Below are 55460 nucleotides of genomic sequence, written 5' to 3'. Positions count from 1 at the left end.
GCTTCGACGACGACCGGCCGCTCGACGAGGCCGGCTGGTACGAGGTGCAGCGCGCGGCGCCCGGGCTCGGCCCGCTCGCCGCCGCCGAACTGCGCTACTGCTCGCCGACCCCGCGCAGCCGGGCCACCGGCGACGCCCTGGGCCTGGCCCCGCTCGCCCAGCCCGCCCTGCGCGACTGCGACATGGGCCGCTGGCGGGGCCGCACCCTCGCCGAGGTCACCGCCGTCGAACCGGCCGCCGTCGACCACTGGCTCGGCGACCCGCGCTCGGCGCCGCACGGCGGGGAGTCGCTGCTCGGCTTCATCACCCGCGTCGGCACCTGGCTGGACACCCGGCCCGTCGGCGGCAGCGGCCGGATGGTGGCGGTCGCCGAGCCGTCCGTGGTCCGTGCCGCCCTGGTCTTCGCGCTGAAGGCGCCGCCGTCGACGTACTGGAACATCGACGTCCGGCCGCTGTCGACGGCGACGGTCGGCGGTCAGGCGGGGCGCTGGAGCCTCAGGCTCGGCGGTAGTCCGTCGTGAGGACCAGGTCCTTCGCCGGGCCCTTCACCCGCCACACCGTCCGCCAGCGCTCCGCGTCGTACACGGTGAACTCACCCCGGTAGAGGTCCGCCGAGCAGGGGTGGTCCGCCACGTGCCGGCCGGAGCGCAGATCGAGGTCGTGGAAGAAGCGGCCGTCCGAGAAGCGCACCACGGCGGTGCCCGGCAGGTCGCCCGGCTCGAAGCGGAGCGTGCGCTCGGCGGGCCGGGAGACCCCGCGCCACACGAACGTGCCGGACTCCACGTGCAGCAGACCGCCACCGTCCAGCGCCGTGAATGCCGTGCCGCCGGTGAACGTGCCGGTCAGGTCGTCGGCGAGGTCGCGCACCGTCCGCTCCACCAGCCAGTCTCCGGCCAGATGCGCCAACACATCGGAAACCGGCCAGAGTTCACTCGTCACGCCCACCACTCTCCGCCACTCCGGGCCACCTCTGCGCGAACCGTTGACGCGCGTTCCGCCACTTCCTATCTTGCCGTTCGCAGTTTAGGACGACGTGCGAGATATCGAACAGTTCCGCAACCACTGTGAAGGATGGCGAGCGCATGACGCGTGGACGACGCAGGCGCTGGAGAATCGGGCTCGGAGCGGCGGTGGGCGCGCTGCTCGCCGGGACGGCCCTCACCCCCTCGGCCGTGGCCGACGACGAGGTGACCGACTACACCGTGACCGTCGACCCGAGCCGCACGGGCGCGGCCATCGACGACACCATGTACGGCGTCTTCTTCGAGGACATCAACCGGGCCGCCGACGGCGGGCTCTACGCCGAGCTCCTGCAGAATCGGTCCTTCGAGTACTCGACCGCCGACAACGCGGCGTACACACCACTGACCGCGTGGACGACCAGCGGCCCGGCGAAGGTCCTCGACGACGACGGCCGGCTCAACGCCAGGAACCGCAACTACCTCTCCCTGAGCGCCGGTTCGTCCGCCGTGAACGCCGCGTACGGCACCGGCATCACCGTCCGGAAGGGCAGCACGTACGACTTCTCGGTGTGGGCGCGCGCCGACACCCGGCTCACCGTGACCCTCCAGGACGCCGACGGGACCCTCGCGACCCCGCGCAGGATCACCACCTCGGGCGGCTGGGCCAAGTACACGGCCACCTTCACCGCGAGCCGCGCCAGCACCACCGGCCGGCTCGCCGTGAGCACGTCCGCGGACGCCGCGCTCGACATGGTCTCCCTCTTCCCCCGCGACACCTACAAGGGCCGGCCGAACGGCCTGCGCAAGGACCTCGCCGAGAAGGTCGCCGCGCTCAAGCCCGGATTCGTGCGCTTCCCCGGCGGCTGCCTCGTCAACACCGGCTCCATGCGGGGCTACGACGAGGCGTCCGGCTACGAGCGCAAGCGCTCGTACCAGTGGAAGGACACCGTCGGCCCGGTCGAGCAGCGTGCCACGAACGCCAACTTCTGGGGCTACAACCAGAGTTACGGGCTCGGCTACTACGAGTACTTCCAGTTCTCCGAGGACATCGGCGCGATGCCGCTGCCCGTCGTGCCCGCCCTCGTCACCGGCTGCGGCCAGAACAGGGCCACCGACGACGACGCCCTGCTGAAGCGCCACGTCCAGGACACCCTCGACCTCATCGAGTTCGCCAACGGCCCCGTCACCAGCACGTGGGGCAAGCTGCGCGCCCGGATGGGGCACCCCGAGCCGTTCCACCTCACCCACCTCGAAGTCGGCAACGAGGAGAACCTGCCGGACGAGTTCTTCGCGCGCTTCACGCAGTTCCGGGCGGCGATCGCGGCGAAGTACCCGGACGTCACCGTCATCTCCAACTCAGGCCCTGACGACAGCGGTGCCACCTTCGACACGGCCTGGAAGCTCAACAAGGACGCCGGCGTCGACATGGTCGACGAGCACTACTACAACAGCCCTCAGTGGTTCCTCCAGAACAACGACCGCTACGACTCCTACGACCGCAGCGGCCCCAAGGTCTTCCTCGGCGAGTACGCCTCGCTCGGCAACCAGTGGTCCAACGCCCTGTCGGAAGCCGCCTACATGACGGGCCTCGAACGCAACGCGGACGTGGTGAAACTCGCCTCGTACGCACCGCTGTTCGCCCGGGACGACACCGTGCAGTGGCGGCCCGACATGATCTGGTTCAACGACCAGAAGTCCTGGGGCTCCGCGGACTACGAGGTGCAGAAGCTGTTCATGCGCAACGTGGGCGACCGGGTCGTGCCGTCCACCGCCACCGCCACCCCGGCCACCCTCCGGCCGATCACCGGCGCCGTCGGCCTGTCGACGTGGGCGACCAGCGCCGCCTACGACGACGTTCGGGTCACGGGCGCCGACGGCACGAGCCTGCTGACCGACGACTTCAGCGGCGACGCGGCGCAGTGGACCGGCTCGGGCAGCGGCGACTGGAGCGTCCAGGACGGCCAGTACGTGCAGTCCGACGCGGCCGCCGAGAACACCATGGTCACCGCGGGCGACCCGAGCTGGCACGACTACGACCTGCACGTGAAGGCCACTAAGAAGTCCGGCAAGGAGGGCTTCCTCGTCGCCTTCGGAGTCAAGGACACCGGCAACTACTACTGGTGGAACCTCGGCGGCTGGAACAACACCTCGTCCGCCGTCGAGCAGGCCGTGAACGGCGGCAAGGGAACCCTGATCTCCAAGGCCGGATCCATCGAGACGGGCCGCGCCTACGACATCGACATCAAGGTGCGCGGCCGCCAGGTGACCCTGTACCTCGACGGTCAGGAGTGGGGCTCGTTCAAGGACGACAAGCCCGCCGAGCCGTTCCGCCAGGTCGTCACTGAGGACAAGAAGACCGGTGACCTGATCGTCAAGGTCGTCAACGCGCAGGACGCGCAGGCCCGGACGACGGTGGACCTCGGCGGCGTCAAGGCCGCGAAGTCCGCCGCCGTGACGACGCTGACGGCGGCGCCGGACGCCGAGAACACCGCCACCGAGATGCCCGTGAAGCCGGTGACGTCGACCTTCAAGGGGGTCGCGGACACCTTCACCTACACGTTCCCGGCGAACTCGGTGACCTTCCTGAGGATCAAGAAGGGCTGACACCCGGGGCCGCGGTCACGGTGTGCCCGGGGGCGAGCAGGGCCGTCCCCGCGAGCGCCGTGACCGCGTGCTCCACCCGGGCCGTGCACCGCGTGTCCCCGCACTCGCAGGAGAAGGGGGCGCGCAGACCGTCGGGCGGGCCCGGCGCCCAGGGGCGGGCGAAGAACCCGGCGTACTGCGCGACGACGGCCTCGTTCGCCTCGCGCAGCAGGTGGCACCGCTCGGCGCGGCCGGCGGCGTGCGGGCCCGCGGCGAGCTCCGCCCGCCAGCGGTCGGCGACCGCGGCCACCACGTCCGTGTCGCCGTCGACGGTCAGGAACGGTGCGCCCGCGTCCCGCACCTCGGCCTCGATCACCTCGGCGAGACGCCGGTACAGGCGCAGTCGGCCCGCGTCCAGTTCCCGCTCCCCGAGCCGCTTCCCCAGCAGCTCGGGGGTGGGCAGCAGCCACAGTGCGGCCCGCCCCGGCAGCGCCCCGGCCAGCCGCGGCGTGATCACGGTGCCCTCCGCCACGGTCAGTGGGGCGGGCGGCAGGGCCCGTACGTCGTCCGCGACCATCGGCCCCCGCTCGTCGTGCAGGGCCATGGCCAGCAGCTCGTCCACCGGGGCCGCCCAGCGCTCGTCGGGCGACAGCGTCTCGAACCGCACGGCGGCCGCGACGCCCCGCGCGACGGCCAGGGCCCGGTGCGCCCAGGTGCGGGTGTCCGCGTGGTACCGGCGCAGCCCGTGGCGGCGGGCCAGCAACTCGGCGACGGTCGACTTGCCGGCGCCCGGCGGACCGCCCAGCCACAGCACGTCCGGCCGCCCGACCGGCAGTACGTCCGGCATCCGCCTAGCCGTTGACGAACTTGATGCTGTTGGCGTCGTAGCGGGCCCCCGCCACCTCGTCGGCCGGAGCCGCCGCGTCGATCGCCGCGAGGTCGTCGGCGGAGAGCTCCAGGGTGGCCGCCGCGACGTTCTCCTCCAGGTACTTCTGGCGGCGCGTGCCCGGGATCGGCACCACGTCGTCGCCCTGGTGCTGCACCCAGGCGAGCGCCAACTGACCGGCCGTGACGCCCTTCCGGGCCGCCAGCTCCTCCAGCCGGGCCACGATCCCGAGGTTGCGCTCCAGGTTCCCGTCGGTGAACCGCGGCTGGCCGCGCCGCATGTCGCCGTCCTCGAAGCTGTCCGCCGACTTGTAGGCACCCGTGAGGAAGCCGCGCCCGAGCGGCGAGAACGGCACCAGCCCGATGCCCAGCTCCCGGCAGACCGGCAGCACGTCGGCCTCCAGGTCGCGCGTCCACAGCGAGTACTCGCTCTGCAGCGCCGCGACCGGGTGCACGGCGTGCGCCCTGCGCAGCGTCTCAGGACCCGCCTCCGACAGCCCGATGTGCCGGACCTTGCCCTCCTTCACCAGGTCCGCGAGGGCGCCCACCGTCTCCTCGACGGGCACCTCGCGGTCGACGCGGTGCACGTAGTACAGATCGATGTGGTCGACGCCGAGGCGGCGCAGCGACGCCTCGCACGCCTGCCGCACGTACGCCGCGTCGCCCCGGATCCTCGTGGGCTCGCCCAGCCTGTTGGCGAAGCCGAACTTCGTCGCGACGACCGCCTGTTCGCGTCGGCCGGGGGCGGCGAGGGCGCGGCCGATCAGCTCCTCGTTGTGTCCGACGCCGTAGAAGTCGGAGGTGTCGAGCAGCGTGACGCCCAGGTCCAGGGCGCGGTGCAGGGTGCCGATCGACTGCTCGTCGTCGGCGGCGCCGTAGGCGTGACTCATCCCCATGCAGCCCAGGCCCTGCGCGGAGACGGTGAGCGCGCCGAGCCGGCGCGTCGGAAGGTCCGTCATGGGTGTCTGCCTCCTGCGGTGTGCCGGTGGGTAACGATTCCGACCGTATGACGTCGAGTGCGCTCCAGGTCAACCGGCGCCGCCGGCGACGGACGGCATCAGGTGCCCTTCCGGCCGCTCGCGCCGGTGAGTCCGGCGACGGTCCCCAGCTGCTTCCACCTGCCGTCCACCCGCCGGTCGACCCACACGGGCCGGTTCTGCGCGCGGTGGTCCTTGAACGAGTAGTGCCCGAGCAGGCCGTCCACCTCGACGTCCTCCAGACCGGCACGCAACCGCGTCCGCACCGTGTCCAGTTCACCGACCCCCGGCCGGTCGCCGGCCAGTGTCCTGTCGACGCCCGCGGCGACGGCGAGCGTCGCGTCGTACAGTTCGGCCGTCCCCCGGTCCGTCAGCCAGTCGCGCATCTCGGCGGAGACGGAGCACAGCCGCGGGAAGTCCGCGCAGTCCGGCTTCTGCCGCTCGTCGCTGAACGTGCGGAACCGCAGCGTGCCGTCGGGCAGTTCCGCGTCGTGGCGGTCGTACATCTGCCGGTCCTCAAGGGTGTCGCAGGCGTTCGCGTACGCGTTCCGGACGGCGAGTCGCTCGCCGCGCTCCTTCAGCGCGGCGATCCGGTCCTCGTCGTCGTGGCCCGGCAGGTCGCTGACGACGACGGCATCCGGCTCCTTCTTCGTGAAGTCCCGCAGGAACTCGTCGACGGGCACGTCGCTCCCCGGCCGGTCGAGCGCCGGGAACGCCGTCAGACCGGAGGCGCGCAGACCGTGCCCGAACGTGTCCTTGTCGCTGTACGAGGTGTCCCAGTGGTAGTCCGCCGCGTCCATCACCCGGTCCATGGCGAACGCCCCGCGCAGATAGCGGCCCGCCTGCCGCCCGGCCTCGAAGTCGGTGGCGGGCATCCCGTACGTGCCGTCGCCGGCGGCCCAGCGGGCATTGCACACGTCGACCACGGCCATCCCGGTGTCGTAGTCGTCCAGGTCCGACACGTCTCCGAGCAGGGCGAGCGTCTCCGGGTGGCGGTCGACGACGGTGGCGCCGGGCGACTCGTCGTCCTCGCTCACCACCACCACGTCCAGCGGCACCTTGTGCTTCGACCGTCGCTCCGCCTCGGCCAGCGCCGCCCGCACGACCTGCTCCCGGATCCGCATGAGCTCCCCGTCCCGCTCACCGCTGCGGTGCGCGAGCGCGATGGTGTACGCGTCCGGGGGGCCGGTCGGCCGCGGCGCGGGCGGCGGACCGGCGACCGCACCGCCGTCCGCCGATTCGCCCCCGGACGACTGGCGCAGTTCGACCCCGGCCGTGACACCGACGGCCAGCAGCGCCGCGGCGATCCCGAGCACGAGCCCGCGGCGGGAGCGGCGCACGGGCGGCGGGGGAGCGGCGGGCGGGGTCCTGGCGACGACGTGCGGGACGGTGCGGTGGGGGCGGTCGTCCTCGGGGGCCGGATCCGGCACGGCGCGCGCGGGCCCGGAGGCGGCCTGGGCTGCCGGGCCGGACGGCTCCTGCGGTCCCGGCGTCTTCGACACGTTCGTCGGCACCTCCGTCGACGGACGTGCCGACGGAGGTGCCGACGGAGATGTCGACGGAGCGTCCGCCGGGGCCGACACGGCCAGCACCCGCTCCAGGGCGGCCCGTGCGTCGGCGGGCCGCTCGTCCGGCTCCTTCGCCATCAGGTCGAGCACCAGCCGGTCCACGGCGGGCCCCACTCCGGAGCGCGCCCGGCTCGGCCGCAGCGGCACGTCGTGCAGGTGGTTGAACATCACGCCCGCCGCGTCCCCCACGAACGGCGGCCGCCCGACGAGCAGTTCGTACAGCACGCACCCCACGGCGTACAGATCGGTCCTGGCGTCCCCCGCGCCGTCCCTGAACCGCTCCGGCGCCATGTACTGCACGCTACCGAACGGCAGCTGACCGGTGTGCGTCAGCCGCGGGTCGGCGGCGCGGTACGCCACGTAGCGCGCGATGCCGAAGTCCACGATGCGGGCCCGCGAGGCGTCGCCCTCCCCGGACACCATGATGTTGGCCGGTTTGATGTCGCGGTGCACGACGCCCGCCGCGTGCGCGACGGCGAGCCCCCGGCACACGTCGGCGGTCCACCGCAGCGCGTCCGCCACGGGCACCCGCACGTCGTCCCGGAGGATCTCCTGGAGCGTCCGCCCCTCCACCAGCGCCATGACGAGGTACGGACGCGCCCCGTCGGTGCCGTGGTCGTGCACCGCGACCACGTGCGGGCTGTCGATGGCGGCGGCGACCCGCGCCTCCCGGCGGAACCGCGCCAGCGCCTCGCCGTCCTCGCCCGCCCCGCTGTCCGACGGCCCGGCGCGCAGCACCTTGACGGCGACGTCCCGCCCCAGCTCGTGGTCGCGGGCCCGCCACACCTCGCCCATCCCGCCGGACCCGATGACCTCGACCAGCTCGTACCGCCCGTTGAGCCGACGCCCACGCACCCCGTTCCCCCTCCGCAGACCGTGCAGTGCCGTCGAGCGTAGTGGGCGGGGCGGACAACACCCGGGGCCGGAGGGGCGAACCGTCAGTCGCCGACGGCGAGTTCGCCGCTGAGGCGGCGGTGCAGGTGCGCGCTGGGTTCGTTCAGACCGATGATCTCGACCTGCTTGCCGCGCTGCGCGTACTTCGCCTCGATCGCGTCGAGGGCGGCGACGGACGACGCGTCCCAGACGTGCGTGCCGGACAGGTCGATGACGACCTTCGCGGGGTCCGTGGCGTACGCGAACCGCGTCACCAGGTCGTTCGACGAGGCGAAGAACAGCTCGCCGGACACCCGGTAGACGACCTGACCGCCGTCCGGATCGACGACCGCGGTGACCTCGGCGAGGTGGGCGACCCGCCGGGCGAAGACCACCATCGCGGTGACGGTGCCGACGACGACACCGATGGCGAGGTTGTGGGTGGCGACCACGACGGCCACGGTGAGCAGCATGACCGCGATCTCCCCGGCCGGCATCCGCCGGAGCGTCCGCGGGGCGATCGAGTGCCAGTCGAACGTCGCGAACGACACCATCACCATCACGGCGACCAGCGCGGCCATCGGGATGTCGGAGACGACCGGCCCGAAGACGATGCACAGCACCATCAGGAAGGCGCCCGCGAGGAACGTCGACAGCCGGGTCCTGGCACCCGACACCCGTACGTTGATCATGGTCTGGCCGATCATGGCGCAGCCGCCCATGCCGCCGAAGAAGCCGGTCACGATGTTGGCGATGCCCTGTCCGACGGACTCGCGGGTCTTGTCGGACCTGGTGTCGGTGATGTCGTCCACCAGCTTCGCCGTCATCAGCGACTCCATCAGGCCGACCAGGGCCATGGCGAGCGCGTACGGGGCGACCGTGGTGAGCGTGTCGAGGGTGAACGGCACGTCGGGCAGCCCGGGCACCGGCAGCGCCGACGGCAGCTCGCCCTTGTCGCCGACCGTCGGCACCGCGATCGCCGCGCCGACCGTGACGACGGTCAGGACGACGATGGAGACCAGCGGCGCCGGGACCACCTTGGTGACCTTGGGGAAGAACACCATGAGGGCGAGCCCGGCCGCGATGAGCGGATAGACGGGCCACGGCACGTCGGTCATCTCCGGCAGCTGCGCCATGAAGATCAGCACGGCGAGGGAGTTGACGAAGCCGACCATCACGCTGCGCGGCACGAACCGCATCAGCCGGGCCACCCCGAGCGCGCCGAGGACGATCTGGAAGACGCCCGCCAGGATCACGCAGGCGACCAGGTACCCGAAGCCGTGCTCCCGGTTGAGCGGGGCGATGACGAGGGCGACGGCACCGGTCGCCGCGGAGATCATCGCGCGCCGCCCGCCGACGACCGAGATCGTCACGGCCATGGTGAAGGACGCGAACAGGCCGATCGCCGGATCGACCCCCGCGATGACCGAGAACGAGATCGCCTCGGGGATCAGGGCGAGCGCGACGACGAGTCCGGCGAGGACCTCCGTGCGCCACACCTTCGGGTCGGAGATCCAGTCGGGCCGGAGGCCGCGCAGCAGCGCGGTGGGGGAGAGCGCGGGGGCAGACAAGAGAAGCGGTACCTGTCGTGATCGGAGGCGGGCCCGGCCACCGGATAGGGGTGTGAGGGGCGCGAGGGGGCGAGGGGCGTGGCATGCGTGCGGGAGGTCGCAGAAGGACCGTGTCGGCCCTGGCGCGGCGCAGACTCTACCCTAACGTTAGGGTAGAGATCGCGGCCGTTCCGGCCGGGGCGGGCGGAACGGCGTGGAAGGCGGGCGCGTGAGCGGCGGGCACATGCAGATCGGCGAGGTCGCCGTGCGGACGGAGCTGTCCCTGCGCACCATCCGGCACTACGAGGACTCCGGCCTCGTCATTCCGTCGGCCCGCTCCCAGGGCGGCTTCCGCCTCTACACGGAGGCCGACGTCGCCCGCCTCATGGTCGTCCGCCGCATGAAGCCGCTCGGCTTCAGCCTCGACGAGATGCGCGACCTGCTCGCGGCCACCGACCGCCTCGACTCCGGGGACCGGCTGCCCGACGACGAGCGCGAGCGGCTCCTCGGCCGCGTACGGGACTTCGAGCAGGCGGCGCAGCGCCGGGTGGCCGATCTGCGCACCCAGCTGGCCCGCGCCGAGGAATTCGCCGCCACGCTGCGGCGCCGCCTCCCGTAACTCCCGACGAGAACTCCTGACGAGAAATCCCGACGAGCCGGCCGGGTCCACGGGCTCCCGGACGTCAGCACCTCGATCACTCGATTGCATAAACGTGCAGCGAGACGTATAGTCATGCCATCGAGGAGGAGGGTTCCATGGTGGTACGTGCGGCGGTGGCCGGTGCGAGTGGATACGCGGGCGGAGAAGTGCTGCGACTGCTGCTCGCCCACCCCGAGGTGGAGATCGGCGCCCTGACGGGCAACTCGAACGCGGGGCAGCGCCTGGGCGCGCTCCAGCCCCACCTGTTCCCGCTCGCCGACCGCGTCCTCCAGGAGACCACCGCCGAGGCCCTCGCCGGCCACGACGTCGTGTTCCTGGCGCTGCCGCACGGGCAGTCCGCGGCCGTCGCCGAGCAGCTCGGTCCCGACGTCCTCGTCGTCGACATGGGCGCCGACTTCCGGCTGAAGGACGCCGCCGACTGGGAGAAGTTCTACGGCAGCCCGCACGCGGGCACCTGGCCGTACGGCCTTCCCGAACTGCCGGGCGGCCGCGCCGCGCTGGAGGGGTCCAAGCGCATCGCGGTGCCCGGTTGCTACCCGACGGCGGTCTCGCTCGCGCTCGTCCCGGCGTACGGGGCGGGGCTCGTCGAGGACGAGGCCGTGATCGTCGCCGCCTCCGGTACCTCGGGCGCGGGCAAGGCGGCCAAGCCGCACCTGCTCGGCAGCGAGGTCATGGGCAGCATGTCGCCGTACGGCGTGGGCGGCGGTCACCGGCACACCCCCGAGATGATCCAGAACCTCGGCGCGGCCGCGGGCCACCCGGTCTCCGTCTCCTTCACGCCGACCCTCGCACCGATGCCGCGCGGCATCCTCGCCACCTGCAGCGCCAAGGCCAAGGACGGCGTCACCGCCGAGTCCGTGCGCGCCGCGTACGAGAAGGCGTACGGCGACGAGCCGTTCGTGCACCTGCTGCCCGAGGGCCAGTGGCCCGCCACGGCCGCGGTGTACGGGTCGAACGCGGTGCAGGTCCAGGTCGCGTACGACGAGGCGGCCGGCCGCGTCATCGTGATCAGCGCCATCGACAACCTCACCAAGGGCACCGCCGGCGGTGCCGTCCAGTCCATGAACATCGCCCTCGGTCTCGACGAGACCACCGGGCTCTCGACGATCGGAGTCGCGCCGTGAGTGTGACGGCAGCCAAGGGATTCCAGGCCGCGGGCATCGCCGCCGGAATCAAGGAGAGCGGCAACCCGGACCTGGCCCTCGTGGTCAACCGCGGGCCCCGCCTGGCGGCCGCGGGCGTCTTCACCTCGAACCGCGTGAAGGCCGCCCCGGTCCTCTGGTCCGAGCAGGTCCTCAAGGGCGGACTCGTCTCCGCCGTCGTCCTCAACTCCGGTGGGGCCAACGCCTGCACGGGCCCCAAGGGCTTCCAGGACACGCACGCCACGGCCGAGAAGGTCGCGGAGGTCCTCGATCTGAACGCGGGGGAGGTCGCCGTCGCCTCCACCGGACTCATCGGCGTCCTGCTGCCGATGGACAAGCTGCTGCCGGGCGTCGAGACCGCCGCGGGACAGCTCTCCGAGCACGGCGGCGAGAAGGCCGCCATCGCCATCAAGACCACCGACACCGTGCACAAGACCGCGGTGTTCCAGGGCGACGGCTGGACCGTCGGCGGCATGGCGAAGGGCGCCGGCATGCTGGCCCCCGGCCTCGCCACCATGCTGGTCGTCCTCACCACCGACGCCGGCCTCGACAGCGAGGTGCTCGACAGGGCGCTGCGCGACGCCACCCGCCTCACCTTCGACCGGGTCGACTCCGACGGCTGCATGTCGACGAACGACACGGTGCTGCTGCTCGCCTCCGGCGCGGCCGACGTCACCCCGGAGTACGCGGAGTTCGCCGAGGCCGTCCGCGTGGTCTGCGACGACCTGGGGCGCCAGCTCATCGGGGACGCCGAGGGCGCCAGCAAGGACATCAAGGTCGAGGTGATCAACGCCGCGAGCGAGGAGGACGCCGTCGAGGTGGGCCGCTCCATCGCGCGGAACAACCTCCTCAAGTGCGCCATCCACGGCGAGGACCCCAACTGGGGCCGGGTCCTCTCCGCGATCGGCACCACGAAGGCCGCCTTCGAGCCGGACGAGCTGAACGTCGCGATCAACGGCGTGTGGGTCTGCAAGAACGGCGGAGTGGGCGAGGACCGCGACAAGGTCGACATGCGCTACCGGGAGGTCGTCGTCACCGCCGACCTCGCCGCGGGCACCGAGACCGCGACGATCTGGACCAACGACCTGACCGCGGACTACGTCCACGAGAACAGCGCGTACTCGTCATGAGCGAACCCGACAAGACAGTGCAGCCCGGCGCGCGGAAGCACACCGCGCTGCCCAAGGCGCAGACCCTCATCGAGGCGCTGCCCTGGCTGACCCGGCACCACGGCAAGACCGTCGTCATCAAGTTCGGCGGAAACGCCATGATCGACGAGGAGTTGAAGGCCGCGTTCGCGCAGGACGTCGTCTTCCTGCACCACGCCGGTCTCAAGCCGGTCGTGGTGCACGGCGGCGGCCCGCAGATCAGCAAGGCCCTCGACCGGCACGGCATCGTCAGCGAGTTCAAGGCGGGCCTGCGCGTCACCACCGAGGACGCCATGGACGTCGTCCGGATGGTGCTCGCCGGACAGGTCCAGCGCGAGCTCGTCGGCCTGCTCAACCAGCACGGCCCGCTCGCCGTCGGCCTCACCGGCGAGGACGCCCACACCATCACCGCCACCAAGCACCGGCCCCGCATCGAGGGCGAGCTGGTCGACATCGGCCGCGTCGGCGAGATCACCGAGATCGACACCGGCGCCATCGAGGCCCTGCTCGCCGACGGCCGCATCCCGGTCGTCTCCTCGATCGCCCGCTCCCAGGACGACCACCATGTCTACAACGTCAATGCTGATACGGCGGCTGCGGCACTCGCTGCTGCGCTGGACGCCGAGACCCTGATGGTGCTGACCGACGTCGAGGGCCTCTACGAGGACTGGCCCCACTCCGACGAGGTCATCAGCCGGCTCACCGCCACCGAGCTCGAAAAGCTGCTCCCGGACCTGGCGAGCGGCATGGTCCCGAAGATGGAGGGCTGCCTGCACGCCGTGCGCAACGGCGTGCACACGGCCCGCGTCATCGACGGCCGGGTCCAGCACTCGATCCTGCTGGAGATCTTCACGGACGAAGGCATCGGCACGATGGTCGTGGCCGACGCGGAGGGGGAGACGCACTGATGGGCGGCACCGCAAAGAACGCGGAGTTGACGACGCGCTGGCAGGGCGCGCTGATGAACAACTACGGCACGCCCCGGCTGCCCCTCGTGAAGGGCGCGGGCGCCCGGCTGTGGGACGCCGACGACAAGGAGTACCTGGACTTCGTCGGCGGCATCGCGGTCAACGCGCTGGGCCACGCCCACCCCGCGGTCGTCGAGGCCGTCGCCACCCAGATCGGCTCCCTCGGCCACGTCTCGAACCTCTTCATCGCCGAGCCGCCCGTCGCCCTCGCCGAGCGGCTCCTGCAGCTCTTCGGCCGGGACGGCGCGGTCTACTTCTGCAACTCGGGCGCCGAGGCCAACGAGGGCGCGTTCAAGCTCGGCCGGCTCACCGGCCGGCGCCACATGGTCGCCACCACCGGCGGCTTCCACGGCCGGACCATGGGCGCCCTCGCGCTGACCGGCCAGCCCGGCAAGCAGGATGGTTTCACCCCGCTCCCGGGCGACGTCACGCACGTCCCGTACGGAGACGTGGACGCGCTCAGGGCGGCCGTCACCGAGGAGACGGCCTTCGTCATCATCGAGCCCATCCAGGGCGAGAACGGCGTGGTCGTGCCGCCCGCGGGCTACCTCAAGGCCGCCCGCGAGATCACCCGCGCCACCGGCACGCTGCTCGTCCTCGACGAGGTGCAGACCGGCGTCGGCCGGACCGGGCACTGGTTCGCGTACCAGGCGGACGAGGGCATCGAGCCGGACGTCGTGACGCTCGCCAAGGGCCTCGGCGGCGGACTGCCGCTCGGCGCGACCATCGCGTTCGGCGAGGCGGCGCACCTCCTCAAGCCCGGACAGCACGGCACGACGTTCGGCGGCAACCCCGTCGCCTGCGCCGCCGGCCTGGCCGTCCTCGACACGATCGCGGGCGAGGGCCTCCTGGAGAACACCAAGGGCGTCGGCGAGCGGCTGACGGCCGGAATCGAATCCCTTGGCCACCCGCTGATCAGCCACGTCAGGGGCGCCGGGCTCCTGCTGGGTATCGTGCTCACGGGGCCGCGCGCACCCGCGGTGCAGCAGGCGGCCCAGGACGCGGGCTTCCTGGTGAACGCGCCCGCACCCGACGTCGTCCGGCTGATGCCCCCGCTGAACCTGACCGACGCCGAGGCGGACGCGTTCCTCACGGCGCTGCCCGCGGTCCTGGACGCGGCAGCGGCCGACGGGGAAGGACGATCCTGAGGAATGGGACGACGACGATGAGCAGCAAAGCGGAGAGAGACCTGCAGGCCGCGTCGAACGCGGCGCTGGCTCACGGCCCCGCCGTACCGCAGACACGCACCGCGCGTCACCGCCGGATCGTGGACATCCTCAACCGGCAGCCGGTGCGCTCGCAGAGCCAGCTGGCGAAACTGCTGTCCGACGACGGGCTGAGCGTCACCCAGGCCACGCTCTCCCGTGACCTGGACGAGCTCGGCGCGGTCAAGATCCGCAACACCGGCGGCGAGCTGATCTACGCCGTGCCCAGCGAGGGCGGCTTCCGCACCCCGCAGGCCCCGCTCGGCGAGTCGGCGAAGGAGGAGCGCATGCGCCGCCTCGCCGGTGAACTGCTCATCTCCGCCGAGGCGTCGGCGAACCTGGTGGTGCTCCGCACGCCGCCGGGCGCGGCCCAGTTCCTCGCCTCGGCGATCGACCAGGCCGAACTGCACGTCATCCTCGGCACGATCGCCGGTGACGACACGCTGATGCTGATCAGCCGGGACCCGGCGGGCGGTCAGGCGCTGGCGGACCACATGCTGCGCCTGGCGCAGAACGAGCACTGACGCGGACGCGGCCGGGGCTTCACTCCTCGGCCGCGGCCCGCGCCCGGTAGGACATCCACGCCGCGACCAGCGCGCCCGACACGTTGTGCCAGACCGAGAAGACGGCCGCGGGCAGGGCCGCCAGCGGGCTGAAGTGGGCCGTGGCCAGGGACGCCGCGAGGCCCGAGTTCTGCATGCCGACCTCGAAGGCCATCGCCCGCGACGCCGGCTTCCCGAGCCGCGCCACCTTCCCCGCGCCGTACCCGAGGGCCAGGCCGAGCCCGTTGTGCAGCACCACGGCCAGCAGCACCAGCGCGGCCGCCGACTTGATCGCGTCGGCGCTGCCCGCCACCACCACGGCCACGATCACGGCGACGGTGAGCGCCGACAGCCACGGCAGCACCGGCAGCACCCGGTCCACGAACCGGCCGAGCAGCAGCCGCACCACGACGCCCGCGACGACCGGCAGCAGCACGGTCTTCAGGATGTCCGTCATCATCGACCCGGCGTCCACCGGCAGGTACTCGCCCGCGAGCAGCAGTGTCAACGGCGGGGTGATCAGCGGCGCGAGCACGGTGGAGACCGTCGCGACGGACACCGACAGGGCCACGTCACCGCGCGCGAGATACGTGACGACGTTCGACGCCGTGCCGCTGGGCGCGCAGCCGACGAGGATCACACCGGCCGCCAACTGCGGTGACAGGCCCAGCGCGTGGGCGATCAGCCAGCCGAGCCCCGGCATGATCACATAGTGCGCCACGAGGCCGAGCCCCACGGCCCAGGGGCGCCGGGCGACGCCCCGGAAGTCGTCGAGCGACATGGTGAGACCCATGCAGAACATCACCGTGCCGAGCAGATACGGCACGTTCGTCCCCCAGCCGGCGAAGGTGCCGGGGGCGGCGAGGCCCCAGGCGCCCGCGAGGAGCACGAGGACGGGAAAGACGGTGACCGCGAGCCGGGCCGCCCGGTCGGCGGTCGCGGTTCCGGTCGTGTCGGTGGCGGGTGGGGTCGTGTGTTCGGTTTCGCTGTGCACCGGGCGATGCAACGTCTCCGTGCCGGGGGCACGCAACCGCGTCTCGATATGTGGTCGCTACACGCGTATCAGTACCGGGTGATCGCCGTCGCCCCGCCGGTCGTCCCGATCGCCATGTGGGGCGCCCGCCCCGGCTTCGCCCAGGCCAGGATCCGCCGCATGTCCGCCTTCGGCACCGAGACGCAACCGGCCGTCGCCGCGCGCCCGTTGACGTGCAGGAAGATGCCCGCGCCGCGGCCGCGCACCGGGCGGTGGTAGTTGAAGCCGATGACGAGCGCGTGCGCGTACTGCGTGCCGTAGTCGGCGAGGTGCTCGGACTCGGCGGCCCGGCAGTCGGCGGGGCGGGGCTGGGTCCAGCGGTTGTAGGAGCGGGAGTCGTTGTCCTGGCACCACCACGAGGAGCGCTGGACCCGCCGGTACGCCACCGTCGTGCCGCCCGGCGCCGCCACGGTGCCGAACGCGAACGGCAGGTCGTACAGGCCGGCCGGCGTGGTGTTCGTGCCCTGCGCGCGGCGCGAGCCCTCGACGAGCCCCTTCGCGCCGAACCGCGCGGGCGCCGAACCCGCCTTCACCCAGCGGCCGTTCGCCCGGCGGTCCCACCAGGTGACGGTGCCGGTGGTGGCGGACGCGCGGGGCGCCTCGGCGGTGACGAGCTGGCTGCCGCCGCCGGTGTCCGCCATCCGGGCGGGCAGCGGAGCGGACGCGGCGCCGCCCGGCGGGGCGGCACCGAGCGCGACGACGGACACGACGAAAGCGGCGATACCTGCTCGCAAAGGGCGCATGCTTCAGAACGTAGCGGGTGGCAACGGCAGGGGCAGCCCCGGAAGTCCGTCCATGCTCCGCCCGATGTACTCCTTCTTCTGGAAGTACGCGTCGAGCGCCTCGTCGTCCTTGCGGGCGAAGTAGTCACCGTGGAGCGTGCGCTCCTCGTCGTACGTCATGTAGGGCACGGCGAATCCGCAGGTGTCCCGGACGTGTTCGGCGTGCACGACGATGATCGCGCGCAGGCCGCTGCGGGTCACGTCGACGTCCTCGAAGTGCCCGAGCAGCTCCGTGAACCGCGGGTCGTCACGGAAGACCGGCTCGCCGCGGCCGTGCACCCGGACGATGTTCGGCGGCCCCTGGAACGCGCACCACATGAGCGTGATCCGGCCGTTCTCGCGGAGGTGGGCGATGGTCTCCGCGTTCGACCCGGCGAAGTCGAGGTAGGCGACGGTGTGTTCGTCGACGACGGCGAAGGAGCCCTTGAGGCCCTTGGGGGACAGGTTGACCGTGCCGTCGCCGGACAGCGGCGCGGTCGCCGTGAAGAAGACCGGCTGCTCCTCGATGAAACTGCGCAGCCGGCCGTCTATGCGTTCGTAGCTCTTTCCCATGCGGGAATTATGGGCGTCGCCGGGGCGGGCGAATCGTGTGGATCGTACGGACGTCCCGGCGGGCCGCACGTCCGCGTCGATTGACGAATCATGCAGAGTTCTGCATACTCATGCATGACACCCACCGGCTTGAGGAGCAGAGCACGTGAGCAGCAACACCGGCGATGTCCGCCTCTGGGGTGGCCGGTTCGCCGACGGTCCCGCCGAGGCCCTGGCGAAACTCTCCGCCTCCGTCCACTTCGACTGGCGCCTCGCCCCGTACGACATCGCGGGCTCCCGCGCCCACGCGCGCGTGCTCCACAAGGCGGGGCTGCTCACCGAGGACGAGCTGACCCGCATGATCGCCGGGCTCGACCAGCTGGAGTCCGACGTCGCGGACGGCTCCTTCGTGGGCACCATCGCCGACGAGGACGTGCACACCGCCCTTGAGCGCGGCCTGCTGGAGCGCCTCGGTCCGGACCTCGGCGGCAAGCTGCGCGCGGGACGTTCCCGCAACGACCAGGTGGCGACGCTCTTCCGGATGTACCTGCGGGACCACGCCCGTGTCATCGGCGGTCTGATCGCCGACCTCCAGGAGGCCCTCGTCGGTCTCGCCGAGGCGCACGCGGACGTCGCCATGCCGGGCCGGACGCACCTCCAGCACGCCCAGCCGGTGCTCTTCGCCCACCAGATGCTGGCGCACGTCCAGCCGCTGTCCCGGGACGCCGAGCGGCTGCGGCAGTGGGACGAGCGGACGGCCGTCTCGCCGTACGGGTCCGGCGCGCTGGCCGGCAGCAGCCTCGGCCTCGACCCGGAGGCCGTCGCGCAGGACCTCGGCTTCGAGCACGGCTCCGTCGCCAACTCCATCGACGGCACGGCCTCCCGTGACTTCGTCGCCGAGTTCGCCTTCATCACGGCGATGATCGGTGTGAACCTCTCCCGCATCGCGGAGGAGATCATCATCTGGAACACGAAGGAGTTCTCCTTCGTCACCCTCCACGACGCCTTCTCCACCGGCTCGTCGATCATGCCGCAGAAGAAGAACCCGGACATCGCCGAGCTGGCGCGCGGCAAGTCCGGCCGCCTCATCGGCAATCTGACGGGCCTGATGGCCACGCTCAAGGCGCTGCCGCTCGCGTACAACCGCGACCTCCAGGAGGACAAGGAGCCGGTCTTCGACTCCTGCGACCAGCTGGAGGTCCTGCTCCCCGCGTTCACCGGCATGATGGCCACGCTCACGGTCAACCGGGAGCGGATGGAGGAGCTCGCCCCGGCCGGCTTCTCGCTCGCCACCGACATCGCCGAGTGGCTGGTGAAGCAGGGCGTCCCGTTCCGTGTCGCCCACGAGGTCGCCGGCGAGTGCGTGAAGGTCGCCGAGGCCGAGGGCAAGGAGCTGGACGAGCTCACCGACGAGCAGTTCGGCAAGATCTCCGAGCACCTCACCCCCGAGGTCCGCACGGTCCTGAACGTGCCGGGTGCCCTCGCCTCCCGCTCCGGCCGCGGCGGCACCGCGCCGAGCGCGGTCGCCGTCCAGCTCGCCGAGGTCAAGCAGGACCTCACGGTGCAGCGCGCCTGGGCCGACGCCAAGAAGTAGCCCCCGCGGCCGTACGCAGGGCCCGGTTCGTCCATCCGTGGACGGGCCGGGCCCTGTTGTCGTGCGGGGGCGGGGATCAGCGGCGGGCCCGCGCCCCGCTCCCGTAGCTCGACAGGTCGAGCAGCAGGCCGAACAGCACCACGACCCAGCCGATGCCGCGCACCCCGGTGACCGGCGCGTACGCGAACACGTACCCGAGCGTCGTCCACGGCAGCAGGATCAGCCCGGCGAGCGGCAGCAGGACGCCGCTGAAGGCCCGGTCCACCAGGTTCGTGAACAGCCAGGTGATCACCAGGGCGACGCGCGGTCCGATGGCCGCCATCGCGGCGAAGATGCAGCACCCCATGCCGGTACCTCCCGAGAGACCTCACCGTCCCGACAGTCGTAACACCGGGTGACCGGACGGGCCACCGGAGTGGCGAGACAGAAAGCCGCGAGAAAAGGATGAGACATCAATGTCTCATCTGGTCTACTCTTGTCTCATGTCAGTCGATCGCGAACAGGTCCTGCGCAGTGCCGCGGCCCTGCTCACCCGCAAGTCCACGGCCACGATGGACGAGGTCGCCCGCTCCGCGGGCATCAGCCGCGCCACCCTGCACCGGCACTTCGCGGGCCGCGACGCCCTCGTCCGCGCCCTGGAGGAGCTGGGCATCCAGGAGTGCGAGGCGGCGCTCGACCGGGCCCGTCTCGACGAGGGCCGGGCCGAGGACGCGCTGCGCCGGCTCATCGGCGAGATCGAGTCCTGCGCACCCCTGCTCGCCTTCCTCGTCACGGAGAACCAGCTGTTCGAGGGCGACGAGCAGCACGCGGGCTGGGCCCATCTGGACGCCCTCATCGCCGCGCTGTTCCGGCGCGGCCAGGAGGCGGGGGAGTTCCGCATCGACCTGACACCCGCCTGGCTGACCGAGGCGCTGTACGGCCTCGTCGGCGGCGGCGCCTGGGCCGTGATGGACGGCCGCGTGGCGGCGAAGGACTTCCAATACATGATCGCCGAGCTGCTGCTCGGCGGCGCACGACGGAGCGTGGAACCATGACCGGCACACAACAGCGCACCCCCGCGGCGGAGGTGGTGGCGCGCCCCGGCCGGTGGCTCGCCCTCTCCGTCCTCGTGCTGGCCGTGCTGCTCGTCGCCGTGGACGCGACGGTCCTCGGCCTCGCGACCCCGTACATCAGCGAGGACCTCAAGCCCTCCGGCACCCAGCTGCTGTGGATCGGCGACGTCTACTCGTTCGTCATCGCCGGTCTGCTCGTCTCCATGGGCAGCCTCGGCGACCGCATCGGCCGCAAGAAGCTGCTGCTCATCGGTGCCGTCGCCTTCGGCGCGGTCTCGGTGCTCAACTCCTACGCCACCACACCGGAGTTGATGATCCTGGCGCGCGCCCTGCTGGGTGTCGCCGGTGCGACGCTGATGCCGTCCACCCTGGCGCTGATCCGCAACATCTTCCACGACCCGCGCGAGCGCTCGCTCGCCGTCGGCATCTGGGGCGCCATGGCGTCCGCCGGTGCGGCGGTCGGGCCGGTCGTCGGCGGCTTCCTGCTCGAACACTTCTGGTGGGGCTCGGTCTTCCTGATCAACCTGCCCGTGATGGCGATCCTGGTCGTCGTCGGCATCAAGCTCATCCCCGAGTCGAAGAACCCGGTGCCCGGTCCCTGGGACCTCGCGAGCGTCGTGCTCTCCCTGGTCGGCATGATCGGCGTCGTCTACGCCATCAAGGAAGCGGCGGCGCACGGCTTCCGCTGGGACGTGGCGGTGTCCGCGGTCCTCGGTGTGGCGGCCCTCGTCACCTTCGTCCGGCGCCAACTCACGCTCAAGTCGCCCCTGCTGGACATGCGCCTGTTCCGCAACCGCGGCTTCTCCGGCGCCGTCCTGGCCGACCTCCTGACGATCCTCGGACTCGCGGGCCTGATCTTCTTCCTGTCCCAGTTCCTCCAACTGGTCCAGGGGCGGCAGCCGTTCGAGGCGGGCCTCGCCGAACTGCCCGCCGCCGTGGGGGCGGTGGCGGCCGGTCTGGTCGCCGGTGTCGTGGCGCGCCGCTTCTCGGTGCGCGCCGTGGTGGCGGGCGGCCTCGCGGCCGTCGGCCTGGCCCTGGCGGCCCTCACGACGCTGAGCCAGTCGACCGGCTACCCGCTGCTTGGCGCGGTGCTGCTGGTCGTCGGCGTGGGCGCGGGCTTCTCGTTCACGGTCACGGCGGACGTGATCCTGTCCAGCGTGCCCAAGGAGCAGGCGGGCGCGGCGTCGGCGGTCTCCGAGACGGCGTACGAACTCGGCGCGGCCCTCGGCATCGCCCTGCTCGGCTCGATCGTCACGGGCGTCTACGCGGGCTTCACGGCTCCGCCGGGCACCCCGGCGGACGTCGCGGCGGCGGCCCACGAATCGCTGGGCGGCGCGGTCGAATCGGCGTCGGGCCTCCCGGCCGCACAGGCCCAGGAACTGCTGACCTCGGCCCAGACGGCCTTCGTGGACGGCCTCCAGGTCGCCGCGGGCGTCGGCGCGGCGGTCCTCCTGACGACGGCGGTGGCGGCCTGGTTCATGCTCCGAGGCCAATCCCTGGAATCCTGACCACCCCCGCCTTGGGCAATCTGCCGCCTGGGGCGGCAGGGTGGGCAAGGCGGCCCCCGGTGCGGCGGGTCAGAACCGCGGGGCTGCGCCCCGGAACGGCGAAAGGCCCGGCCCACCGGAATCAACCGGTGGGCCGGGCCCACATCGCCGTAGAAACGCTTACGCGGCCTTCGCCTTCGTGGCGTACATGTCGACGTACTCCTGACCGGACAGCCGCATGACCTCGGCCATCACGGAATCGGTCACGGCCCGCAGCACGTACCGGTCGCGCCCCATCCCGTCGTACCGCGAGAACTCCATCGGCTCGCCGAACCGCACGGTCACCCGCCCGGGCCGCGGCATCCCCGCCCCGCCCGGCTGCAGCTTGTCCGTGCCGATCATGGCGAAGGGCACGACGGGCGCCCCCGTCATCAGGGTCAGTCGCGCGATGCCGGTCCGGCCGCGGTACAGCCGGCCGTCGGGGGAGCGGGTGCCCTCCGGGTAGATACCGAAGATGTTGCCCTCCTCCAGGATGCGGCGGCCGGTCATCAGCGCCGCCACACCCCCGTTGGCACCGTCCCGGTCGACCGGGATCATGCCGACCCCGGTGAAGAACCACGCCATGAGGCGGCCCTTGAGAGACGTGCCGGTGACGTACTCGTCCTTACCGATGAAGCACACCTGCCGGTCGCAGACGAGCGGCAGGATCATCGAGTCGATGAAGGTCAGGTGGTTGCCCGCCAGAATGACGGGGCCGTTCCCCGGGATGTTCTCGGCGCCTTCCACCCGTGGGCGGAACATCAGGCGCATGATCGGTCCGAGCACTGCCTTGATGAGCGCGAAGCGGGACAACGGGCCCTCCGGTGTCAGGGATGGACTGGGAATGTACGTGGGTCTGTGCAGGTGAGGACGATACTCGCGGCCGGGTACCCGGCGCACATCGGGGTTCACGGACTGGATACGCAGAGTTGACCCTCGTTTGCCTCCCGTTGATGTGCAGGTGACACCCAGGAGTCACCTCGCATCACCCCGCCGTTCCGCACGGGGTCTCCCGTTCGTCACTCCTGTCCACCTACCATCGGTCCCGCTTTGACAGGTGCAAGGCAGTACTTGGTGGGAGGAGTGCTCCATGGGGAACGAGAAGGCACAGGCGGCACACGAGGCGCAGGCCGGCGGCACGATGGGACGCCGTTCGCTGCTCGGTGCGGCCGTGCTCGGCGCGGGCGCGGCCGCCCTCGCCGTGCCCGGCACGGCAAGAGCCGCCGACCGCGACAGTGGTGGGAATCACTCGGGCCAGGGCTACAAGAGCCTGCCCGTCCCGACGATCGTCGCGCACCGCGGCACCAGCGGCTACCGGCCCGAGCACACGCTCGGCTCCTACCAGTTGGCGCTCGACATGGGTGCGCACGTCATCGAGGCCGGTGACATCGTCCCGACCAAGGACGGTCACCTCGTATGCCGTCACGAGCCGGAAATCGGCGGCACCACCGATGTCTCGGCCCACACCGAGTTCGCGTCCCGCAAGACCACGAAGGTCATCGACGGGGTCTCCACGACCGGCTGGTTCACCGAGGACTTCACGCTCGCCGAGCTGAAGACGCTGCGCGCCAAGGAGCGCATCCCGGCGACGCGCCAGCACAACACCCTCTACGACGGCCGCTGGGAGATCCCCACCTTCGAAGAGGTCCTCAAGTGGCGCGCCGAGCAGAGCCGCAAGCGCGGCCGCGAGGTGTGGATCCACGTCGAGACCAAGCACCCCACCTACTTCCGCAAGATCGGCCTCGGCCTGGAGGAGCGGCTCGCCAAGCTGCTGCGCGCGTACGGCCTGCACAAGAAGAACTCCCCGGCGTTCCTGCAGTCCTTCGAGCCGACGAGCATCCAGCGCCTGAACAAGCTCGTCGACAACCCGCTCGTCGTCCTGCTCTCCACGGCGAACTCCCGCCCGGCGGACTTCGTCGAGATCGGGGACCCGCGCACCGTCGCCGACCTGATCACGCCCAAGGGCCTCGCGGAGATCGCGAGGTACGCGCAGGGCATCGGCCCGACCCTCGACCTGGTCATCCCGAAGGACGCGAGCGGCAAGCTGCTCCAGCCCACCACGCTCGTCAAGGACGCGCACGCCGCCGGGCTGATCCTGCACCCGTACACGATGCGCAACGAGAACACCTTCCTGCCCGCCGACTTCAAGAAGGGCACGGACCCGAACGCGTACGGGGACGCCTTCGGCGCCTTCAAGGCGTACTTCGCCACCGGGATCGACGGCATCTTCTCCGACAACTGCGACACCGCCCTCCTGGCCCGCGAGGACTTCGTCAACGGCTGACCGCCCGGCCCCGGTTGGAGTGACCCGCGGCCGCCCCGGCAACCACGAGCCGAGGCGGCCGCGTCCCGCCGGACATGAACGCACCGGACCCGAACGCACCCACGCACGACCTGGTCATCGAGACCCTGCGCCCCCTCCTCGCGGCGGAGGTCCGCGCCGAACTCCCCGCGGCCGCCGAGCCGCACGACCTCGAACAGGCCGTCTGGGTCCGCCTGTTGGAGCACCTCGGCACCCAGGGCCCGCCCCCCGACCCCGCCGCCTGGCTCACCGCCACGGTCCGCTCGGAGGCCCGCCGCCAGCGCCGTACGACCTTCCGTGAGCTCCCGTACGCCACCGAACCCGCCGCCGACACCGCCGAGTCGGACCCCGAACGCCGCGCCATCGCCCGGGAGCGGGCCGGCGCGCTGCACGCCGCGGTTCGCCGGCTGCCCGGACGCTGCCCCCGCCTCATCGGTGCGCTGCTGTCCCCGAAAGATCTCACTTACCGTGAAATCGCAGGCGAGTTGGGTATCTCACAGGGCAGCCTTGGGCCGGAACGTTCCAGATGTCTGGGATGCCTGCGCAGAATCATGGTTTCCGAGGTTGCGCCGACGTCCGGTAGGGGAAAAGGGTGAGGGACAACCGGCGGACAGGTGAGCGGGAGGCATGCACACATGGGCATGAGCGTGACCATCTCTGCGGCGACCGAAGCGGATGCCGAGCAGATCCTGAAGTTGCAGTACCTCTGCTACCAGAGCGAGGCACAGCTCTACGGGGACTACTCGATCGAGCCGCTCACACAGTCCCTCGACTCGGTGAGGGCCGAACTCGCGGGCGGAAAGGTCCTGGTGGCCCGGCTCGGCGACGAAGTGGTGGCGTCCGTGCGCGGCACGGTCGACGCCGACGGCACGGCCCGGATCAACAAGCTGATCGTGCACCCGCGCATGCAGCGCCACGGCCTGGGCGGCCGGCTCCTGTCGGCCATAGAGGCCGACCTCGGCACGACGGGCGCGACGAAGCGCTTCCAGCTGTTCACCGGCCACCGCAGCGAGCACAACCTGCGGCTCTACCGGAAGCACGGCTACGCCCAGGTGTCCACGAAGCGGGTCGACGAGCGGCTCACCCTGGTGACCCTGGCCAAGGACACCGAGGCGAACGCGTTCGCGGCGAGCGCCTGAGGCTCAGGCGGCGACGTCCGGCTGCTGCTGCCGCAGCACGCCCTTGCGCAGCCAGTACATGGCGGTGAGCGGCAGCAGGACCGGAATGAACAGATAGCCCATGCCGTAGTCCGACCACACGGTCGCGTCCGGGAACGCCGACGGCTCCACCAGCGTCCACGTCCCGACGATCAGCACGCCCGCCAGTTCCAGCGCACAGCACACGAACGCGGCCCGCCGCGCCGTGTCCCCGCCGCGCACCAGCGAGTACGTGATGAACCCGTAGACGATCCCGGCGATCGCGGACAGCGAGTACGCGAGCGGCGCCTTGTCGAACTCGGTGGAGATCTGCACGGCAGACCGCGACACGGCGCCGACCACCATCACGCCGTACAGCCACACCAGCAGCATGCCGGGTCCGCTGATCAGCCGGCGCCTGTCGGTGCCCTTGCCCGGTCCGGCGTCCTGTCTGTCGTCCGGTCCGGCGTTCTTCTCCGAAGAGGCCACGGCCATCTCATCCTCCCCAGATGTCGTAGAGGCGTACTTCGAGGACGGCGAGCACCACGCCGCCGGCGGCGACGGTGATCGAGCCCCAGCGGGTGCGCTCGGCGAGGGACATGAAGCCCGCCGCGGGAATGCACGCGAACGCCCCGATCAGATACGCCACGAAGATCGTCGTGCCCTGGTCCGGCTCCTCGCCCCGCGCCAGCTGCACGATCCCGACCACCAGCTGCGCCAGCGCGAGCACCGACACCACGGCCATGCCGATGAAGTGCCAGTCCTTGGTCGGCTGGTCGCGAGAGGCGGCGAAGCCGCACCAGGCCGCGAGCGCGAGCGCGGCGAGACCCGTCACCAGGGTCAGGACATCAAGCATGGCCGTGAGCCTATTACGGGCCAAAAGGCCCCGTGCGCCCGCCCCCGGGGCGCCCCGTACGCTCGGGAGACATGAAGATCCACGCTGACGCCCTGCTGTTCGACAACGACGGAACCCTCCTCTCGTCCATGGAGTCCGTCTACCGCTGCTGGACCCGCTGGGCGCAGGAGTACGGGATCACCGCCGAGGACTTCGCCGCCGTGGAACTGCACGGCCGCCCCGCCGCCGAGATCGCCGCCGACCTGCTGCCCGCCGACAAGGTCGCCGAGGCCGTGGCCCGGATCGAGGAGCTCGAGGTCGACGACGTGCCCAACGGCGGCACCCACGTCCTGCCCGGCACGCTCGACCTGCTCCGTTCCCTGCCCGACGGCCGGTGGGCCGTCGTCACCTCCGCCACCCGCCGCCTCGCCGAGGCCCGGCTCGCCGCCGTCGGCATCGAGCCGCCGCTGCTCATCGCCGCCGACGACATCACGCGCGGCAAGCCCGACCCCGAGCCGTTCCTGCTCGCCGCCGGGAAGCTCGGCGTGGACCCGGCCCGCTGCGTCGTCTTCGAGGACGCCCCCGCCGGGCTCACCGCGGGCCGGGCCGGCGGCATGCGGACCGTGGCCTTGGCCACAACGCACGAGGCCCACGAGCTCTCCGCCGACGTCGTGGTGAAGGACCTGTCGGCCGTGTCAGCACTGGCCACGGAGGCCGGGATCGAGATCACCGCAACCCCCTGACCGTCCCACGCACCCGTCCACCGCTGTCCGCTATTCGGACAGCGGTGGCGGTCCGGGACCTCACGTCTGCTTTACTTGCCCGCATGACCACGACGAGCAGCCGCACCCTTGCGACCGAGGCGACGATGACGCCCGGTGCTCGTTGTATGTGTCGAATGTGCGCCTTCTGAGGGCCCCCACCACGCCTGTTCTCGCGCCCCGAAGCGAGACCCGCGCGCCCTGTCCGTAGGGAGTGACTCCGCAGGGAGAAACCGCTCGACTACGTGACCGGGTCTGCCCCGCGCACAGCTTCTCCGTACTGACAGCGACTGATCCAGTACTGGCACACGCCACCAGCGAGAGCCTGCCGCGCCCGGAAACTCCGCAAGTTCCCGAACGAATGCCCCGTGCCCGGCGCCACCCGTGTCGCGCACTCGACAGCTACGGAAACCCACGTGATCACCACCCAGGGCCTCACCAAGGTCTACCGCTCGCGCGGCCGCGAGGTCACCGCCCTCGACGGCGTCGACCTGCACGTGCGCGAAGGCGAGGTGTACGGCGTCATCGGCCAGTCCGGCGCCGGCAAGTCCTCGCTGATCCGCTGTGTGAACCTGCTGGAACGCCCCACGTCCGGCACCGTCACCGTGGCCGGCCAGGACCTCACCGCCCTCGCCGGCCGCGGACCGCGGGCCGGCCGGGAGCTGCGCGAGGCGCGCAGCCGCATCGGCATGGTCTTCCAGCACTTCAACCTGCTGTCCTCGCGCACCGTCCAGGACAACATCGAGCTGCCGCTCGAAATCCTCGGCAAGTCGGGGAAGGAACGTTCCGCCAAGGCGCTGGAACTGCTCGACCTCGTCGGCCTCGCCGACAAGGCCAAGTCCTACCCGGCCCAGCTCTCCGGCGGCCAGAAGCAGCGCGTCGGCATCGCCCGCGCGCTGGCCGGCGACCCGAAGGTGCTGCTCTCCGACGAGGCGACGTCCGCCCTCGACCCGGAGACCACCCGCTCCATCCTCCAGCTGCTGCGCGACCTCAACCAGCAGCTCGGCCTCACCGTCCTGCTCATCACGCACGAGATGGACGTCGTCAAGACCGTCTGCGACTCCGCCGCCCTGATGGAGCGCGGGCAGATCGTCGAGTCCGGCACCGTCAGCGAGCTCCTCGCGACGCCCGGCTCCGAACTCGCCGCCGCGCTCTTCCCGGTCAGCGGCGACGCCTCCGGCACCGACCGCACCGTCATCGACGTCACCTTCCACGGTGAGTCCGCGACGCAGCCGGTCATCTCGCAGCTGTCGCGCACGTACAACATCGACATCTCGATCCTGGGCGCCGCGATGGACACCGTCGGCGGCAAGCAGGTCGGCCGGATGCGCATCGAACTGCCCGGCCGCTACGAGGACAACGTCGTGCCGATCGGGTTCCTGCGCGAACAGGGCCTCCAGGTCGAGATACAGGGCAACCAGGACGGCCGGTCCGTACTGCTGAAGGAAGGTGTCACCAAGTGACCTGGTCGGAGATGCAGCCGCTGCTGTCCCAGGCGTGTTGGGACACCCTCTACATGGTCGGCTGGTCCACGCTGATCGCCGTCGTCGTCGGCCTGCCGCTCGGCGTCCTGCTCGTGCTCACGGACCGGGGCGGGCTGCTGCAGAACGCCCTGGCGAACAAGCTCATCGGGCAGCTCGTCAACGTCGTCCGCTCGATGCCGTTCATCGTCCTGATGCTCGCGCTGACGGCCTTCACCCGCTGGGTCGTCGGCACCAGCATCGGCCGCGAGGCCGCCATCGTGCCGCTCGCCATCGGCGCCATCCCCTTCTTCGCGCGCCTCGTCGAGACGTCCGTGCGCGAGGTGGACCGCGGCCTGGTCGAGGCCGTGCAGTCGATGGGCGGCAACACCTGGACCGTCGTCCGCAAGGTCTTCGTGCCCGAGTCGCTGCCGTCGCTGATCTCCGCGACCACGACCACGATCGTCGCGATCATCGGCTACTCCGCGATGGCCGGCACGGTCGGCGCGGGCGGCCTCGGCGACGTCGCCATCCGCTACGGCTACCAGCGCTTCGAGGCGACCCTGATGTGGATCGTCGTGGCCGTCCTCGCGGTCGCCATCGCGATCATCCAGTTCGCCGGCGACAGCGCGGCCCGCGTCCTGCACCGCCGCGCCGGCAAGGGCGGCGAGCCGTTCCGCTTCCGTCTGTTCGGCGGCTTCCTGCCCGCCGGTCCCGTCAGCGCCGAGGCCACGCCGGCCAAGAACCGCTGACCCCCGTAATCCCCAGACTCCCCGTCCCACCCGGCGGGTTGCACCACCCATGGAGAAAGGCACTTTTCGTGCGTAACACCACCAAGATCACCGCAGCTGTCCTCGCCACCGGCGCCCTCACCCTGGGCCTGACCGCCTGCGGTTCGGACAAGGCCGACACCAAGGCCAAGGCGTCCGACCCGCTCGTCGTCGCCGCGACCCCCGTCCCGCACGCCGAGGTCCTCGACTACATCAAGAAGAACCTGGCGAAGAAGGAAGGCCTCAACCTCGAGGTCAAGGAGTTCACGGACTACGTCCAGCCGAACAACGCCACCGAGGACGGTTCGGTCGACGCCAACTACTTCCAGACCGTCCCGTACCTCGAGGACTTCAACAAGAAGAACGGCACGCACCTCACGTCGGTCGCCACCGTCCACCTGGAGCCGCTCGGCCTCTACTCCGAGAAGGCCAAGAAGCTCGACGACATCAAGAAGGGCGGCACCATCGCCGTCCCGAACGACGCCGACAACGAGAGCCGCGCCCTGCGCTTCCTCGCCGCCAACGGGATCATCACGCTCAAGAGCGGCTCCGAGGCCACCGCGACCCCGCAGGACATCGAGAAGAACCCGAAGGACCTGACGTTCAAGGAGGTCGAGGCGGCCCAGACCCCGCGCTCCCTCCCCGACGTCGACGGCGCGGTGATCAACGGCAACTACGCCATCGGTGCCGACCTCAGCCCGGCCAAGGACGCCCTCGCGCTCGAATCCACCAAGGGCAACAAGTACAACAACGTCCTCGCCGTCAAGGAGGGCAACGAGGACGACCCGCGCGTCAAGAAGCTCGCCAAGCTCCTGACGTCGCCCGAGGTGAAGAAGTTCATCGAGGACAAGTACAAGGGCTCGGTGCTCCCCTCCTTCTGATGCGTACGTACACGCTTCCCGCCGCCGTGATCGCCGGGGCACTGGTCCTCGGCGTCACGGCCTGCGGTTCCGACCAGACCGACGGCTCCGACGGGGGCGGCAAGCTCGTCGTGGGCGCCACCCCCACCCCGGCCGGCGAAGTTCTCGCCTACGTACAGCAGAATTTGGCGAAGAAGGCCGGACTCGACCTGGAGGTCAAGGAGTTCACGGACTACGTCCTGCCGAACACCGCGCTCCAGCAGGGCGAGCTCGACGCCAACCTCTACCAGCACACGCCGTACCTGGAGGACTTCAACAAGTCCCGGGGCACCACCCTGACCCCGGTCACCGAGGTCTACCTGCCGCCCCTCGGCTTCTACTCCGAGAAGGTCGAGGACGTCACGAAGCTGCGCGAAGGAGCCACCGTCGCGCTGCCCAACGACGTCACCAACGAAGGCAGGGCGCTCGGCCTCCTCGCCTCCCAGGGCGTGATCGGGCTCAAGAAGGGCGCGGGGGTGAACGCGACGCCGCGCGATGTCGCCGACAACCCCAGGAAGCTGAAGTTCAAGGAGCTCGAAGCGGCCCAGCTGCCACGCTCGTTGGGCGACGTCGACGTCGCCGCCGTCAACAACAACTTCGCGCTCGACGCGGGCCTCAGCCCCCAGAAGGACGCCATCCTCCTGGAGTCGGTGAAGGACAACCCGTACAACAACGTCCTCGCCGTGAAGAAGGGCGACGAGGACGACCCGCGGGTGAAGAAGCTCGCCGAGCTGCTGACGTCGCCCGAGGTGAAGAAGTTCATCGAGGACACGTACAAGGGCGCGGTGCTCCCCGCCTGAGTCACCCGTCCCCGCACCTCGTCATGGGGGCCGTTCCTGCCAACAGGAGCGGCCCCCATGTGCAGTTACGTGCCTTCATGCTGCATGCTGGGCACTCACCCCCGGCCGACACGAGGGACGCAGGCGGCCACGAAGGTTACGGAGCGGCACATGACGAACACCTTCCCCGAGATCTCCATCAGCACGGAGCGCTTGGTGCTGCGTCCGCTCGACGAGGACGACGTCCCCGCCCTGGCCGAGATGATGAACGACGAGCTGGTCGCCGCCTGGACGTCGGTGCCTCAGCCGTTCACCGAGGACGGCGCGCGCCGCTGGATCACCGACTACGCCCCCACGGAGCGCACGGCCGGACACGGACTCGACCTCGCCGTCACCGAGTTCCTCACCCAGCGCCTGGTCGGCATCGTCCAACTGACCAAGACGAACTGGCACGTTCGCTCCACCGAACTGTCGTACATCGTCGCCCCCTGGGCCCGCGGCGAGGGCTACGCGTCCGAGGCCGCGCTCGCCATGGCCCAGTGGCTCTTCCGCGACCGCGGCTTCGAGCGCATCGAACTGCGCACGGCCGCCGACAACACCGCGTCCCAGCAGGTCGCCCAGAAGATCGGCTGCATCAGCGAGGGCGTGCTGCGCAACGCCTGCATAGCGCGTACGCGCACCGAGGACGGCACCCTGGCGGAGGTCCGCACCGACTTCATCGTCTGGAGCCTGCTGCCCGAGGACCTGGACGGCGTCACCGAGCAGCTCGCCGAGGCCGGGGGTTTCACGGCCTTCTCGGACTGGAACTGACCTCACAGGCGGTTCCCGGACCCAGCAGGTACGCTCTCGGTGCCCCGCCCGGCCCGACACCGGCGGCATCCCCCTGACCTGAGGACTCGGACCGAGTCCCGTGTACGCACCGAGCACACCTCTGGAGACTGACGACGATGGCCGACCGGGTCACGGTGATCGGCTGGGACGGCTCTCCGCTGACCGCGGCGGCCCGCTCCGCGCTCCAAGCGGCCACGCTGGTGGCCGGCGCCGGCCACCACCTGGCGCTGCCCGAGGTGCCGGAGCGCGCCGAGCGCATCCGGCTCGGCAGCGTCTCCCTCGCCGCCCGCCGGATCGCCGGCCACCGCGGCACCGCCGTCGTCCTCGCGGACGGCGACCCGGGCTTCTTCGGCGTCGTACGGACCCTGCGCGCACCCGAGTACGGCCTGGAGGTCGAGGTCGTCCCCGCCGTCTCCTCGGTCGCCCAGGCCTTCGCCCGCGCGGGCATGCCCTGGGACGACGCACAGGTGGTCGTCGCACACCGCCGCACCCTCAGGCGCGCGGTGAACGTATGCCGGGCCCACACCAAGGTCGCCGTTCTCACCTCCCCGGGCGCCGGCCCCGCCGAGCTGGGCCTCCTCCTCGAAGGCGTCCACCGCACCTTCGTCATCTGCGAGGAACTCGGCACCGACCGCGAACAGGTCACCGTCGTCACCTCCGACAAGGCCGCCGACCACACCTGGCGCGACCCGAACGTCGTCATCGTCATCGGCGGCCCGGTCACCGGCGCCCCCGGCACCGGCGGCTGGCTCGCCGGCGGCGACGCGGACTCGGGCCCGCGCGGCTGGGCGCTGCCCGCCGCCGAGTACGCGGGCCCCTTCGGCGAGGGCGAGACCGAGCAGCTGCGCGCGGCCCAACTCGCCCGGCTGGGGCCGCGGACCGGGGACCTCGTGTGGGACATCGGCTGCGGCAGCGGCGCCTTCACGGCGGAGGCCGGACGGTTCGGCGCCGCCGTCATCGCCGTCGACCGCGACCCCGAGGCCTGCGCCCGCACCCTCGCCACCGCCCGCCGCTTCGGGATCCAGGCGCAGATCGTGCACGGCACGGCACCGCACGTCCTCGAAGACCTGCCCGAGCCCGACGTCGTCCGGGTCGGCGGCGGGGGAGCCGCGGTCGTCTCCGCCGTCGCCGACCGGCGGCCCGCGCGCATCGTCACGCACGCCGCGACACGCGACGCCGCCGAACTCATCGGCAGGGACCTGACGGAGCACGGATACGACGTCGAGTGCGCCCTCCTGCAATCCGTCGAACTGGACACTCGCGCCTGGACGGAGAAGGAGCGGACCGTGGGGTTCCTGCTCTCCGGGCGGCTTCCCGTCCGCCACCCGTGACCCTGACGGCCCAACGCGCGCGGTAGGCTGGCCGATCGTTGTACCGCACCGGGACGTCCGGCAGTTCGTCAGCCAATGTCCGGGAAACGCACCACTTTTGGAGCGCCTGTGGTACGGCGCCGACCGGAGGACGCGCAACGTGGCGCAGTCCACAGAAGGCCATGGGCGATCTACGTTCCGTGGCCGCGATCCGACCGGGACAATGCGTGTAGTCCGGGGCGGTTCGTGCCGCGCGGCGTGCGTGCTCGTTCTTCATGACGGGCGGACGACGCACCGCTCCGGTCAAGGGGGTTGCCTGCCCGGCCGTCGGCCGGGGGCGGCCGGCAAGTTCTCATCGATGGGCGAGGGGTAGGCATGACCGACACCGGTCAGGTTCCGGGCGAGGGGCTGCCGGAGAACGCAGGAACGGTGGACCAGCCGGGCGTTCCCGCCCCGGGTGCGTACACCTACCTCGATCCCTCCGACGCCACCGCCGAGGACGACGAACTGCTCCTCATGCCGGGTTCCCAGGGCGCCTGGGGCCAGCCGCAGGCCGCGCCGCAGCCGCAGGCTCCCGTCGGCCACGAACCGGGCCCGCACGAGATGGCGGGCCGCGACAGCGGACACCACGACATGGGTGGAATGCACATGCCAGGCCAGGCCGCCGCGAACCAGGGCCCCGCCCGCCGCCCCCTGCACATGGGCCCGGCCGTGCCGGAGACCGGCGGCAGCCCGGTGCGCTCGCTCGCCGACCGGGGCCCGGCGCAGCAGACGCCGTCGAACCCGATGCCGGTCCGCCAGGCGGGCCCGCCCACCACGGGCCCCGAGTACCTCGACATCCCGCCGCAGGGCGCCGCCCCGTGGCAGCCGGCCGAGGCCCAGCAGCTCGCCGAGCCCCAGCAGCAGGGCGGATACGAGATGCCGCCGCCGGCGCCCGCAGAAACGGTCGTCCCGGAGGCCGTCCCGGCGCAGTACGCCGAGCCGGCCCCGCACTTCCAAGCGCCGGAGGCGGCCCCGGAGTTCGTGCCCGTCGCCGAGCCGACCCCGGTCGCCGCGTACGCCGGCCAGGCCGACCTGTCCGGCCAGTCCGGTCAGTACGCGGTTCACGAGGGTCTGCCGCCGCAGGAGTACCCGCAGCAGGTCCCCGTGGCCGCGCCCGAGCAGCAGCCCCTCGGCCAGTTCGTCCCCGTCGAGGGCACCGTGCCCACGACGCCGCATCTCGCGCCGACCCCGCCGCAGGCCATGGTCGTGCCGCCGCTGCCCGAGCAGGGGGTCGAGCCGGATCCGGCGCCCGCGGCCGAGCCGGTCGCCGTCGCCGAGCAGCAGGTTCCGGTGCCGGTCCAGGTGCAGGAAGCCGTGGCCGTGGCTCCTCAGGAGCCGTTCCAGGAGCAGCCGCAGGAGCCGGCCGCGCCCGCCGAGCCGCTCGCCGAGCAGCCCGTCGCCCCGGCCGCCGAGCCGGAGCCCCCGGTCGTCGTGGAGCCCGTCGCCGCCGAGCCCGTGGCCGTCGCGGAGCCGGCCGCCGTGGTGGAGCCCGAGCCCGTGGTCGCGCCGCCGGCCGAGCAGCCCGCCGCGCCCGTGACCGAGGCCCCCGCGCAGGAGTTCCCGGCCGAGATCCCCGTGCCCGAGGCCGCGGAACAGCCCGTCGCCGAGGAGCCGGCCGAGGGCCCCGCGACCGTGCCCGCACCGCGCGACGGCGGCCCGGCCGCCGGCCCCGCGCCCGAGCCGTTCGTGGCCGAGGCGGAGGCCGAGGAGCCGGAGCTCATCGAGGTCGCCCCCGTGCAGGAGCAGCCGGAACCCCTCCAGGCCGCCGAGGCCGGACCGGAGGACGGTCCCGAGCAGCTGCCCGAGACCCTCGCCGAACCGGCCGGCGCCGCCGCTCCCGGCTACGACGACGCCGAGCGCGAGGCCGTCCTGCGCGTGATGCGCGAGCGCCGCGACATCCGCAACGGCTTCCGCAGCGACCCCATCCCGCACGAGGTCCTGCTCCGCGTCCTGGAGGCCGCCCACACGGCGCCGTCCGTCGGCCACTCCCAGCCCTGGGACTTCGTCGTCATCCGCTCGGCGGAGACCCGCCGCACGATGCACGAACTGGCCATGCGCCAGAAGGACGCCTACGCCAAGTCCCTCCCCAAGGGCCGCGCGAAGCAGTTCAAGGAACTGAAGATCGAGGCCATCCTCGACACCCCGGTGAACATCGTGGTCACCGCCGACCCGACCCGTGGCGGCCGCCACACCCTCGGCCGGCACACGCAGCCGCAGATGGCCCCGTACTCCTCCGCGCTCGCGGTCGAGAACCTGTGGCTCGCGGCCCGCGCCGAGGGCCTCGGCGTCGGCTGGGTCTCCTTCTTCGACGAGCGCGAGATGGTCCGCACGCTCGGTCTGCCCGAGCACCTCGAAGTGGTCGCGTACCTGTGCGTCGGCTACGTCGACGAGTTCCCCGACGAGCCCGAGCTGATGCAGGCCGGCTGGTCCAAGCGCCGCCCCCTGTCGTGGGTCGTGCACGAGGAGACGTACGGCCGTCGCGCGCTGCCCGGCGAGGACCCGCACGACCTGCTCGCGGAGACCGTCTCCAACATCCGCCCGCTGGACGCCAAGGCGCTCGGCGAGGCGTGGGAGCGGCAGAAGCGGATGACGAAGCCCGCGGGCGCGCTCGGCATGCTGGAGATCATCTCCGCGCAGCTGTCCGGGCTGTCCCGGATGTGCCCGCCGCCGATCCCGGAGCCCGCGGCCGTCGCGATCTTCGCGGGCGACCACGGCGTGCACGCCCAGGGCGTGACCCCGTGGCCGCAGGAGGTCACCGGCCAGATGGTCGCGAACTTCCTGGGCGGCGGCGCGGTCTGCAACGCGTTCGCGAACCAGGTCGGCGCCGAGGTCTGCGTCATCGACGTGGGCGTCGCCTCCGAACTCCCCGCCACCCCCGGTCTGCTGCCCCGCAAGGTGCGGGCCGGCACCGCCGACATGACCGCGGGCCCGGCCCTGACCCGCGAAGAGGTCAAGGCCGCCATCGAGGTCGGCATCGAGACGGCCCGCGACCTGGTCGCGGCGGGCAACAAGGCGCTGCTCACCGGCGAGATGGGCATCGCCAACACCACGGCGTCGGCGGCCCTCATCTCGGTCTACACCGACGTCGACCCCGCCGAGGTCACCGGCCGCGGCACCGGGATCAACGACGAGACCCACGCCCGCAAGATCGAGGTCGTGCGCCGCGCCCTCGACGTGCACCAGCCCGACCCGGCGGACCCGATCGGCGTCCTCTCCGCGGTCGGCGGTCTGGAGCACGCGGCCCTGGTCGGCCTGCTGCTCGGCGGCGCCTCGCTGCGCACGCCGGTGATCCTGGACGGCGTGAGCGCCGGGGCCGCGGCCCTGGTCGCCCGCGCCATCGCCCCCGAGGTGCTCGCCGCCTGCATCGCGGGCCACCGCAGCGCCGAGCCCGGCCACGTCGCCGCGCTCAACAAGCTGGGCCTGCGCCCGCTGGTCGACCTGGACCTGCGCCTGGGCGAGGGCACGGGCGCGCTCCTCGCGCTCCCGATCGTGCAGAGCGCGGCGCGTGCGATGCACGAGGTCGCGACGTTCGACTCGGCAGGCGTCACGGAGAAGTAGCCAGGCCTCCGCGCCCCTGAATGCGCACGCAGTGCGCATTCTCAGGGGCGCGGGGAACTGCGCGACCAGCCACGACGCACCCGCACCGGGCACACCGGGTCCCGGACCACGGTGCGCGGCCGAGACCGATCACGCGCACCCGTGACCGGCCGCACGTACCCGCCCCGGCCGGCCAGGCATAAGCTGTCGCCACAGGAAACCGCACGTCACAGGGCTCCACCGTCGCAGCCCAGCCAGCCCCGCCGTCCCAGGAGCCGTACGACATGCCCCCCGCTCAGCACCCCGCATACCCGGTCGGCCTGCGACTGACCGGCCGCAAGACGATCGTCATCGGCGGCGGCCAGGTCGCCCAGCGCAGGCTGCCCGCCCTGATAGCGGCGGGCGCGGACATCACCCTGATCTCCCCGTCGGCCACCCCCTCCGTGGAGGCCATGGCGGACGCGGGCGAGATCAGCTGGACCCGTCGCCGCTACGAGGAGGGCGACCTGGCCGAGGCCTGGTACGTCCTGGTCGCCACGGCCGACCGCGCGGCGAACGAGCGGGCGTCGGCCGAGGCGGAGCGCAACCGCACCTGGTGCGTCCGCTCCGACGACGCCGAGGCCGCCACCGCGTGGACCCCGGCCACCGGCCGCACCGAGGGCGTCACGCTCGCGGTCCTGTCCACCGAGGCCGCCGACCGCGACCCGCGCCGCACCGCCGCCGTCCGCGACGCGCTCGTCGAGGCCCTGCGCGACGGCACCGTCAGCACCGAGCGGACCCGTACCCCCGGCGTCGCCCTGGTCGGCGGCGGCCCCGGCGACCCGGACCTGATCACGGTCCGCGGCCGGCGCCTGCTCGCCGAGGCCGACGTCGTCATCGCCGACCGGCTCGGCCCGCGCGACCTGCTCGACGAACTCCCGCCGCACGTCGAGGTGATCGACGCGGCGAAGATCCCGTACGGCCGCCAGATGGTCCAGGAGGCCATCAACCAGGCCCTCGTCGAGCACGCCAAGCAGGGCAAGGCCGTCGTCCGGCTCAAGGGCGGCGACCCCTTCGTCTTCGGCCGCGGCATGGAGGAGGCCCAGGCCCTGGCCGCCGAAGGCATCCCGGTCACGGTCGTGCCCGGCATCTCCAGCTCGATCTCGGTCCCGGGCGCGGCCGGCATCCCGGTCACGCACCGCGGCGTCGCCCACGAGTTCACCGTGGTCAGCGGCCACGTGGCGCCGGACGACGAGCGCTCGCTGGTCGACTGGTCGGCCATGGCGAAGCTCACCGGCACCCTCGTGATCCTGATGGGCGTCGACAAGATCGGGAAGATCGCCGCGGCCCTGGTCGAGCACGGCAAGGACCCGGCCACCCCCGTCGCGCTGGTGCAGGAAGGCACCACGGCGGCCCAGCGCCGCGTCGACGCGACCCTCGCCACGGTCGGCGAAACGGTGGTCGCCGAAGGGGTCAGGCCCCCGGCGGTCATCGTCATCGGCAGCGTGGTGCACGAGGGACCCGAACGTAACCAGCGGTAACACAACTCGTTCCGCGCCGTTGGCACCACACCCAGGACAAGGCAGTATCGACCCGTGGCTGATCCCCAAGGTCTCATCACCATCGACGACCCCGACGACCCCCGCCTGAGCGACTACACGGGCCTGACCGACGTGGAGCTGCGCCGCAAGCGCGAACCGGCCGAGGGCCTGTTCATCGCCGAGGGCGAGAAGGTCATCCGCCGGGCCAAGCAGGCCGGGTACGAGATGCGCTCGATGCTGCTCTCGGCGAAGTGGGTCGACGTCATGCGCGACGTCATCGACGAGGTCCCCGCCCCGGTGTACGCGGTCGCCCCCGACCTCGCGGAGAAGGTCACCGGCTACCACGTGCACCGCGGCGCCCTCGCCTCCATGCAGCGCAAGCCGCTGCCCACCGCCGACGAACTCCTCACCACCGCACGCCGCGTGGTCGTCATGGAGTCCGTCAACGACCACACGAACATCGGCGCGATCTTCCGCTCCGCGGCCGCCCTCGGCATGGACGCGGTGCTGCTCTCGCCCGACTGCGCCGACCCGCTCTACCGCCGCTCCGTGAAGGTCTCCATGGGCGCGGTCTTCTCGGTCCCCTACGCACGTCTCGACGCCTGGCCGAAGTCCCTGGAGACGGTCCGCGAGGCGGGCTTCAACCTCCTGGCGCTCACCCCGGCCGACCAGGCGAAGTCCCTCGACGAGGTGGCCCCGCACCGGATGGACCGGGTGGCGCTCATGCTCGGCGCGGAAGGCGACGGCCTGTCCACCAAGGCGCTGATGGCCGCCGACGAATGGGTCCGCATCCCGATGGCCCACGGCGTCGACTCGCTCAACGTGGGCGCGGCGGCCGCCGTCGCGTTCTACGCCGTGGCCACCGGCCGCCCCGAACTCTGACGGTCAGCCCTCCGGAAGCGGCAGCGCCCGGACGGCAGCCGTCTGCCGTACGCCGCTGTCGCCGCCGAGCCCGCGCGACGGGCCCTGGCAGCCCTGCGCCGCCGCGATGGCCAGCGCCACGAGCAGCGTCACGACCACGAACACGAACAGCCGCTGCCGCAGCAGCCGCGGATTGGCGGGCCGCAGCTTCTTGCCCGCGCCCGTGCCGTTCGTCCGGGGAGCGGGACGCCCGGCACCACTGCGCGGCGCGGGCCTGCTGCCGGACCGCGACGACGTGGAGCGCGGCGCCGAACCGCCCCCGGTCCTGCCGTTGCTCGGCCGCGGCGCGGGAGTCCCCGGCTGCGTCCTGCGCTGGGTGCGCTGCTGCTCGTACGTGGCGTGCGGATCGGCGAGCCGCCCCGTCGGCCGGTCCTGCTCGGCGACGCGCGGCGCCGGCGGCCGCGCCTCACCGAGGCCCTGCGCCTCACGGGCCGCGATCTCCTTGAGCCGCAGCGACAGCTGGAGCGTGCTGGGCCGCTCCTCCGGGTCCTTCGCGAGACACGCGCGCAGCAAGGGCGCCAGCGCGTCCGGCACCCCGTGCAGCTGCGCCTCCTCGTGCACCACCCGGTAGAGCATGACCTCGGAACTGCCGTGCCCGAAGGGCGAGTCGCCCATGGCCGAGTAGGCGAGCGTGGCGCCGAGGGCGAACACGTCGGTGGCCGGCGTGACGGCCGCGCCCCGCACCTGCTCGGGCGCGAGGAAGCCGGGGGAGCCGACGGCGGTCCCCACGTGCGTCAGCGTCGAGGCCCCGGTCGCCCAGGCGATGCCGAAGTCGATGATCCGCGGCCCCTTCGGGGACAGCAGGATGTTCGACGGCTTGAGGTCCCGGTGCACGACACCGGCCTCGTGGACGGCGACGAGGCCCTCCGACAGCGCGGCGCCCACGGCCGCCACGTCGGCGGCCGCCAACGGCCCCTCCTCGGCGACCTTGTCGTGCAGCGAGGGACCGGGCACGTACTGCGTCGCGAACCAGGGCCGGTCCGCCTCCAGGTCGGCGGCGACGAGCCGCGCCGTGCAGCCGCCGCGGATCCGCCGCGCGGCGGACACCTCGCGCGCGAACCGCGACCTGAACTCCTGGTCCTCCGCCAGGTCCGGCCGGATCACCTTGAGCGCGACCCGCTGCCCACGCCGGTCGGAACCGAGGTAGACGACGCCCATCCCACCGGCCCCGAGCCGTCTGTGAAGCCTGAACGAGCCGACGACGCGCGGGTCCTCGCGCCTCAGGCGCATCATCGCCATGTTCATCCCCGCTGCTGCCCGGTCCGTCTGACGAGCCACAGCTTACGTTTCCGCGCCCGAGTGCGCGCAGAGGCCGCGCCCTCAGGCCCGATTCGATTGTCAGTGCCCGGTGGGAAACTTGAAAGGTGGTCAGGGAGCGCGGGAGCAGGGCGGCTTGACGATGCCCGGACTCCCAACCGCCTGGCGCAGAAGGGGGATTGAGCCCATGAAGGGCGATCGGGTCGAGATAGTCGTGGACGCAGGGGACACGACGCGTACGTACGAAGTGGTGGCGAGCCGCGCGGGCCGCAGAGTGGAGACGGCGGTCCGCAGGGGAGTCGTGGAAGTGAGCGAAGTCACCCGCAGCGGGTCCGTGGTGCGCACCGCGCGCTTCATGGCGACGCGGGTCCTCGCCCTCGTCGAGCAGCCGGTCCCGCGGGAGGAGGCCTCGGAAGCGGCGGAGAAGAGCCGTCCCCTCCGGGAAGACCCCGAGACCTAGGACCTCTTCTCCACCCAGGGGAGTACATGGGGTGGGAGCGCTCATCCTCCGGGAGGCCCGGCAATCGGTACGAGGGCATGACGACCCGGGGAGCCGCCGCCCATAGATTTGAGGTCAAGCGGCGGGTGCAGCACTCGTCCCCCGAGGTCAGGCACCCGCCGCTGCCACTACAGGCAAGAACTCAAGATTTCGACCGGGAGAGGACCATGGCGGACACGGCATCGCGGACGACAGCGTTCCGCACACGGATCGGCAGGGCGGGCATGTTCGGCGGCCCCGCCACCGGCCGCCGTCACCCGCTGGTGGCCACGGCCATGGTCCTCCCTCTCGCGGCCCTTCTCGTCGTCGTCTTCGGCGGCTGGGACGCGGTGGTCACACAAGCGTCGTCCGTGGGCGTGATGCTGGGGCGCTGAGCGGCGCCTCCAGGCCCGGAAGAGCGGTCCGGGCGGGGACATCCGGCCATGAAACCCCGTGGGGACGGGGGTGCGGCGGACGGCACAAATGCCGCGTGCAGCTGGGGAGCTGCACGCGGCATTGCTTTTGCCCCGGTACGGCGGCGGCCCCGGGGCCGTAGGCTCTGCCCGACCGAGCACCACGACCGGGGGACACCGTGACCACGCCCTTGCTCCCCGCGCTCCGGGCCGAGGCCAGGGGCGCGGCCCATCCGACCGGCATTCCGTGCGTCTGCGGCGGCGCGACCCTGGCCGACCGGCCCGACGGCACCGTCGTCCGGCACGGCGACACCGTCGCCAAGGCCCACGCCCCGGACACGGACCGTGCGGACCTCGACCGCCGCCTCGCGGTGGCCGCCCTGCCCGCCCTCGCCGGGGTCCTCCTGCCGCCCCTGCGTCCGACGGCGGCGGCCGTGCAGGACCGGCTCGTCACGTTCTGGCCGCACGGCACCCCCGTCGACCCCGACCACCCCGAGCACGCCCCGTGGGAGGCCGCGGCCGCCCTTCTGGCCCGCCTCCACACCACGCCCGGGCACCGGCTCCCGCCCGGCCTGCCCCCGATGCGGGGCCCGGAGAAGGCGGCCCGCGCCCTGGCCCGGCTCGACGCGAGCGCCCCCGGCCACCCGGCGGCGGCGCCCGTCCGCCGCGCCTGGCGGAGCCTGCCGCCGTGGGCCCGCGGCGAGGTCCCGTACGAGCACGCGCACGCCCTCTGCCACGGTGACCTGCACCTCGGCCAGCTGGTCCGGCACCCGGCCGACTCCGGGACCTGGCTCCTGATCGACGTCGACGACCTCGGAATCGGCGACCCGGCCTGGGACTTGGCCCGCCCGGCGGCCTGGTTCGCCTGCGGCCTGCTGTCCTCCGACGAGTGGACCCGCTTCCTCACCGCCTACCAACGCGCGGGCGGTGCGAAGGAACTGAGCGTCGACGACCCCTGGCCCGCCCTGGACGTCCCGGCCCGCGCCCTGACCGTCCAGACCGCCGCCCTCGCCGTGGCGAAGGCCACCGAGGCCGGCCGGCCGCTCGACGACGTCGAGGAGGCGGTGGTCGACGCGTGCGCCCGGATGGCTTTTGTCCCGCCCGACTTGGGGAACGGCCACGCCAAGTAGGGTGCGGGAGACGGAAGCCGGGAAGTGTTCCGGCGAAGCAGCACCGAACGGCAGGGAGTTGAACCGAGCATGCAGTGTCCGAAGTGTCACGCACCGATGCACACCTACAACCGCAATGGCGTCCAGATCGAGCAGTGCAGCGGTTGCCGCGGGATATTCCTGGACTACGGCGAGCTGGAGTCGCTGACCCGTCTGGAGTCGCAGTGGCAGCAGCAGGTGCCACCGGCCCCGCCCGCCCCGCAGGCCTATCCGGCCGCCCCCGCCCCGGCCTGGGGAGCCCCGCACCACGGCGGTCACCACGGCCACCACGGTCACCACAACAAGGGCTTCGGCCGGATGCTCTTCTCCTCCTGAGCCGTCCTTCGCCTGAACACGAAGAAGCCCCCGGTCGAAGGACCGGGGGCTTCTTGCTGGTGCGCGATACTGGGATTGAACCAGTGACCTCTTCCGTGTCAGGGAAGCGCTCTCCCGCTGAGCTAATCGCGCGGGACGGGCCAGACTCTATCAGGCTCCGCAAGGGGTCTTGCTCGGTACTGCGTGGTGCTGCGTGCGCGATACTGGGATTGAACCAGTGACCTCTTCCGTGTCAGGGAAGCGCTCTCCCGCTGAGCTAATCGCGCGGGACGGATCAGATACGAACCGGAGTCCGAAGATCCAGTGCGCGATACTGGGATTGAACCAGTGACCTCTTCCGTGTCAGGGAAGCGCTCTCCCGCTGAGCTAATCGCGCATGGAGGTGGAGACGGGATTTGAACCCGTGTAGACGGCTTTGCAGGCCGTTGCCTCGCCTCTCGGCCACTCCACCAGGAGCGTAGGGGTTCGGGAAGATCCCCCACATCCTGAGCGAACGACCGGGTTCGAACCGGCGACCTCAACCTTGGCAAGGTTGCGCTCTACCAACTGAGCTACGTTCGCGTGTCTTTCCGTTTCGCTTCCGCGTCCCGGCGACGTGTTGAACTCTAGCGGATTCCCGGGGGAGGTCCAAAACGCGTTTGCGCAGCGTGCTGCGGTGCCACCACCGAACCGACCACCGAACCGACCACCGCGGCTCCACCCCAGGTCACCGTCCGGTCACCCGCCATAGACTCGAAACCGTGCACGGCTCCCCCTCCTTCCCCCCGCTCGCCCGATTCGGCGATCTCCTCGCGACCGACCTCCGCGACGTGACCGACGACCCCGCCGCCCTGGACTCCAGCGGCTTCTGGGCCGTCTCCGCCGACTTCGAGGGGCGGCTGGTCTGCGCCCGCTTCGGCAGCGTGCGCAGGGAACCGGTGCCCGCCCCGCGCCCGGGCGCCTGGCGCGGGCCCGCGCCGACGGACTGGACGTCGTCGCTCGACCACGCCGCGTACACGGCGGGCGTGCGCCACATACGGGAGCGCATCGCGACCGGCGAGGTCTACCAGGCGAACCTCTGCCGCGTCCTGTCCGCGCCGATACCCCCGTCGGCCCCGGACGCCGACGTCGACGCCCTCACCGCTCTCCTCGCGCGCGGGAACCCGGCCCCGTACGCGGGCACCGTCCGGCTCCCCGGCCACGGCGTGGAGATCGCGACCGCCTCGCCCGAGCTGTTCCTGCGCCGCACGGGACGCGTCGTCGAGTCCGGGCCGATCAAGGGCACCGGCCGCACCGAGGCCGACCTCCTGGAGAAGGACTACGCCGAGAACGTCATGATCGTGGACCTGGTCCGCAACGACCTGGGGCGCGTCTGCGCCACCGGGACCGTGACCGTCCCCGACCTGTGCGTCGTCGAGAAGCACCCCGGGCTCGTGCACCTCGTGTCGACCGTGCGCGGCGAACTGCGCGCGGGAGCCGGCTGGCCCGCCCTGCTCGACGCCACCTTCCCGCCCGGCTCCGTCACCGGCGCCCCCAAGTCCAGCGCGCTGCGCATCATCGACGAGCTGGAGACCGCGCCCCGCGGCCCGTACTGCGGCGGCATCGGCTGGGTCGACGCCGACCGCGGCACCGGTGAACTGGCCGTCGGCATCCGTACGTTCTGGATCGACCGGGCCGAGGGGATGCTGCGTTTCGGCACCGGGGCCGGGATCACCTGGGGTTCCGACCCCGAGGGGGAGTGGCGGGAGACCGAGCTGAAGGCGTCCCGGCTGCTCGGGGTAGCGTCAGGCACGTACGAAGGCAATGTGGAGGAACGCACGTGAAGATCTGGCTCGACGGCGGACTGCAGGACACCCAGACGGCACGGGTCTCCGTCTTCGACCACGGGCTGACCGTGGGCGACGGCATCTTCGAGACTCTCAAGGCGGTCGACGGCAGGCCGTTCGCGCTCACCCGCCACCTGGACCGGCTCGCCCGCTCGGCGCGTGGCCTCGGCCTGCCCGAGCCGGACCTCGACGAGGTGCGCCGGGCCTGCGCCGCCGTCCTGGAAGCCAACCCGATGCCGCTCGGCCGGCTCCGCATCACCTACACCGGCGGCCTCTCCCCGCTCGGCTCGGACCGCGGCGACCAGGGCGCCACGCTCGTCGTCGCGCTCGGCGAGACCAAGCGGCGCCCCGACACCACCTCCGTGATCACCGTTCCCTGGACGCGGAACGAGCGCGGCGCGCTCACCGGACTGAAGACCACCTCGTACGCGGAGAACGTCGTCGCGCTCGCCCGCGCCCATGAACGCGGCGCGTCCGAGGCCCTGTTCGCGAACACGGTCGGGCAGCTGTGCGAGGGCACCGGGTCGAACGTCTTCGTCGTCCTGGACGGCGAGATCCACACCCCGCCGGTCGCCTCCGGCTGCCTCGCGGGCATCACGCGCGCCCTCGCCGTCGAGTGGGCCGGCGCCAAGGAGACCGATCTGCCGCTGTCCGTGCTCGCGGAGGCCGACGAGGTGTTCCTGACGTCGACGCTGCGCGACGTCCAGGCCGTGCACCGCGTCGACGACCGCGACCTGACGGACGCGCCCGGTCCGGTCACGGCCAAGGCGATGCTGGTGTGGGACGAGCGGGCCGCGGACGACCTGGACCCGTAAGCCGTTCGAAAACCCCTGTCGCCCGGAGCGCGCGGGCGGGTAGAACACCCGTGATGACCACGACCCTGCGGCCGACCGAGCCGCTCCAGCGAACCCCTGACGGGGCGCGCTCGCGTCACTACGCGGTGTGTGTGAACAGCCGCCCCGTCGGCACGCTCCACCTCGCCACCCACCCGGTCTTCGGCCCGTCCGTCGCCCAGATCCTCGATCTGCGCATCGACGAGCCGGACCGGGGACGCGGCCGCGGCACGGTCGCCGCGCTCGCCGCCGAGGAGGTGGCCCGCGGCTGGAACTGCCGCCGGCTCGAGGCGTCCGTCCCCGCACCGCAGCAGGCCCTGCTGCGGCTGGCGGGCGCGCTCGGCTACGTGGAGCGCAACCGGAACATGGCGAAGGACCTGCCCGACCGTCCGCCGGCCCTTCCCGAGGGCAGCGTCGGGCGGCGGATGACCGACGCCGAGTACGCGCCGTGGCTGGCGCACGAGAAGCAGCAGTACGAGCGCACCGTCGTCGACCGGGGCGCGACGCCCGAAGAGGCCAGGGAGAAGTCCGAGCGCGACCACGCCGCGCTGCTGCCCGACGGCGTCGCGACACCGGACGTGCTGCTCAGCGTCCTGGAGCAGCGGGGCGTCACCGTCGGCACGCTGTGGGTGGCCCAGCGGCCCGACGGCGCGTACATCTACGACGTGGAGGTCGCCCCCGACCACCGGGGGCGGGGACACGGGCGCTCCCTGATGCTGTACGCGGAGGCCGACGCGATCGCCGCGGGCGCCACCCGGATCGGCCTCAACGTCTTCGCGGGCAACACGCCCGCCCTGCGGCTGTACGAGTCGCTCGGCTACGAGCCGACCCAGTACCACCTGTACAAGCAGCTGCTCTGAGCGTCTGCTCCGAGCGTCAGGCCCGGTCGTCCCCGGCGGTCTCGGCGAGGAGCCGGTCCGCGATCTCCTCGATGCGCTCGCGCAGCCCGTCCTGGCTCTTGCCGCCGTCGAGGCGCTCGCCCCCGATGACGTACGTGGGCGTGCCGGTCACGCCGATCGCCTTGCCCTCCGCCTGGTCGGCGTCGACGATCAGGATGTGCCGGCCGTCGATCAGCGCGGTGTCGAACTCCTCGGCGTCCAGGCCGAGTTCTCCCGCCACCTCGACGAGCAGCGGCTCGCCCGTGCGGTCGAACGCGTCGACCCGGTCGAGCACGGCGGCCACGTAGGGCCACCCCTTGCCCTGGACGAACGCCTCCTCGGCGGCCTGGGCGCCCGCGAAGGAGTGCTTGTGCTTCTCGAGCGGGAAGTGGCGCAGCCGGATCTCGATGCGGTCGGCGTAGCGCTCGCGCAGGGCACGGATGTCGTCCAGGGCCGTGTGGCAGTCGGGGCACTGCAGCTCGCACCACACGTCGAGGACGGGGGCCGGGTTCGGGGCGTTCATGGCGTCAGTCTCCCAGGCCGGCCCGCGACGCCCCAACCTGGACCTGCGGAGGAGGGACGACCCCGAGATGTCCCTGAGGTCCGTCGGGCCCGTGGCCTCATGACCCCGGGACGGTGCAGGATGGAAGGGGCGAAGCGCCCCGATGCCGAACAGATCGGCCGACCCGCCGGGCCGGCCGACGCCCGAGCCCAGGAGGACCGGATGATTGCCGAGACCGTCTGCTCCGCCGTGTCCGTGGCGGGCCTGGGCATCGCCGCGGTCACCGCGTACCGCAAGCGGTTCCTCGCGGCCGCCCGGCTGGCCGCCTACTCCCTCGTCCCGCTGGGCCTGGTGATGACCGGCGCCGTCGAGTGGGTCGTGGACACCGCGTTCAGTCCGACCGCGTGGGCCGGGTTCGGGGTGCTCGGCGCGGCCTGGCTGATGTTCATGGGGACCCGCGCCGTCGAGCGCCGCTCCGGCGGCACCCGCAAGGAGCGCAGGGCGGCGAAGGCCGCGCAGCGCGAGGCCGTGGCCCCCGCCGCGTCGGCCCCCTCGCTCGGCCAGGGCACCCGCACCGCCCCCGTCGCGCAGCCCGCGCAGCCGAAGCCGAAGGCCGGCGCGGCCGACGACTTCAGCGACATCGAGGCGATCCTCAAGAAGCACGGCATCTGACGGCGGCGCCCCGGCGGGGGCGCCCCAGGTCAGACGGTGGCGAGCACGTTCACGCCGGTCGCCCAGCGCACGCTCGCGTTCGCGCACCGCACGGCCCGTCCACGGGCCGGGAACGCCGGATCGGGCAGCGCGAGCCCCACCCGGACCGCTCCGGAGTGCCGGGCCAGCGAACCGCGCACCGTGTACGTCGCCGGGCCCGTGTGGTCGACGCCCGTCTCGGCCCGCCCCTGCGGCTGCCAGGAGCGCCAGTCGGCGCCGGTGTCGGCCTGCGCGACGACGGCGTCCCCGGCGTCGAGCAGCACGAGCCGGACGGGCCTGGCGTGCTTGGGGGCCGCGAAGCCCCGGTTCACCACGTCCACCTCGACGTCCACCCGGTCGCCCCGCACCGCGGTCCGCGCCTCCCGCACCTCGATCCGGTAGCCGAGGTGGTCCCGCAGGTACTCAAAGTGCGTCCGGGCGACCGCCCGCCCCCGCCGGTCCCTGAAGTAGCCGTCCGAGACCGGCAGCAGCGCGTCCCGCACCTCCTGCTCACGGACCTCCGCGGCCTTCCAGCCGGGCACGGTCACCGTCGCGTTGTGCACGATCGACAGGCTGTCCCAGCGCAGCGTCTGCAGCCGCCGGGCCGCGGCGAGTCCCGGGATGACGGTGCTCCAGGCGTACGGATCGGCGCTCTGCCCCTTGTCCCAGGGCATCTCGCCGTCCATGGCACGGGTCCCGGACACCTCCAGGTACCGCTGCCAGCCCGGGTTCTCGGGGACGTAGTAGTCCCACAGGCCCTCGCCGAGGGTGATGTAGTCGTTGTGGAAGCCGACGCGGTCGAGGACCGACCGGTCGGTGATCATGTCCCGCTTCTCCGCGTAGCGCACCTGGGTGTGGATGCCCGGCGGCAGCGCCGCGACGAGCGAGGTCATGATGGCGGTGACGGCGTCCGGGTAGTTCTCGTGCTGGTAGTAGCTGCCGTGCCACTCGCCCCAGGCGCCCAGGAAGCCGGCCTGCCAGACGGCGACGACGTCGCTGTTGCGCGCGACGAGCGGCGCCAACTGCCGTATGTGGCGCTGGATGTCCTGCACCGTGTACCGCCGGCCCTCGCGCACCCCGTCGTCGTACGCGAACCGCAGCACCGCCGCGTACCCCTTCGCGCGCAGCCCCCGGAAGACGCTCTCGATGTTGTCGAGCGCGCTCTGCGGGATGTCCGTGGTCGCGAACTCCCAGAGGTAGAAGTACAACTGGGTCAGGTTCGCGCCCGGACCGTACTCCCGCTCCAGGGTCTCCAGGGTGCGCGCGGCGTCGGGGGAGTGGTCGGCCTCGTTGGGCCAAGGGCTGGTCAAGTCAACGGCGTTGTACGACATCTCGTAGCGGAAGCCGCGCCGCGGATTGGCCAGCGCGCCCCGGCCGTCCGGGTCGTCGGGGCGGATCCCGCGGTGCGCGACGCGCCGCCATCCCCGGGCGTCGGCCGTGGCGGATCCGGCGCCGAACGCCGCGATCCCCGCGGCGGCGCCGAGACCCGCTCCCAACATCCGTCTGCGGGACGGCAGTTCGACATGCTCGTGCGGCATCGGACACTCCCTCGTACGCGAAGCGCGCGACCTGCGCGCCGGACCCGCCGAGTCTGTGCCCGCCGCACGGGCGCCGCCCATGGACGCACGTACGACAGACGCTGGACTTTTCGCGCAGATGACCGTGCCGGGGGTCACGAGATCCGGCGAACTCCCCACCCGAACGGGTGTGTTGGGCGCGTCGCGGCCGCGACTTGCGACATCATCGCGGCGAGATGCTGGACACACCGCGGCTGGACGACCAGCTGGACGCAGAGAAGGGCCAGGCGCCCCCACCGCCCGCCCCGACGACCCCCGACCGACAGCGCGGCTGCCTCTTCGCGCTCTCCCAGCCACCGCTGATGATCTTCCTGGCGGTGATCGGCTGTCTGCTCATGATGGCCGCGCTGCACGACCTCCTGCTGCTGTGAGCGGGGCGGGACGCGCGGTCAGCCCGCGGCCTCCTTGCGGCGCGCCCGGTAGGCCGCGACGTGCAGCCGGTTGCCGCACGTCCGGCTGTCGCAGTAGCGGCGCGAGCGGTTGCGGGACAGGTCCACGAACGCGTGCCGGCAGTCCGGGGCGTCACAGCGCCGCAGCCGCTCCTGCTCCCCGGCGACGACGAAGAACGCCAGGGCCATCCCGCAGTCGGCCGCCAGATGGTCCGCGACGGACGCGCCCGGGGCGAAGTAGTGCACGTGCCAGTCGTAGCCGTCGTGGTCCGTCAGTCGGGGTGTGGTGCCGGCCGCGGCCACCAGTTCGTTGATCAACGCCGCCGCGGCGTGCGGATCCGGCGCCGCGAACACCTCCGCGAACCGGTCACGCACCGCGACCACCGCGGCGAGGTCGGGCTCCGCGAGGACGCCCACATCGCTGATTTCGTTCTTTCGTACGAAATCTTCCAGTGCCGCCACGGTCGCGAGGCGGTCGGCCGTGCCGGCGTCCTCGTCCGGCGAGGTGTTCACCAGATCGACCACGGTGTCCAGCGCGCACCGGGTGTCGTGGGTGATCAGCACGATTCGCTCCCTGGCCTGGGGGGTCGGGCCTAAGCCCGCCGATGCTGGCCGAGCCTAGCGGTTGCACGTCACGGGGGAGTCCCGGGAACGCACCGGCGCCGCCACCACGGGAGAGTCCCACGGTGACGGCGCCGCCGTCTGCCCTATGCGGTTGTCGTGCCTGTGCTGATCCGGGCCGTCTCCCCGAGTGGACGGCACGGCGAGTTCTCACACCGCCTGACGCCGGCTGGGGACCGGCGCGGGCGCCTGCGCGGGCTAGCTTTCCGCGAGGATGTGCGAGAGCTCTTGGTCGAGATCGAAGTGACGGTGCTCCGTGCCGGGTGGCACGGCGGCGTCCGTCCGCTTGAGGAACGACTCCAGGGCCCGCGCCGGGGCCTCGAGCAGAGCCTCGCCCTCCGGGGAGCTCAGGGCGATGCAGACGACGCCCTGACCGTGGCTGCGGGACGGCCAGACTCGGACGTCGCCGGTGCCGGTCGGCCGGTGAAGGCCTTCGGCGAGGAGATCGCGGGCGAAAACCCACTCGACCGTCTCCTCGGCTCCGGTGTGGAAGGTGGCGTGCACGGCATACGGATCGGCCGTGTCATACCGCAGTCCTGCGGGTACAGGCAGTGAGGACTCGCTCGACACAACGAGGCGCAGGTGCAGCTCGCAGCTGACCGTGGTGTTCATAAGCGCCAGGGCCTTTCGCTCAGTGTGCGCTCGGGGATTCGCACGTCGGCGAAATCGACATGCCACCTACGGTGCCGTTGTAAACCCCTCTGAGTGTTTTGAGCGCCTTTACGTAGCTCGTACGGCCGAGTCTTTCTTGAGGGGGAACGGCCATTCCGGTGACGAGAATCAGTCCGGTAGGTTTGGGCCCATGAATACGGGGAGTGATGGGGCGGCCGACGCGGTCGCCGACGGCGACGACACGGTGTCCGACTCGGGGGCGAAGCCGCTCGGCTCGCGGGCGCCGGGGTTCATCCAGGAGCGCAGGGCGCTGCACCTGAGCTGGCAGGTGGGCGTCTTCATCGTGGGGCTCGCGGTCGTGGTCGCGGGCATCATCATGCTGCCGCTGCCGGGTCCCGGCTGGCTGGTGATCTTCGGTGGCATGGCGATCTGGGCGACCGAGTTCGTCTGGGCGCAGCTCGTCCTGCGCTGGACGAAGCGCAAGGTCACGGAGGCCACGCAGCGCGCGCTCGATCCGCGGGTGCGGCGGCGGAACATCATCCTGACGACGGTCGGTCTGGTGATCATCGCCGTGCTCGTCGGGGTCTACGTATGGAAGTTCGGGCTCGAGATGCCGTGGAACATCAAGCAGTGACGGAGGGCGGCGCAGGGTGGTCCCAGGCACCCCCTGACATGGGGTAATGTTCTTCCTGCGCCCGGGCGATTAGCTCAGTGGGAGAGCGCTTCGTTCACACCGAAGAGGTCACTGGTTCGAACCCAGTATCGCCCACCCGGAACCGAGGGCCCCGGAGACATCGAGTCTCCGGGGCCCTCGGTCTTTTGCGTTCCTGTGTAACGGTTCAGACCCCGTGACGGGCAGCTCGTTCGAAGCGCTTCGATCCAAATGTTGCCGGAACCGTTGACGTCCTCCCAGCTCCTCTCTACCTTTGCCCGGCAAGCGCTTTCCTAAAACGATTCAATGCGCAGGTGGAGGGGCGAACTGTGCCTAGCAACAAGGATCTTGACCGGCGTGGCCTGCTGAAGGTCACCGGGGCGTCGGTCGCGGCACTCGGACTGACGGCGGCCGGGTGCGGTGGTGACGGTGGGTCAGGCGGGACGGACGCGGACGGCCCGGCGACCCTGCGGTTCGCCTGGTGGGGCGGCGAACCGCGCGCCGTGAAAATCAAGAAGGCGATCGCCCTCTTCGAGAAGAAGAACCCGAAGATCAAGATCAAGCCCGAATTCACCGATTACCAGGCGTTCTGGGAGAAGTTCCAGACGCAGGCCTCGGGCGGCAATCCGCCGGACGTTTTCCTCAACTCCGTCGCGTTCCTTGCCAAGTACGACAAGCGGGGTGTCCTGCTCGACCTCAAGTCGCAGATCGACGCGGGCAATCTGCGGCTGAAGAACTTCCGCGGCGGCGTCGAGGCGGCCGGCCAGGTCGCCGGCGGCAAGCAGGTCGCGGTGCCGGTCGGTGCCAACACCATGGCCCTCGTCATCGACAAGAAGGCATTCGCCAAGGCGGGCGTGGCACCGAAGTTCGGCTGGACCTGGGACGACTACTTCAAGTCCCTCCAGACCATCCAGGACAAGCTCAAGATCTCGGGCGACACGGGTTACGCCGGCATCATGTACCTGTACGACCTGTATCTCCGTCAGAACGGCAAGGCGTTCTTCACCGACACCGAACTCGGTTTCACCGAGGACGACCTGACGCAGTGGTGGTCCGACTACTACAAGCGCGTGAAGTCCGGACTCGTCACCGACCCGAAGAAGATCGAACAGGTCAAGCCGAAGTCCGGGCTCTCCGCCGGGCTGGCCGCGGGCGAATTCACCTGGGACAACTTCTCGGTGCGCTACGAGGGCGAGGGCGACTCCGACTACGGGCTCGCGCCGATCCCCACCACCGACGGCAAGGACACCGGCCAGTACCTCGGCTCGCTGATGCTGTCGATCTCCACCAAGTGCAAGGCCCAGGCGCAGGCCGCCAAGTTCATCGACTTCATGGTCCACGACCCCGAGGTCGGCAAGATCCTGGGCTACGACATGGGCGTCCTCGCCACCCAGGACCAGTTCGACGCCTACCAGCCGGAGGACGAGACCGACAAGGCCGTCGCCGAGGCCAACAAGGGCATCGGCGCCTACGAGACCGAGGTCGACAAGGCCGGCGTGCTCGGCAAGATCACCCCGCACCCGTCCGGCGCCGACGTCGTCGAGGCCGCCTTCCTGCGCATCGCGGGCGACGTCGCCAACGCCAAGCAGAAGGTGCCGGCCGCCGTGAAGCAGTTCTTCAGCGAGGCCGAGGCAGCCTTCCAGGGCTGACGCCCCCGACGTTTCCGAGGGGAAACAGCACCATGTCGCTCGTCAAGGACGCCACCGGCGCCCCATCCTTGGCCGGCGAGTCCTCCGTCCGCCCCGCCGCAGACAAGCGGCGCGGGCGGCGCGAGAACCTCTCCGGCTATCTGTTCCTGTCGCCGTGGCTCGCGGGGTTCCTGCTGCTCACGGCGGGGCCGATGATCGCGTCGCTCTACTACGCGTTCACGAACTACAACCTGTTCGCGCCCCCGCAGTGGATCGGCTTCGACAACTTCACGGCCATGTTCGAGGATCCGCGCTGGCAGAAGTCGGTGCAGGTCACGCTCAAGTACGTGGTCATCGGCACACCGCTGAAACTGCTGCTCGCCCTCGGGGTCGCGCTGCTGCTCAACCAGAGCCGCCGGGGCCAGGGCCTGTACCGGGCCGCGTTCTACGCGCCGTCGCTGATCGGCGCCAGCGTCTCGGTCGGCTTCGTCTGGCGGGCGATCTTCTCCGACAACGCCGTCGTCGACAAGGGACTCGGCGCCATCGGCCTGAACCTGGGCGGCTGGATCGGCGACCCGGACCTGATCATCTACTCCCTCGTGGCGCTCACCGTCTGGCAGTTCGGCGCCCCGATGGTCATCTTCCTCGCCGGACTCAAGCAGGTGCCGCGCGAGCTGTACGAGGCCGCCGCCGTCGACGGGGCGGGACCGCTGCGCCGGTTCTGGAACATCACCCTGCCGATGATCTCGCCGGTGCTCTTCTTCAACGTCCTGCTGGAGTCGATCCACTCGTTCCAGATCTTCGGCTCGGCGTACGTCGTCTCCAACACCTTCTGCGGACCGGCCGACGCCACGCTCGTCTACACCTGTTACCTGTACCAGAAGGGCTTCCAGCAGTCCCAGATGGGCTTCGCCTCGGCGATGGCCTGGATGCTGCTGCTCGCCGTGGCCCTGGTCACCGCCGTCCTGTTCTGGTCCCAGAAGAAGTGGGTGCACTACGAGGAGGGCGCCAAGTGACCACCGTGACCGAGCAGGTGCGCACCGCCGCCCATCCGCGCAAGCGCACCGGATCCATCGTCTGGCACGTCTTCGCCCTCGCCGTGCTCTGCGTCGTCCTCTACCCGGTCGTCTGGGTGATCGGCGCCGCCTTCAAACCGGGCAAGGCGATCGTCGGCTCCCTCGACCTGTTCCCGGCCGAGCCCGTCCTGGACAACCTGAAGGGCCTCGCCGACGGCATCGCCGGCATCTCCATCGGCACCTTCTTCCTCAACTCCCTCTTCTACGCGGGCATGGCCGTCGTCGGCGTCGTCATATCGAGCTCGCTGACCGCGTACGCCTTCGCGAAGATCTCCTTCCGCGGCCGCAACCTGCTCTTCGCGCTGATGATCGGCACGCTGCTGCTGCCGTACCACGTGCTGCTCATCCCGCAGTACGTGATGTTCCAGAAGCTGGAGCTCATCAACACCTACGTCCCGCTGCTCGCGGGCAAGTTCCTCGCGACGGAGGCGTTCTTCGTCTTCCTGATGGTGCAGTTCATGCGCGGTCTGCCGCGCGAACTCGACGAGGCCGCCAAGCTCGACGGATGCGGGCACCTGCGCACCTACTGGTCGATCGTGCTGCCGCTGACCCGGCCCGCCCTCATCACCAGCGCCATCTTCACGTTCATCAACGCCTGGAACGACTTCATGGGCCCGCTGATCTATCTCAACGAGCCCTCCAAGTACACCGTGTCGCTCGGCCTGATGATGTTCCGCGACCAGCAGGGCATCTCCGACTACGGCGGCCAGATCGCCATGGCGATGGTCGCGCTCATCCCCGTCATCGCCTTCTTCATGGCCTTCCAGCGCTATCTGATCGACGGCATGGCCACCTCGGGGCTCAAGTGAGGAGCGCCGCGCCGGTGACCGAGTCACGGCGGCGGATCGGCTTCGGGGTCTTCGCCGAGTGCCTGCTGACCGGGGTGTGGATCGCCGTCGCGTCCCTGCCGGTCGTCACCGCTCCGGCCGCGTTCGCGGCCGGGGCCCGGCACCTGCGCCGCCATCTGCGTCAAGAGACGGGCGGCGTACGGGAGTTCGTCGCGGACCTGCGCAGCGCGGCCTCGCACGGCTGGCTGGTCGGACTCGCCGGGCTCGGCGCCTTCGTCGCCGTCTGGCTCGACCTCCAGCTGGCGCGGGCCGGGCTGCCCGGTGGCCGGGTCGCCGCGGCCGTCGGCATCTTCGCGCTGATCGGCGCGGCCGTGACCGTGCTGCGGGCCGCCGCCGTCTGGACCCCGGGCGCGGTCTGGCGGGCGCTGCTCGCGGACGCCGCCCGGCGTGCGCTCCGCGCCCCCGCCGGTTCCCTGCTGCTCGTGTGCGGGCTCGCGATCGTGATCCTCAGCGCCGAGTTCCTCGCTCCGCTCGCCGTGCCGGTGCTCGGCATCCTCGCCGCGGCCGCCGTCGCCGTGGAGGAACGCGGCCGGGCCGGCCGCTGAGCCCCGCTCGCGCCTCCCTTTCACCCACCTCTCGCTCCTCTCTCACTCCTCGAACTTCAACTCCCCTCTCCCACAGCACCTTTGGCATGCTCGGAAAGGAACGAAGATGTCCCCGGTTCCCGCTGGACTTCCCCGCAGATCCCTCCTCAAGGCCGCCGCGATCGCCGGCGCCGCCGCCCAGTTCAGCTGGGCCATCGGAGGCAAGGAGGCGCAGGCCGCGCCGGGCGCCGAGAGCGCCGAGGCCACGCCGGTCACCCTGAGCTGGCTGGAGGACGGCGGGCTCGGCGCCGCCCCCGGCTCCACCGTCGGCGTGCCCTGGCCGAAGGGCGCGTACGAGAAGGGCCAGGAGTTCGCCCTCGCCGACGCCGACGGCAAGCAGGTCCCCGTCCAGACCTGGCCGCTCGCGCAGTGGCCCGACGGCTCCCTGAAGTGGACCGCGCACGCGGTGGGCCCCGGCGCCGGGACCGGCAAGCTCACCCTGACCGCG

The 55460-nt window shown here is 71.7% G+C and carries 56 protein-coding genes and 6 tRNA genes (2 of these 62 cut by a window edge); 40 read left to right on the top strand and 22 right to left on the bottom strand.

Annotated features, from left to right (window positions below):
- Positions 1-521, top strand: partial view of a histidine phosphatase family protein gene (locus RBJ77_RS55680; RefSeq protein WP_372351989.1) — the 3' portion only. It extends 58 nt beyond the left edge of the window; 521 of the gene's 579 nt are visible here — the last part of the coding sequence; the start codon falls outside the window, past its left edge; its stop codon occupies positions 519-521.
- On the opposite strand, the gene RBJ77_RS55675 is transcribed toward RBJ77_RS55680, so the two are convergent.
- Positions 496-939 carry a DUF6314 family protein gene (locus RBJ77_RS55675; RefSeq protein WP_372351988.1) on the bottom strand — a complete coding sequence of 148 codons (444 nt, stop codon included), beginning with the start codon at positions 937-939 and terminating at the stop codon, positions 496-498. The two genes, RBJ77_RS55680 and RBJ77_RS55675, sit on opposite strands and share 26 nt — an antisense overlap.
- Positions 940-1082: 143 nt before the next feature.
- Here RBJ77_RS55675 and RBJ77_RS55670 point away from each other — a divergent pair, with 143 nt between their 5' ends.
- Positions 1083-3566 carry an alpha-L-arabinofuranosidase C-terminal domain-containing protein gene (locus tag RBJ77_RS55670; protein ID WP_372351987.1) on the top strand — a complete coding sequence of 828 codons (2484 nt, stop codon included), beginning with the start codon at positions 1083-1085 and terminating at the stop codon, positions 3564-3566.
- Here the strand turns inward: RBJ77_RS55670 and RBJ77_RS55665 are convergent.
- The 4 genes from RBJ77_RS55665 to RBJ77_RS55650 all read right to left on the bottom strand — a co-directional run bounded on the left by RBJ77_RS55665 (position 3553) and on the right by RBJ77_RS55650 (position 9419).
- A complete protein-coding gene (locus tag RBJ77_RS55665; RefSeq protein WP_372351986.1) occupies positions 3553-4392 on the bottom strand; it encodes a hypothetical protein in 840 nt (279 codons plus the stop codon). The two genes, RBJ77_RS55670 and RBJ77_RS55665, sit on opposite strands and share 14 nt — an antisense overlap.
- 4 nt (positions 4393-4396) lie before the next feature.
- The gene (locus RBJ77_RS55660) at positions 4397-5389 is read right to left on the bottom strand and encodes an aldo/keto reductase (protein ID WP_372351985.1); all 993 of its coding nucleotides are present in this window, start codon (positions 5387-5389) and stop codon (positions 4397-4399) included.
- Positions 5390-5487: 98 nt separating this feature from the next.
- Positions 5488-7830 (bottom strand): protein kinase, encoded by a 2343-nt coding sequence (locus tag RBJ77_RS55655; protein ID WP_372351984.1) that lies wholly within the window; start codon positions 7828-7830, stop codon positions 5488-5490.
- Between the two features lie 83 nt (positions 7831-7913).
- On the bottom strand, positions 7914-9419 hold the full coding sequence (locus RBJ77_RS55650) for a SulP family inorganic anion transporter (RefSeq protein ID WP_372351983.1): 1506 nt from the start codon (positions 9417-9419) through the stop codon (positions 7914-7916).
- A gap of 208 nt (positions 9420-9627) precedes the next feature.
- Between RBJ77_RS55650 and RBJ77_RS55645 the strand changes: the two genes are divergently transcribed.
- The 6 genes from RBJ77_RS55645 (at position 9628) to RBJ77_RS55620 (ending at position 15046) form a co-directional block, all read left to right on the top strand.
- Entirely contained in the window at positions 9628-10017 is a 390-nt protein-coding gene (locus RBJ77_RS55645; protein WP_372351982.1) for a MerR family transcriptional regulator, read from the top strand.
- Positions 10018-10154: 137 nt separating this feature from the next.
- Positions 10155-11183, top strand: a complete 1029-nt coding sequence (argC, locus tag RBJ77_RS55640) for an N-acetyl-gamma-glutamyl-phosphate reductase (protein ID WP_372351981.1) — start codon at positions 10155-10157, stop codon at positions 11181-11183.
- Entirely contained in the window at positions 11180-12331 is a 1152-nt protein-coding gene (gene argJ, locus RBJ77_RS55635) for a bifunctional glutamate N-acetyltransferase/amino-acid acetyltransferase ArgJ (RefSeq protein WP_372351980.1), read from the top strand. The genes argC and argJ overlap by 4 nt, the downstream gene beginning before the upstream one ends.
- A complete protein-coding gene (gene argB / locus RBJ77_RS55630) occupies positions 12328-13257 on the top strand; it encodes an acetylglutamate kinase (protein ID WP_372351979.1) in 930 nt (309 codons plus the stop codon). Before argJ ends, argB begins: the two co-directional genes overlap by 4 nt.
- Entirely contained in the window at positions 13257-14465 is a 1209-nt protein-coding gene (locus RBJ77_RS55625; RefSeq protein WP_372351978.1) for an acetylornithine transaminase, read from the top strand. The genes argB and RBJ77_RS55625 overlap by 1 nt, the downstream gene beginning before the upstream one ends.
- Positions 14466-14482: 17 nt before the next feature.
- A complete protein-coding gene (locus tag RBJ77_RS55620; protein WP_255974525.1) occupies positions 14483-15046 on the top strand; it encodes an arginine repressor in 564 nt (187 codons plus the stop codon).
- Positions 15047-15065: 19 nt separating this feature from the next.
- Here RBJ77_RS55620 and RBJ77_RS55615 read toward each other — a convergent pair whose 3' ends face one another.
- The 3 genes from RBJ77_RS55615 to RBJ77_RS55605 form a co-directional block, all read right to left on the bottom strand.
- Positions 15066-16058 (bottom strand): bile acid:sodium symporter family protein, encoded by a 993-nt coding sequence (locus RBJ77_RS55615; protein ID WP_372351977.1) that lies wholly within the window; start codon positions 16056-16058, stop codon positions 15066-15068.
- Positions 16059-16126: 68 nt separating this feature from the next.
- A complete protein-coding gene (locus RBJ77_RS55610) occupies positions 16127-16840 on the bottom strand; it encodes a L,D-transpeptidase (protein ID WP_372351976.1) in 714 nt (237 codons plus the stop codon).
- A 3-nt stretch (positions 16841-16843) separates the two neighbouring features.
- Positions 16844-17431, bottom strand: coding sequence for a pyridoxamine 5'-phosphate oxidase family protein (locus tag RBJ77_RS55605; RefSeq protein WP_372351975.1), 588 nt, complete (start codon positions 17429-17431; stop codon positions 16844-16846).
- A gap of 145 nt (positions 17432-17576) precedes the next feature.
- Between RBJ77_RS55605 and argH the strand changes: the two genes are divergently transcribed.
- A complete protein-coding gene (gene argH, locus RBJ77_RS55600) occupies positions 17577-19004 on the top strand; it encodes an argininosuccinate lyase (RefSeq protein WP_372351974.1) in 1428 nt (475 codons plus the stop codon).
- Between the two features lie 76 nt (positions 19005-19080).
- On the opposite strand, the gene RBJ77_RS55595 is transcribed toward argH, so the two are convergent.
- On the bottom strand, positions 19081-19350 hold the full coding sequence (locus tag RBJ77_RS55595) for a hypothetical protein (protein ID WP_255974509.1): 270 nt from the start codon (positions 19348-19350) through the stop codon (positions 19081-19083).
- Positions 19351-19486: 136 nt separating this feature from the next.
- On the opposite strand from RBJ77_RS55595, the gene RBJ77_RS55590 reads away from it, so the two are divergent.
- Positions 19487-20038, top strand: a complete 552-nt coding sequence (locus RBJ77_RS55590) for a TetR/AcrR family transcriptional regulator (protein WP_372351973.1) — start codon at positions 19487-19489, stop codon at positions 20036-20038.
- Positions 20035-21564: an MFS transporter gene (locus tag RBJ77_RS55585; RefSeq protein ID WP_372351972.1), complete on the top strand. Its 1530-nt coding sequence runs from the start codon at positions 20035-20037 to the stop codon at positions 21562-21564. Before RBJ77_RS55590 ends, RBJ77_RS55585 begins: the two co-directional genes overlap by 4 nt.
- A 159-nt stretch (positions 21565-21723) precedes the next feature.
- Here RBJ77_RS55585 and RBJ77_RS55580 read toward each other — a convergent pair whose 3' ends face one another.
- On the bottom strand, positions 21724-22413 hold the full coding sequence (locus tag RBJ77_RS55580; RefSeq protein WP_372352157.1) for a lysophospholipid acyltransferase family protein: 690 nt from the start codon (positions 22411-22413) through the stop codon (positions 21724-21726).
- Between the two features lie 259 nt (positions 22414-22672).
- Here RBJ77_RS55580 and RBJ77_RS55575 point away from each other — a divergent pair, with 259 nt between their 5' ends.
- The 3 genes from RBJ77_RS55575 to RBJ77_RS55565 all read left to right on the top strand — a co-directional run bounded on the left by RBJ77_RS55575 (position 22673) and on the right by RBJ77_RS55565 (position 25023).
- On the top strand, positions 22673-23866 hold the full coding sequence (locus RBJ77_RS55575; protein WP_372351971.1) for a glycerophosphodiester phosphodiesterase: 1194 nt from the start codon (positions 22673-22675) through the stop codon (positions 23864-23866).
- 74 nt (positions 23867-23940) lie between these two features.
- Entirely contained in the window at positions 23941-24480 is a 540-nt protein-coding gene (locus RBJ77_RS55570; RefSeq protein ID WP_372351970.1) for a sigma-70 family RNA polymerase sigma factor, read from the top strand.
- Positions 24481-24519: 39 nt separating this feature from the next.
- Positions 24520-25023, top strand: coding sequence for a GNAT family N-acetyltransferase (locus RBJ77_RS55565; RefSeq protein WP_255974499.1), 504 nt, complete (start codon positions 24520-24522; stop codon positions 25021-25023).
- Between the two features lie 3 nt (positions 25024-25026).
- Here the strand turns inward: RBJ77_RS55565 and RBJ77_RS55560 are convergent, their stop codons facing one another.
- Both RBJ77_RS55560 and RBJ77_RS55555 read right to left on the bottom strand, forming a co-directional pair.
- Positions 25027-25413, bottom strand: coding sequence for a hypothetical protein (locus RBJ77_RS55560; protein ID WP_372352156.1), 387 nt, complete (start codon positions 25411-25413; stop codon positions 25027-25029).
- Positions 25414-25516: 103 nt separating this feature from the next.
- A complete protein-coding gene (locus tag RBJ77_RS55555; RefSeq protein ID WP_372351969.1) occupies positions 25517-25876 on the bottom strand; it encodes a hypothetical protein in 360 nt (119 codons plus the stop codon).
- Positions 25877-25947: 71 nt separating this feature from the next.
- On the opposite strand from RBJ77_RS55555, the gene RBJ77_RS55550 reads away from it, so the two are divergent.
- From RBJ77_RS55550 to RBJ77_RS55505, 10 genes are all read left to right on the top strand, one after another.
- Entirely contained in the window at positions 25948-26598 is a 651-nt protein-coding gene (locus RBJ77_RS55550) for an HAD family hydrolase (RefSeq protein ID WP_372351968.1), read from the top strand.
- A 434-nt stretch (positions 26599-27032) separates the two neighbouring features.
- Complete coding sequence (locus RBJ77_RS55545; protein WP_372351967.1) at positions 27033-28079, top strand: methionine ABC transporter ATP-binding protein; 1047 nt, start codon at positions 27033-27035, stop codon at positions 28077-28079.
- On the top strand, positions 28076-28828 hold the full coding sequence (locus RBJ77_RS55540; RefSeq protein ID WP_372351966.1) for a methionine ABC transporter permease: 753 nt from the start codon (positions 28076-28078) through the stop codon (positions 28826-28828). The genes RBJ77_RS55545 and RBJ77_RS55540 overlap by 4 nt, the downstream gene beginning before the upstream one ends.
- A 68-nt stretch (positions 28829-28896) precedes the next feature.
- On the top strand, positions 28897-29727 hold the full coding sequence (locus tag RBJ77_RS55535; RefSeq protein WP_372351965.1) for a MetQ/NlpA family ABC transporter substrate-binding protein: 831 nt from the start codon (positions 28897-28899) through the stop codon (positions 29725-29727).
- Complete coding sequence (locus RBJ77_RS55530) at positions 29727-30545, top strand: MetQ/NlpA family ABC transporter substrate-binding protein (protein WP_372351964.1); 819 nt, start codon at positions 29727-29729, stop codon at positions 30543-30545. The genes RBJ77_RS55535 and RBJ77_RS55530 overlap by 1 nt, the downstream gene beginning before the upstream one ends.
- Before the next feature lie 150 nt (positions 30546-30695).
- Positions 30696-31334, top strand: coding sequence for a GNAT family N-acetyltransferase (locus RBJ77_RS55525; RefSeq protein WP_255974485.1), 639 nt, complete (start codon positions 30696-30698; stop codon positions 31332-31334).
- Positions 31335-31471: 137 nt separating this feature from the next.
- Positions 31472-32686, top strand: coding sequence for a precorrin-6y C5,15-methyltransferase (decarboxylating) subunit CbiE (gene cbiE, locus RBJ77_RS55520; RefSeq protein ID WP_372351963.1), 1215 nt, complete (start codon positions 31472-31474; stop codon positions 32684-32686).
- A 354-nt stretch (positions 32687-33040) separates the two neighbouring features.
- Positions 33041-36265: a nicotinate-nucleotide--dimethylbenzimidazole phosphoribosyltransferase gene (gene cobT, locus RBJ77_RS55515; protein ID WP_372351962.1), complete on the top strand. Its 3225-nt coding sequence runs from the start codon at positions 33041-33043 to the stop codon at positions 36263-36265.
- Positions 36266-36528: 263 nt separating this feature from the next.
- The gene (cobA, locus tag RBJ77_RS55510) at positions 36529-37764 is read left to right on the top strand and encodes a uroporphyrinogen-III C-methyltransferase (RefSeq protein ID WP_372351961.1); all 1236 of its coding nucleotides are present in this window, start codon (positions 36529-36531) and stop codon (positions 37762-37764) included.
- 54 nt (positions 37765-37818) lie between these two features.
- A complete protein-coding gene (locus RBJ77_RS55505) occupies positions 37819-38646 on the top strand; it encodes an RNA methyltransferase (protein ID WP_255974477.1) in 828 nt (275 codons plus the stop codon).
- Positions 38647-38649: 3 nt separating this feature from the next.
- On the opposite strand, the gene RBJ77_RS55500 is transcribed toward RBJ77_RS55505, so the two are convergent.
- Positions 38650-39924, bottom strand: coding sequence for a serine/threonine-protein kinase (locus tag RBJ77_RS55500; protein ID WP_372352155.1), 1275 nt, complete (start codon positions 39922-39924; stop codon positions 38650-38652).
- 205 nt (positions 39925-40129) lie between these two features.
- Between RBJ77_RS55500 and RBJ77_RS55495 the strand changes: the two genes are divergently transcribed.
- The 4 genes from RBJ77_RS55495 to RBJ77_RS55480 all read left to right on the top strand — a co-directional run bounded on the left by RBJ77_RS55495 (position 40130) and on the right by RBJ77_RS55480 (position 42317).
- Positions 40130-40402 (top strand): hypothetical protein, encoded by a 273-nt coding sequence (locus RBJ77_RS55495; RefSeq protein ID WP_255974475.1) that lies wholly within the window; start codon positions 40130-40132, stop codon positions 40400-40402.
- A gap of 206 nt (positions 40403-40608) precedes the next feature.
- Positions 40609-40815, top strand: coding sequence for a hypothetical protein (locus RBJ77_RS55490; protein ID WP_372351960.1), 207 nt, complete (start codon positions 40609-40611; stop codon positions 40813-40815).
- A gap of 197 nt (positions 40816-41012) precedes the next feature.
- Complete coding sequence (locus RBJ77_RS55485) at positions 41013-41963, top strand: phosphotransferase family protein (protein WP_372351959.1); 951 nt, start codon at positions 41013-41015, stop codon at positions 41961-41963.
- A gap of 69 nt (positions 41964-42032) precedes the next feature.
- Positions 42033-42317 (top strand): zf-TFIIB domain-containing protein, encoded by a 285-nt coding sequence (locus tag RBJ77_RS55480; protein WP_372351958.1) that lies wholly within the window; start codon positions 42033-42035, stop codon positions 42315-42317.
- A gap of 57 nt (positions 42318-42374) precedes the next feature.
- Here RBJ77_RS55480 and RBJ77_RS55475 read toward each other — a convergent pair.
- From RBJ77_RS55475 to RBJ77_RS55455, 5 genes are all read right to left on the bottom strand, one after another.
- Positions 42375-42449: transfer RNA gene (locus RBJ77_RS55475), tRNA-Val, on the bottom strand.
- Positions 42450-42511: 62 nt separating this feature from the next.
- A tRNA-Val gene (locus RBJ77_RS55470) sits at positions 42512-42583 on the bottom strand.
- Positions 42584-42621: 38 nt separating this feature from the next.
- Positions 42622-42693 (bottom strand) — tRNA-Val (locus tag RBJ77_RS55465).
- Between the two features lies 1 nt (position 42694).
- A tRNA-Cys gene (locus RBJ77_RS55460) sits at positions 42695-42768 on the bottom strand.
- A gap of 37 nt (positions 42769-42805) precedes the next feature.
- Positions 42806-42878: transfer RNA gene (locus RBJ77_RS55455), tRNA-Gly, on the bottom strand.
- 179 nt (positions 42879-43057) lie between these two features.
- On the opposite strand from RBJ77_RS55455, the gene RBJ77_RS55450 reads away from it, so the two are divergent.
- The 3 genes from RBJ77_RS55450 to RBJ77_RS55440 are packed head-to-tail and all read left to right on the top strand — an operon-like array spanning position 43058 to position 45815.
- The gene (locus tag RBJ77_RS55450; protein ID WP_372351957.1) at positions 43058-44119 is read left to right on the top strand and encodes a chorismate-binding protein; all 1062 of its coding nucleotides are present in this window, start codon (positions 43058-43060) and stop codon (positions 44117-44119) included.
- On the top strand, positions 44116-44937 hold the full coding sequence (locus RBJ77_RS55445; protein ID WP_372351956.1) for an aminotransferase class IV: 822 nt from the start codon (positions 44116-44118) through the stop codon (positions 44935-44937). The genes RBJ77_RS55450 and RBJ77_RS55445 overlap by 4 nt, the downstream gene beginning before the upstream one ends.
- A 53-nt stretch (positions 44938-44990) precedes the next feature.
- A complete protein-coding gene (locus RBJ77_RS55440) occupies positions 44991-45815 on the top strand; it encodes a GNAT family N-acetyltransferase (protein WP_372351955.1) in 825 nt (274 codons plus the stop codon).
- Between the two features lie 16 nt (positions 45816-45831).
- Here RBJ77_RS55440 and RBJ77_RS55435 read toward each other — a convergent pair whose 3' ends face one another.
- Positions 45832-46356 (bottom strand): DsbA family protein, encoded by a 525-nt coding sequence (locus RBJ77_RS55435; protein WP_372351954.1) that lies wholly within the window; start codon positions 46354-46356, stop codon positions 45832-45834.
- Positions 46357-46557: 201 nt separating this feature from the next.
- Between RBJ77_RS55435 and RBJ77_RS55430 the strand changes: the two genes are divergently transcribed.
- A complete protein-coding gene (locus RBJ77_RS55430) occupies positions 46558-47007 on the top strand; it encodes a hypothetical protein (protein WP_372351953.1) in 450 nt (149 codons plus the stop codon).
- 29 nt (positions 47008-47036) lie between these two features.
- On the opposite strand, the gene RBJ77_RS55425 is transcribed toward RBJ77_RS55430, so the two are convergent.
- A complete protein-coding gene (locus RBJ77_RS55425; protein WP_372351952.1) occupies positions 47037-48563 on the bottom strand; it encodes a DUF4874 domain-containing protein in 1527 nt (508 codons plus the stop codon).
- Positions 48564-48778: 215 nt separating this feature from the next.
- On the opposite strand from RBJ77_RS55425, the gene RBJ77_RS55420 reads away from it, so the two are divergent.
- Positions 48779-48973, top strand: a complete 195-nt coding sequence (locus RBJ77_RS55420) for a hypothetical protein (RefSeq protein ID WP_255973963.1) — start codon at positions 48779-48781, stop codon at positions 48971-48973.
- A gap of 18 nt (positions 48974-48991) precedes the next feature.
- Here the strand turns inward: RBJ77_RS55420 and RBJ77_RS55415 are convergent, their stop codons facing one another.
- Positions 48992-49555, bottom strand: coding sequence for a CGNR zinc finger domain-containing protein (locus RBJ77_RS55415; protein WP_372351951.1), 564 nt, complete (start codon positions 49553-49555; stop codon positions 48992-48994).
- 255 nt (positions 49556-49810) lie between these two features.
- Positions 49811-50224, bottom strand: coding sequence for an SsgA family sporulation/cell division regulator (locus RBJ77_RS55410; RefSeq protein ID WP_004002642.1), 414 nt, complete (start codon positions 50222-50224; stop codon positions 49811-49813).
- Positions 50225-50414: 190 nt separating this feature from the next.
- On the opposite strand from RBJ77_RS55410, the gene RBJ77_RS55405 reads away from it, so the two are divergent.
- The 7 genes from RBJ77_RS55405 to RBJ77_RS55375 form a co-directional block, all read left to right on the top strand.
- On the top strand, positions 50415-50858 hold the full coding sequence (locus RBJ77_RS55405) for a TIGR02611 family protein (RefSeq protein WP_372351950.1): 444 nt from the start codon (positions 50415-50417) through the stop codon (positions 50856-50858).
- Between the two features lie 63 nt (positions 50859-50921).
- A tRNA-Val gene (locus RBJ77_RS55400) sits at positions 50922-50993 on the top strand.
- Positions 50994-51205: 212 nt separating this feature from the next.
- Positions 51206-52525 (top strand): ABC transporter substrate-binding protein, encoded by a 1320-nt coding sequence (locus RBJ77_RS55395; protein WP_372351949.1) that lies wholly within the window; start codon positions 51206-51208, stop codon positions 52523-52525.
- Between the two features lie 32 nt (positions 52526-52557).
- Positions 52558-53520, top strand: coding sequence for a carbohydrate ABC transporter permease (locus RBJ77_RS55390; protein ID WP_372351948.1), 963 nt, complete (start codon positions 52558-52560; stop codon positions 53518-53520).
- Positions 53517-54389 (top strand): carbohydrate ABC transporter permease, encoded by an 873-nt coding sequence (locus RBJ77_RS55385; protein ID WP_372351947.1) that lies wholly within the window; start codon positions 53517-53519, stop codon positions 54387-54389. Before RBJ77_RS55390 ends, RBJ77_RS55385 begins: the two co-directional genes overlap by 4 nt.
- A 14-nt stretch (positions 54390-54403) precedes the next feature.
- The gene (locus RBJ77_RS55380) at positions 54404-54973 is read left to right on the top strand and encodes a hypothetical protein (protein WP_372351946.1); all 570 of its coding nucleotides are present in this window, start codon (positions 54404-54406) and stop codon (positions 54971-54973) included.
- Positions 54974-55079: 106 nt separating this feature from the next.
- Positions 55080-55460 carry the start of a Tat pathway signal sequence domain protein gene (locus RBJ77_RS55375; protein ID WP_372351945.1) on the top strand. It continues 2376 nt past the right edge of the window, so the window shows 381 of its 2757 coding nt (coding positions 1-381); its start codon is at positions 55080-55082; its stop codon lies off the right edge, out of view.

The organism is Streptomyces sp. KL116D (genome assembly GCF_030766975.1).
GTDB classification, from domain to species: Bacteria; Actinomycetota; Actinomycetes; order Streptomycetales; family Streptomycetaceae; genus Streptomyces; species Streptomyces longispororuber_A.
The sequence above is the reverse complement of the archived record's forward strand: the minus strand, read 5'-3'. Positions and strand labels throughout refer to the sequence as shown.

Coding starts and splice junctions, on each gene's coding strand:
- RBJ77_RS55405 (WP_372351950.1), top strand. CDS start 50,415: ATGAATACGGGGAGTGATGGGGCGGCCGACGCGGTCGCCGACGGCGAC.
- RBJ77_RS55435 (WP_372351954.1), bottom strand. CDS start 46,356: ATGAACGCCCCGAACCCGGCCCCCGTCCTCGACGTGTGGTGCGAGCTG.
- RBJ77_RS55425 (WP_372351952.1), bottom strand. CDS start 48,563: ATGCCGCACGAGCATGTCGAACTGCCGTCCCGCAGACGGATGTTGGGA.
- argC (WP_372351981.1), top strand. CDS start 10,155: ATGGTGGTACGTGCGGCGGTGGCCGGTGCGAGTGGATACGCGGGCGGA.
- RBJ77_RS55550 (WP_372351968.1), top strand. CDS start 25,948: ATGAAGATCCACGCTGACGCCCTGCTGTTCGACAACGACGGAACCCTC.
- RBJ77_RS55620 (WP_255974525.1), top strand. CDS start 14,483: ATGAGCAGCAAAGCGGAGAGAGACCTGCAGGCCGCGTCGAACGCGGCG.
- RBJ77_RS55605 (WP_372351975.1), bottom strand. CDS start 17,431: ATGGGAAAGAGCTACGAACGCATAGACGGCCGGCTGCGCAGTTTCATC.
- RBJ77_RS55555 (WP_372351969.1), bottom strand. CDS start 25,876: ATGCTTGATGTCCTGACCCTGGTGACGGGTCTCGCCGCGCTCGCGCTC.
- RBJ77_RS55625 (WP_372351978.1), top strand. CDS start 13,257: ATGGGCGGCACCGCAAAGAACGCGGAGTTGACGACGCGCTGGCAGGGC.
- RBJ77_RS55390 (WP_372351948.1), top strand. CDS start 52,558: ATGTCGCTCGTCAAGGACGCCACCGGCGCCCCATCCTTGGCCGGCGAG.
- RBJ77_RS55670 (WP_372351987.1), top strand. CDS start 1,083: ATGACGCGTGGACGACGCAGGCGCTGGAGAATCGGGCTCGGAGCGGCG.
- RBJ77_RS55420 (WP_255973963.1), top strand. CDS start 48,779: ATGCTGGACACACCGCGGCTGGACGACCAGCTGGACGCAGAGAAGGGC.
- RBJ77_RS55410 (WP_004002642.1), bottom strand. CDS start 50,224: ATGAACACCACGGTCAGCTGCGAGCTGCACCTGCGCCTCGTTGTGTCG.
- argB (WP_372351979.1), top strand. CDS start 12,328: ATGAGCGAACCCGACAAGACAGTGCAGCCCGGCGCGCGGAAGCACACC.
- RBJ77_RS55525 (WP_255974485.1), top strand. CDS start 30,696: ATGACGAACACCTTCCCCGAGATCTCCATCAGCACGGAGCGCTTGGTG.
- cobT (WP_372351962.1), top strand. CDS start 33,041: ATGACCGACACCGGTCAGGTTCCGGGCGAGGGGCTGCCGGAGAACGCA.
- RBJ77_RS55430 (WP_372351953.1), top strand. CDS start 46,558: ATGATTGCCGAGACCGTCTGCTCCGCCGTGTCCGTGGCGGGCCTGGGC.
- RBJ77_RS55570 (WP_372351970.1), top strand. CDS start 23,941: ATGAACGCACCGGACCCGAACGCACCCACGCACGACCTGGTCATCGAG.
- RBJ77_RS55495 (WP_255974475.1), top strand. CDS start 40,130: ATGAAGGGCGATCGGGTCGAGATAGTCGTGGACGCAGGGGACACGACG.
- RBJ77_RS55575 (WP_372351971.1), top strand. CDS start 22,673: ATGGGGAACGAGAAGGCACAGGCGGCACACGAGGCGCAGGCCGGCGGC.
- RBJ77_RS55480 (WP_372351958.1), top strand. CDS start 42,033: ATGCAGTGTCCGAAGTGTCACGCACCGATGCACACCTACAACCGCAAT.
- RBJ77_RS55440 (WP_372351955.1), top strand. CDS start 44,991: ATGACCACGACCCTGCGGCCGACCGAGCCGCTCCAGCGAACCCCTGAC.
- RBJ77_RS55490 (WP_372351960.1), top strand. CDS start 40,609: ATGGCGGACACGGCATCGCGGACGACAGCGTTCCGCACACGGATCGGC.
- RBJ77_RS55595 (WP_255974509.1), bottom strand. CDS start 19,350: ATGGGGTGCTGCATCTTCGCCGCGATGGCGGCCATCGGACCGCGCGTC.
- RBJ77_RS55610 (WP_372351976.1), bottom strand. CDS start 16,840: ATGCGCCCTTTGCGAGCAGGTATCGCCGCTTTCGTCGTGTCCGTCGTC.
- RBJ77_RS55590 (WP_372351973.1), top strand. CDS start 19,487: ATGTCAGTCGATCGCGAACAGGTCCTGCGCAGTGCCGCGGCCCTGCTC.
- cbiE (WP_372351963.1), top strand. CDS start 31,472: ATGGCCGACCGGGTCACGGTGATCGGCTGGGACGGCTCTCCGCTGACC.
- RBJ77_RS55500 (WP_372352155.1), bottom strand. CDS start 39,924: ATGGCGATGATGCGCCTGAGGCGCGAGGACCCGCGCGTCGTCGGCTCG.
- RBJ77_RS55565 (WP_255974499.1), top strand. CDS start 24,520: ATGGGCATGAGCGTGACCATCTCTGCGGCGACCGAAGCGGATGCCGAG.
- RBJ77_RS55660 (WP_372351985.1), bottom strand. CDS start 5,389: ATGACGGACCTTCCGACGCGCCGGCTCGGCGCGCTCACCGTCTCCGCG.
- cobA (WP_372351961.1), top strand. CDS start 36,529: ATGCCCCCCGCTCAGCACCCCGCATACCCGGTCGGCCTGCGACTGACC.
- RBJ77_RS55530 (WP_372351964.1), top strand. CDS start 29,727: ATGCGTACGTACACGCTTCCCGCCGCCGTGATCGCCGGGGCACTGGTC.
- RBJ77_RS55665 (WP_372351986.1), bottom strand. CDS start 4,392: ATGCCGGACGTACTGCCGGTCGGGCGGCCGGACGTGCTGTGGCTGGGC.
- RBJ77_RS55560 (WP_372352156.1), bottom strand. CDS start 25,413: ATGCTGCTGGTGTGGCTGTACGGCGTGATGGTGGTCGGCGCCGTGTCG.
- RBJ77_RS55585 (WP_372351972.1), top strand. CDS start 20,035: ATGACCGGCACACAACAGCGCACCCCCGCGGCGGAGGTGGTGGCGCGC.